Raw genomic sequence first — 51,574 nt, 5'->3', positions numbered from 1 at the left:
CCCCCCCGGCGGCCCCCCTCGGCCACCCCCCCCCCCGCTCCCCCCCCCCCCCAAAAACCACCCCCCCAACCCCCGGCGGGCGCCCCGCCCCCCCCCCCCTTCGTTTTCGCAGGCTTCGAAATCAGTCCTTTTCGAAGATGCGTGCCTTGGCGACGACGCCAGCGATTGCGCCGCCGATCAGCGGCGCAACGATGAACAGCCAGAGCTGGCTGAGGGCTGCGCCGCCGGTAAACAGCGCCGGGCCGATCGAACGCGCCGGATTGAGCGAGGTGCCGGTCACCGGGATCATTGCGAAGTGCAGTCCGGCCAGCGTCAGGCCGATGACCAGGCCGGCGAACGCCGTCGAGTGCTTCTCGGCGGTGACGCCGAGGATGACGGTGACGAAGGTGAAGGTGCCGATCAGCTCCCATAGGAAGGCCGAACTCGTCCCCCATTTCGCCACGTCCCAGCCATTGGCGCCGAAACCGGTGGTGTGCCCGCCGGTCTGGCCGGAGACGATGATCCACAGCGCCAGCGAGGCCAGAATGGCGCCGATGATCTGCGCGATCCAGTAAGGAATGACATCCTTGGCCGGCAGCCGGCCGGCAAGGAAGACGCCGAGCGTGACGGCCGGGTTGAGATGTGCGCCTGAGATGGGACCCACCGCGTAAGCCGCCGCAATCAGGCCGATGCCGAACGCCAGGCCGATGGCTTCCTGGCCCAGCGGCAAGTCGGCGAGAAAGCCACCCGTCGCCACCGACGCCGTGCCGATAAACACCAATAGAAATGTCCCTAGAACTTCCGCAAGATACGTTTTCATTGCCCTCTCCTCGCATCGATCCGTCGGTCCGCTTTTCCGCGCCGCGAATCATGGCGCAAAGAGTATTCCCAACGCAAAAGCTTGGAAAGCAGAGCAATTGCGCCACAGATCGTGCTTACGGCGGCCAGTTACCAACATTAGAGACCTTGCATATATTTGAGATTTGTTATCGCCGGCGTGCAGACATTTGCCGGCGGGGAAAATCGTCGGCCGCGAGCGGAAGGCCTCGTCGCCGCGAAATTCAAGCGGGGTTCAATCTCGACGAGAAACGCTCTAAGAGCAGGCCGAAAGATACTGTGCTCGATAGATGGAATGACGAATGCGACTGGGCGGACGGCTGGCGGCAGCCATTGAAGTGCTGGACGACATTGGCCGGCGCCACCGGCCGGTGGCCGATGCGCTGAAAGATTGGGGCCTGTCGCATCGCTTTGCGGGCGGCGGCGACCGCGCGGCGATCGGCAACATCGTCTACGACGCGCTGCGCCACAAACGTTCCGCCGGCTGGCTTTTGGGTGAAGACACGCCCCGCGCCATCGGCTTCGGCGCGCTGCTCATCGAATGGGGCCAGACGCCGCAGTCGCTCAACGATGCGCTCGAGGGCGACAAGTTCGCGCCACCGTTGCTCAGCGCCGCCGAGTTGCAGGCGCTGGCCGAGCGCCGGCCTGAAGACGCGCCGGAGGCGGTGCGGGCGGACGTACCCGACTGGTGCGCGCCGTTGTTCGAACGAGCCTTTGGCGCAGACTGGGTTGCGGAAGGGGCGGCTTTGGCGACCCGCCCGCCGCTCGACATCAGGGTCAACACGCTGCAGTCCGACCGCGCCAAAGTGCTGGCGGAACTCGCCGACACCGGCGCCAAGACAGCTGCTATTGCGCCGCAAGGCATTCGCATCCCGCCCATCGACGGCGACGGCCGGCACCCCAACGTACAGGCCGAGCCGGCTTTCCAAAAGGGCTGGTTCGAGGTTCAGGACGAGGGTTCGCAGATCGTTGCAACCCTTGCCGGCGCGCAAGCCGGGATGCAGGTGCTCGATTTCTGCGCCGGCGCCGGCGGCAAGACGCTGGCGCTATCTGCGGCGATGGCCAACAAAGGCCAGGTCTTCGCCCATGATGCCGAAAAGGCGCGGCTGGCGCCGATCTTCGACCGCATCCGCCGTTCGGAAAACCGCAACGTCCAGGTTGTCACCAAGCCGGCTGAGCTCAGCCCCCTCGCAGGCCACATGGACATCGTGCTGGTCGATGCGCCCTGCACCGGCAGCGGCACCTGGCGGCGCCGTCCAGACGCCAAATGGCGGCTGACGCAAAGACAGCTCGATGCCCGCAAGGGCGAGCAGTCGGCGATCCTCGATGCGGCGAATGCCTATGTCAAACCGGGCGGCCTGCTGGTCTACATCACCTGTTCGGTGTTCGACGAGGAGAATGGCGAGCAGGTCGCCGCCTTTCGCGAACGGCACAAGGGCTTCGTCCCGGTCGATCATCGCGCGCTCTGGGATGCCAGCTTCCCCGGTCACGCAGCGGCCGCCCGGATCGGCAAGACAAGCGATATCTCGCTGTCGCCGGCGCTCAGCGGCACCGACGGGTTCTATTTCTGTGCGCTGCGTCGGGCGAATTGACGCTGCGATTGACAGGCTGACATAGCGCCAGTTGCAGATGCGCGGCGTCGGCCGCCAGACGGGGTAGAATTCTTGCAAAGATATGTGTCGCTTCTGCTTTTCCTCCTTCTGGTGTTCGGCGGCGGCCTGTTGATCGGCTATGCGACGCTGCCGGGTGAATGGTATGCCTCGCTCGCCAAGCCGCCCTTCAACCCGCCCAACTGGGTCTTCGCGCCGGCCTGGACGCTCCTCTATGTGCTGATCGCCGTGGCCGGCTGGCGGACATGGGAGCGGGAACGAGCAGCCGCCGCGATGAAGATCTGGGCCCTCCAGCTTGTTCTGAACTTCGCGTGGTCGCCGACTTTCTTCGGCGCCAAACAGATGGGGCCGGCACTGGTCGTGATCCTGGCTCTTCTCGCCAGCATTGCGCTGTTCATAGCCACGGTGTGGAACCGCGACCGGGTTTCCGGCTGGCTGTTTGCGCCCTATGCCGCGTGGGTAGCCTTCGCCACCTTGCTCAACGCGTCGCTGCTCCTGTTGAACTGAGTGCTTTGCTGCAGTGCAGCAAAAGCATTTGCGTGGCGTTCAGGCGTCTGCGATAAGCTTTGCAGATAAATCAGGGCGATGGCCATGGCAGCAAAGATCGTACCCGCACCCGATTATGAGGACCGCGTCAGGGCGTCGTTCGCCCGCCAGCAGGCGATGGCGACCATTGGCGCCGAGCTGACCCTTGTGACGCCGGGCATCATCGAGATCGAAATGCCCTATTCGGCCGCACTCACGCAGCAGCATGGTTTCCTGCATGCCGGCGTGATTTCGACCGCACTGGACTCGGCTTGCGGCTACGCCGCGTTCTCGCTGATGCCGGAAAATTCCGGCGTGCTGACCATCGAGTTCAAGGTCAATCTCCTGGCGCCCGGCCGGGGCGAACGCTTCCTGTTCCGCGGCTCGGTGACCAAGCCCGGCCGCACCATCATCGTCGCCGACGGCCAGGCCTACGCCTTTGCCGCCGATGGCGAGGCCAAGCTGATCGCGACCATGACCGGCACGATGATGACGGTGGTTGGCCGTGACGGGATAGCAGGCTGATGGCCAAAATTACGCGAATTGGTGGCAAGGACGTCCTCTTCGTCATGGCGGCGCAGGCCGAGTACGGTCCGCATCTGCAAAAACTGTTCACGCCGCTGATGACGGGCGTCGGCCCGGTAGAGGCAGGTGTGCGGCTCGGCGCCGAACTGTCATGGCTGAAATCCGAGAAGGCGTTGCCCGATCTCGTCGTCTTGCTCGGCTCCGCCGGCAGCCGCACACTGGAGCAGACGGAAATCTACCAGGCGGTCTCGGTCAGCTATCGCGACATCGACGCTTCGCCGCTAGGCTTCGAAAAAGGCGCGACGCCGTTCCTCGACCTGCCGGTGACCGTCCCGCTATCATTCAGGATACCGGGCATTAAAGAAGCCAGCCTGTCGACCGGCGGCGCCATCATCACCGGCGCCGCCTACGACGCCATCGCCGCCGATATGGTCGACATGGAAACCTTCGCCTGCCTGCGCGCCTGCCAGTTGTTCGATGTCCCGCTTATCGGCCTGCGCGGCATTTCAGACGGTGCAGCCGATCTGCGCCACGTTGGCGACTGGACCGAATATCTGCATGTCATCGACGAGAAGCTGGCGGATGCGGTCGCTCGGCTCGAACAGGCCATCGGCTCCGGCACGCTACACAAGGAGCAGCCTGGGCAAGAGTCGGCGCCGCTCTGAAAGTCGGGTTGCGCACCCCATTGCGCCGACTCGTTTCTTTCTCTAAAGGCTCGCCATGACGACAGCCAATCATCCCGATACAGTCCTGATTGTCGATTTCGGCAGCCAGTTTACGCAACTCATCGCCCGCCGCATCCGCGAGGCTGGCGTGTTTTCCGAGATCGTGCCGTTCCAATCGGCCGAAGCTGCCTTCAAGCGCATCAATCCGAAAGCCGTGATCCTGTCGGGCGGTCCCGCCTCGACATCGGACATCGGCAGCCCGCGCGCGCCGCAGATCGTCTTCGATGCCGGCGTACCTGTGCTCGGTATCTGCTACGGCCAGATGGCCATTTGCGTGCAGATGGGCGGCGTCGCCGAAAGCTCGAACCATCGCGAATTCGGCCGCGCCTTCGTCGAGATCGAAAAGGACAGCCCGCTGTTCGAGGGCCTGTGGGCGCCAGGCCAGCGCCACCAGGTGTGGATGAGCCATGGCGACCGCGTCATCTCGCTGCCCAAGGGGTTCGAAGTCTTCGGCAAGTCGGAAGGCTCGCCTTTCGCCATCTTCGGCAACGTCGCGCGCAAGATGTACGGCATCATGTTCCACCCGGAAGTTGTGCATACGCCGGATGGCGCCAGGCTGCTGAGAAACTTCGTGCACAACATCGCCGGCATCGAAGGCGACTGGACGATGCGCGCCTATCGCGAGCATGCGGTCGAGACAATTCGCAAACAGGTCGGCAAGGGCAAGGTGATCTGCGCGCTGTCGGGCGGCGTGGATTCATCGGTCGCCGCACTTTTGATCCACGAAGCGGTCGGCGACCAGCTGACCTGCATTCTTGTCGACCATGGCCTGATGCGCAAGGACGAGGCCGCCGGCGTGGTGGCGATGTTCCGCCAGCACTACAATCTGCCGCTGATCCTGGTCGACGCGTCGGAAAAATTCATCTCGGCGCTGGAAGGCGAGTCCGACCCCGAGAAGAAGCGCAAGACCATCGGCCGGCTGTTCATCGAAGTGTTCGAGGAAGAGGCCAAGAAACTCGGCGGCGCCGATTTCCTGGCGCAAGGCACGCTCTATCCCGACGTCATCGAGAGCGTCTCCTTCACCGGCGGCCCGTCGGTGACCATCAAGTCGCACCACAATGTCGGCGGCCTGCCGGCGCGCATGAACATGCAGCTGGTCGAGCCGCTGCGCGAACTGTTCAAGGACGAGGTGAGGGCACTGGGCAAGGAACTCGGCCTGCCCGAAAGTTTTATTGGCCGCCATCCGTTCCCTGGACCAGGCCTTGCCATCCGCTGCCCCGGCGGTATCACCCGCGAAAAGCTCGAAATCCTGCGCGAGGCCGACGCCATCTATCTCGACGAGATCCGCAAGGCCGGCCTCTACGACGCCATCTGGCAGGCTTTCGCCGTGCTGCTTCCGGTGCAGACCGTCGGTGTGATGGGCGACGGCCGCACCTACGAATTCGTCTGCGCCCTGCGCGCCGTGACGTCCGTCGACGGCATGACCGCCGACTTCTACCACTACGACATGGCTTTCCTCGGCGCGGCGGCCACCCGCATCATCAACGAAGTCCGCGGCATCAACCGCGTCGTCTACGACGTGACGTCAAAGCCGCCAGGCACCATCGAGTGGGAGTGATTCAGGCCCACTCAAACGCCGCCGAAAACACGCCATTGTACGCCATAACTATTTGACAACACATATAAACCCATTCGGCGACAATCGGTGCGCAGAGATTGGATTGACGGACCGGCTGAGGGACCTTCCGCATATTGGTAGCTCAGATTTTTCGAAGTACCGTCAGATCCAATGAGGCTCTGACGGTATTTTTTTATGCCTTAAGGAATTGAAGATAAAACAAAATTTCTGCCGAAGAGCCTCGAAATTGTACTGACGGTACTTTTCAGGAGGTAGCGGGGAATGCTGACGGACGTCGCCCTTAAAGCCCTGAACCAAAAGAGAACATCTACAAGATTGCGACGGCATGTATGTTCGCGTCATGCCCAGTGGCGCGATCTCCTTTCGGCTGGATTACAGGCTCAACGGAGGCCGCGAGACGGTCTATCTTGGCAGGTATGGACGGGACGGAATCTCGCTTGCCTCAGCCGGGAGAAGTGTCTCGACGCGAAGCGCGCTATTGGCGAGTGACGGTCGCCGGCGATAGAAAAGCAGCGCGACAAGCGCCGAGTTGTCACCCCGGTCTCCGGCCGACTTCAGCGCCGAAATGGCTACCAAACCAAAGCGATGCCCGGGCCTCCAAGGCCTCTTCTTATTCCGGCCAAGCCGGCCCGGAGCGCCGCATTCACTCACATCCCTTGAACCTGAGTGCAGAGTTGCCGCATCGAAGCCATTTGAGCAGCCGAGTTCGCGCCCGAACCCGTGCTGGTGCTGGCGGTCGTATCGCCAGCTGTATTCGAGGATCCCGACGTGCCGGTGGTTGTACCCGAACCAGTGCTGTTGCTGGCCGTGGTGTTACTGCCGGTCGAACCAGAGCTGCCTGAAGTGCCGGTGGCTGTGCCAGAGCCGGTGCCGATACTCGCCGTTGTATCACTGCCGGTCGAAGCCGAGCTACCTGACGTGCCGGTCATTGTGCCAGAGCCAGTGCCGTTACTGGCCGTCATCCTCGAGCAGTCGGAGCGAACCTGTGCCTGCTGTTCAGAGCTCAGGGACGACCAGTTCTTGCGGATCTCATCCTGCGACAGAAGTCTTCCCGAATTGGCGTCGCTGAAGAATGAGCCGGAGAGCTTGCTGTCCCAGCCGCTCGGGATACCGCTTTGGCCGGAGCCGGACGTAGAGCTCATACTGGACCCGGCCGATGAGCCGGACGTTCCGTTCGTGCCGCTGGATGTTCCCGACGACTGCGCCAAGGCCGCGGTGGCGAGACAGAGAGAGATCGCTGTAGCTGTCAAAATCTTACGTTTCATGTGAGTCTCCTTTGGGGTTCGACGCCGTTGCGGCGTCGAATCCTAATCCCGAGGAAAGGCACTTGTTCCTGTAAAGAGTGGAATTCGATGTCATGATCCTTGTGCACCAGCCTTGGCCTCGAATGCGATGCCGGAGCGCTTCAACGACGACTGACGCCTCAGGCGAGAGCTGTCCGCTACTGGGTGTTAGAGGCGATATGCGGAACGCTTCCCGAATAGTTGGGTGCCACCATCGGGTAATTGCGAGGCAGGTTCCATTTGGTTCGGTAATCGTCCGGATTCATGCCCAGTCGGCCAAGGTGCGAACTGCGTCGGGTCTCGGTTAGAGACAGGAGGGTGGCCTTTGCCGCGGCGTATAGCTCGACATGCGGAGCTCGTCTCGACCGCGCACACTCAATATGTTTTACGATGACGCCCCCCAGATGTCATATGAGCGAATGCCTTTCCGGCGAAATAAATTGCTCCCAGCAGGTCGACGCTCAGCACCTTCAGCCAGCCCGCTCTAGTGAATGCCTCAATGGTTAAAGATTATCAGGCCGGCGCGTTGTTGACGATTATTACCAACCTGCCGAACGCGTGAGCGCAAGTCGACAGCACCGTGATAGCGGCCTCCCCGGCGCGCCCCTTGTCGAACCGATGCGCGCCTTCTCGACCTTGCCTCCACCCACGTCGGCTCACCCGTGCACCTTCGGTGCCCAACCGCATGGCGATGGCCAGTCCAATGCCGCTTGCAGCACCGGTTACAATGCAGTCTTGTTATCCAGGCGCATCGGGTTCGACCTCTTTCTGGGGAGCAGCAAGTGGTTCAGTCCAGCCTTCAGCGACCCGATCCACGCTCAGCAGGCTGCGCGCATAATCCTGTTGCGCGCGAACAATGGCATCGTCTTGCTGTGAGGGAAGAAAGACCGGCAAAGCAAGGCAGACACTTTGTGTGGCCAACAGCTTGTTCCAGTTCGCGATCAGCGCCTTGAAAGCGCGCCCCACCGCCCTCGGATTTCGGTCGAGGTCATAGAGGCCGAGCGGATTGATCCGTCCGTTGTTCTCCCGAAGCGCACTGTCCCAGTCCACCTGATCCGTCAGCGAGTACCAGGTGAAGCCTACGATGGGGATGCCATCGTTGCGGATCCGCAGCACGTTGGCCCACTCTTTCCACAGCCAATAGACGGCCTCGTCTCCATTGGGGCCTTCGCTGATGTTGGTCTCCGTATGCATTACGGGAAGCCGGTAGCGGTTGAAGTACTGCCGCGTGATCTCGTCATAGCCAAACACCTCGCCGGACCCGGACGTCGTTCCGTCTGCCCAAACCCGATGTTCGTTGGTCTGGTAATAGTCGGTGCCCATCACGCAATGCCTGCGCAGATGGCTTTCCAGGAAGAAACTGTATTCTTCGGCCGTCATCCCGTTTTCGAGAAGATAGCGATAGGTGTGCGCGTCGACGTCATGACCGTAGTTGAGGTCAAGCGACAGGAAACGCTCGCTGTTGAACCGTTCCGCTCTGCCGACCGCCTCGGGAGAATCGGCGTGGAAGTATTCCGAGGATTCGCTCTGAATGAAGATGGCGTCCGGCCGCACCTCGAGAATCGCCCGCATGGCAAGCACGTTCGCCTTCACGATGTGCTTGAGGGCGGTGACGAAAGCAGTGTCGCTGCTCAGTTGTTCGTTCCACCATCCCCAGCGGGCCGAAAAGGTGGCGCAGATGAACATCTCATTTATTGGGGTGAAGAGCTGGATCCACGGATAGCGCATCGCGAAATCCCTGGCGTAGTGCTCGAATAGTGTCGGAAAATCCGGGTTCTGGAAGTTGCCAATCCAGTCCGGCACGCCAAAATGGCAAAGGTCGACGATCGGAAGAATGTCTTTCGCCTTCAGGTCCGCGAAGGTCTCATCGGCGAATGCCCAATCATAACGTCCGTCACCCAGCCATGTTTTGTGGATGGGAGGTCCGTAGCGGAGGAAATGCACCCCGAGATCCTGGACCAGTTCGAAGTCGGTGCGCCATCGTTCGTAGAAGCGGCATTTTTCCATTTCGTCGACGCGCTCCCGGCCTTGTCGAATGGTGGGGGTGCTGTTCTCGATGCCGGTGGCAAACATGAACGTGAACATTGATGGTCCTTAGCCAAGGCGGAGATGCCCGCGCTTGGTCAAACGTTCAGTGCTCGACGCAGTTCCTGCAAGACTGCTTGTCAAGTTCGGTAGGCGCCTGACAACCACGTGCCTGAAATTGGCGGAATTCTATCCCACGGTTCAAGCGAGCAGCTTGCGCCGAACATGGTCGGACTATGCTGGACGGAGATGTCGGCTTCGGGCCAGACCAGTTGGCGTCAAACGGGTCTTTGCGAGTGAAAGCGGTACGGCAATTTCTACGAGCTCTACGCGATCGCCGCCGCCGTCCTTGGAGGGTTCTCGTTGCGGGGCGGGGAAGGCTCAATCATTGGTGTGGTGCTTGGAACGATCTTGCTGCAGGTGCTTCAGAACCTTGTCAATCTTCTAGGCATTCCCTCCTCACTCAACTTTGCCGTGAGTGGATCGGTGATCCAGATCGGGGTACTGGCCGACCAGGAATACACAGAGTTTCGAAAGCGCCGCGAATTGATGCGGGGCCGGCTCGCAACCGCCGAAGGTAGGCTGTGATGCCCGAGCCGGTGAAATAGGTTGTTCGCGGCAGTTTCGATCGCCGACCGGTTGGCTGCTTGCGCCCGGGGGGCAGCCGAAGGCCGGGATCTAAAACGCCGCAATATTGCCTCTCGAGCGGCTCCTGCTTCGAAGGCAGTCGCCGCAATGTCGATGCAGTCGGCTCATGATGTGCCGAGTTTCGATCTCGCATGGCGATGTAACTTATGCGATCAGCCCGTACTGCCGTGCCTTGTTGCGCAAGAACGGCAGACCGTTGCCCATTACAACCGCTTCACTCTCGGCCACCGGACGCCACACGCTGAGGCCAAACGCCAGACGCGGATCCATGTTGATGAAGCTCTCCATCGCGAGCCCGCCCTTGAAGCCGATCGCGGCCAGCGTCGCGAACGTCTCATCCCAATTGCAATTGCCCTCGCCTGGGGTGCCGCGATCAGACTCGGAGAGGTGGATATATTTGAGGTAATCGCGGGCGACGATAATACCGTTGCCCATACCTTTCTCCTCGATATTCATGTGGTAGGTATCAAGGTGCACGAACATATTGTCGGCGCCGACTCTCTCGATTAGTGCCACCGCCTGAGCCGCGGTGTTGATGATGTGGTTCTCGTAGCGGTTCACGGCTTCAACACCGAGTTCGATGCCGCGAGACTTGGCTTGCGCGGCGGCGGACGTCATCACTTTCGCAATGTTATCAAGTTCGTCCTGCGTAGGTGGCACGCCAGTACGCTCGCCGATGCCGCCATAGATTACGCCGCATAGCGCCTGGGCTCCGATGTCGGACGTCTTGTCGATAGCCACCTTGAGAAAGTCAATCGCCTCCTGTGGGTGGCGCGATGCCCACGCATATTCGGGCAACCCTAGCGAGCACACCGCCTGCATGCCATTTGCCGCCAGCAGCTTGCGGGTGTGATCGGCATCGCAAGAAAATGGATCGGCCAGCGAAATTTCAATGAAATCGAGATCGTATTTTTTCACCGCCGCTACAGTGTGCTCGGCGCCCTCTACGGACCAACCACTCGTCCACATGCTCGTATGAACGCCAAAACCCTTCATCGTGTTATCCTCATGAAATTGAGCTGCCCGGCAGCCCACCGCAAGATCATGACGCCGATCAGCATGATGCCCCAAATGGCTGTGGCCAGGTGCTGGCTGGCGCCCAAGAGATTCAGTCCCGAAGAAAGCAACTGCAAAACGATGAGGGCTAGGAAGACCGAAACGACCTTGCCGAAGCCGCCAAACGGATTCACCCCGCCCAAGAAGCAGGCAAGCACCGTAATCAGCACATAGGACTCGCCATGGCCGACACGGACGGAATTGAATCGTGCCATCATGATAATGCCGGCCAACGCACACATGGCGCCAGACAGCGCGTAGATCAGAATGATCACGCGTCGCGTCGAGATGCCGGAATAGCGCGTCGCCTCGATGTTGGAGCCGACCATATAGTTTGAAAAGCCAAGCCTGGTTCGGGTCATCAAGACATGCCAGACGATGACTGCGCCGAGCAGTATCAGCAGCGGGACAGGAATGCCGACGATGCTGCCGTGGCCGAGCGGCTGGATGAATTCGGGAAAGCCCGAAATATCGGCGCCGCGGGTCAGAAACTCGCCAAGGCCGCGCAGGAAAATCATCACCGAGAGCGAGACGAGGATGGGGTGCGCGCCGGTATAGGCTATCACCGGGCCCATGACCAAGCCGCTTGCCGTGCCAACGCCGACCGCAAGAACGGAACCGAGTAGAAAGGCATAGATGCTTGCGTCCGGTCCTCCGTTGGCCTGAAGAACCCAGGCGAGCGTGAGGCCGCAGAGATTGGCCGTGAACGTCACGGCGAGATTGATGCCGCCCGAGATGATCGGCATCAACATCGCGAGTGTAAGCAGTCCAAGTTCAGGCAACTGGAAGGCCACCGATTCAAAGGTAGCTTTGGACAGGAATCGCGGCGAGAGAGATCCGAAGAATGCAATCACCAAAATCAATGCCAGCAAAAGTCCGATATTCTCGGCGCCCAACGTGCCGGCAAGACGGCGCAAGAATCCGTGCCGTAGCGCTCCAGTTTCGAGCACGCGCTGCGTCATGTACCCATCCTCTGCCGCAAGCCCGCGAGGATATGCCCGAGCGGCGCGTTGGACAGCGTGATGGCAATCAAGATGATCGCCCCGACGATCATCTTGAAAGCATAGGGAGAGATGCCGAGGAGGTTCAGCCCGTTTTGCGTCACCGACACAAGAAACACGCCAAGGATGCAACCGAGCACGGTGCCGCGCCCGCCACCCAGCCTGGCACCGCCAAGGACAACAGCTGCCAGCACGTCCAGCTCGCGCCCCACCAATGCGTTGGGCACGACTTCCTGGGAATAGTGCACCTGCACAAGTCCCGCGATCCCGGCCATCAAACCAAGCCAGCCGAAGGCAATGAAGTGCATCGCCGCGATGTTGATACCGAGGCGACGGGCGCCCTCCGGGTTATCGCCAAAAGCGTATAGCTGCCGTCCCGTGGTGGTATACCGGATAAGCCCCCAGGTGGCGGCGACACAGACCGCCATGATCGCAACCGGCAGTGTTAGCTCGGCCCAATTGCCATTCGCCTGTTGGAACTCGAAAAGCACAGTGCGATGCGTCCACCAGGCAGGCAGATTGTAGATCGATACACCGTGCGTGAAGAACATCAGCAGGCCGAAAAAAATATTGAAGGTGGCGATGGTGACAACGATTGAAATGATCTGGAAATAGTAGATGAGGCCGGCGTTCACCGCACCCAGGGCGATCCCGACGATTGCCGCCAAGGTGAGGCCGATGAACCAATCACCACCTCCCATTTGGGCTAGAGCCAGCGCCACAACGTATTGAACCACTGACGCGGCCACGGCGAAGGAGATGTCGATGCCCCCAGCGATCAACACCACCAGCAGCCCAACCGCGAAGATCAGATTTGTCGAGCTTGTGTTGAGCAGATTGAAGAGATTGGCAATGGTGAAGAATTTGTCGCTCGCAACGGAGAGACCTGCGCTCATGATGAGAAGAACCACAACGAGCCATGTCTCGGTGGGATGAGCCCGGAAGAGCTTGCCGCGGTTACGCATAGACGGCAGCTTCCAGGTCGCCGAGCGAGATGGCGTGCGGGTCGTATTCGGCGACCATCTTGCCCGCGGCCATATGGAGGATGCGGTCGGCGTTGAAATAGACCTCCGGCACTTCATCGGATATCAGCAGAATCGCCAGGCCTTCGGCAGCAAGCTTGGCGACAATCTCGAAGATGCCGGCCCGCGCGCCAACGTCCACCCCCACGGTTGGCGAATCAAGAATGATCAGTTTCAGTCCGACCGCCAGCCATTTGGCGATGGCCACCCTTTGCTGGTTGCCGCCTGAGAGCGTGGAAATCGCATCGGTCTGCCGCCCGACTTTTATCGCCAATTCCTCGATCCAATGATTGACGAGCGCATCCTTCTTCTCCGAGGAGATCAGCCCTCGATCAAGGATCTTGTCGAGCACCGGGATAACGGCGTTGTCGGCGATGGATTGAGCTTGTATGAGACCAAGGGACAAGCGGTCTTCGGAGAGATATCCAATACCCGCGCGGATTGCGTCGCGGTTGGAGTTCAGATGAAGAACCGTCCCGTTGAGTGCGATGCTGCCGCGGTCTGGGCGCAGCATGCCGAAAATCGAAAGCGCGAGTTCTGTGCGACCGGCGCCGAGTAGCCCGGTCAGGCCAAGCGTTTCACCGCGCCGTATTGTCAGCGAAACGTCGTCATAGTCGCCTGCGCGGGTCAATCGGTCGATCTTCAACACGACGGGTGATCCACTAAGGTTTCTCGTGCTCACGGTTTGGTCGAAAGTCTTGCCGGTCATTAGTTCGGTGAGGCGTGATTGGGTCATTCCGGCGGTCGGGAACACCCCAACGACCTTACCGTCGCGCAGAACGGTGACGCGACTTGAGATCTCCAGAACTTCTGCAAGGCGATGGCTGACGAAGACGATGGCCATGCCTTCATTCGAGAGTGTTCGAACGATCGCGAGCAACCGGTCTGTTTCCGATTGAGTAAGCGACGATGTGGGCTCGTCCATGAAAATAACCTTCGCATCGCCGGCGAGCGCCCGGGCGATGGCGACGATCTGACGTTGGGCGATTGCAAAGCTACGCAGAGGCGCGTCGACATCGAGGTCGGCGCCAAGCCGCGCCAACAGCCCTCGCGCCACCTCGCGAATGCGCGAATGATCGACGAGCCGAGGCATGTTGCCGAGGACAGTTCTGATCCCGATATTTTCCGCGACTGTCATTTCAGGAAACAGTGCGAGGTCCTGCCAGATGACTTCCACCCCGGCGCTGCGCGCCGCAGCCGGCGACATGATGTCGACAGACTTTCCGGCGATCGACATGTTTGCGCCGGCTAGTGGCTGACAAACGCCGGTGATTACCTTGATCAGGGTGCTCTTGCCGCTGCCGTTCTCACCGGCGATGCATTGCACTTCACCCGGGAGAACCTCGAAGGCGACATCCTGGAGGGCTCTAACGCCACCAAATGTGACGCTTATGTTGCTAAACGACAGAACCGATGGGAGGTCCTGCGTCGTAGACGCGACGAGGTTCACGGCGGGCCCTTCTGAAATGACAAGGATGGGGCGTGCCGGGATTGATCTGCCACCCCGGCACGCCAGCCATGGTCCGCCATCTAAAGCCCTAGGGCTGCAAGACCATCGACCGTTTCGACCGTGATAGGCTGCACAGCGTCCACGATGATGGTGCCGGTTTTGAAGTCAGGGTGAACGACACCCAGACCTTCGATCGTCATGCCGTCGGTGATTTCACCGCCGCCCGCCAGAAAATCAGCCATCGTTACGAATACTTTGCCCGCTTCCAGAGGATTCCACATATAGCCGCCGTCAATAATGCCGGATTTGAGCATTGCGCTGCCTTGGCTAGGCGAGAATGAACCGACAAGAACCACCTTGTCACCAAGCTTCTGCTCCTCGATCGCGCGTCCGGCGCCGATCGGTCCCTGACTGCCGAACGTCAGGAAGCCGCCGAGGTCAGGATTGGCGGCAAGCACATCCAGAGCCGTCTTTCGGCTGTCATCGGCGCTCTCGGCGACGCCATATCTGTCGCCAACCATCTGCATGTCGGGAAAGTTCTTCTTCAGGTAGGCGATTGCAGCATCGGCCCAGGCATTGTGTGCGGGCACAGTAAGAGAACCTACGTACACCACGTACTTGCCTTTGCCGCCCATTTTCTCGGCAAATAGCTTGGCATGGGCCTCACCGAAACCAACGGCCGAGACCATTTCGAAGTCCCAATCAGCGTTCACCTGGTCTGGCGATTCATGGGTTATGACCTTGATGCCCGTGTCGCGCGCCTTTTTTAGAACCGGCTCGAGAACGTTTGCATCATTCGGCACGACGCCAATTACGCTGACGCCCTGAGCTATCAGGTCTTCGATCGCGCGGACCTGAAGTGCCGGGTCGGCGCTGGTCGGCCCGACCATGAAGCCGTCGTCGCCAAGCTCTTTCGACTTTTCCTTTATTCCCGTTTCCATGGCATTGAACCAGGGAATGCCGCCGATCTTCACGACGACTCCAACCTTGACGTCCTTTGCCAGCGCAGCATTCATTGTGGCGACCGAAAGGGCTGCGCCGAACGCTGCCGCGAGTATAGTTCTTGCTAACATTTAATTCCTCCCTGATTGACGAGTTTTTGAGTTGCCTATTGCCCATGTCGGCTTTGTTTGGCCCACCCCTTTGTGCCCGACGGCATTGACGCACTCGGCGCCGCATTCCTCCCAGAACGCGCCATAAAAGACTTTGAATGCCGGCCGGTCAAGGTGCTAAATAGATTTAGCAAGGCGGTCACGCCACCAGCGTCTAAAAACATTTCTCGATTGATGTAAACGATCCGCCCTTTCGCACTCAGGCTGCACCCGTAGAAAGGACATGCGATCCCCCGCGAGCCTTGGGTGGAGGCGGTGCTACCCAGATCCGAGGTGCTGATGAACGGAGTTGAACTTCTGCAACGATGTCTCGTGACAAAGAATTGCTAGTGGTCGATGCTCGATTTGGATGCCGAATCCCAATCTTCCTGGGCGCCGTCATGCTCTCCGGTTCGCCCAAAGCTGGTCGGTACGGTCACCAGCGGAAAGTGGTCTATCGAATAATTCTCCAGAAGCGAAAATCCTTCAGCAATCATCACCTCGACATTCTGTCGGACCATGGTCACATCGAAGGGCAAATGCGCCGCGAATGGATCCCAGTCGAAGCTTCCGACAACAACCCGTCCAAGCTCACTTGAGGCTAGCGTCGAAGTGAACCGCAATGTTCCTTCAAGTGCGGTCACGCCGTTGACGAACATACCTGAGGGCAGATGCCCAAGCTGAGCGTATCGTGCAGCGAGAGACCGAGCAGCGTTGGTCGGTGCGTATCCGCAGCAGTCAATCGTGCCCGGGCCCGTAACAATCCCATGCGCTGCCAGCGCATCGTGAAAACCCAGCAAACGGCTACGTGTTGCGTCATCATCGCTGACCCCGCCAAAGAAGAAGAGATCTTCGGTGGAGCCCCCTCGTTCTTTCAATTTCTGAACAATGATCTCTGTGAGCGCCTTGGCGCCCCCGTAGTTGTCAGAAACAACTGAGGGAGCCCGGCGGCCTGGCAGATCGATGTTGATGCACCGGACGCCCGCTGCCCGGCACAGATCATTCAGCGGATCGGGGTCACGAACGCCCGCAAGGAAGAGAAATTCCACCTGCTGGGCCAGCAGGGTTTCCGTCACACTCAACTCGTTATCAGGATTGCGATGGGTGCTGACGACGATCGGGCACAAGCGGTGGACGCGGGATTCCGCTTCAAAGGCTTCGGCCAATCCGGCGAAGAAGCGATTGCGGTAATGTGGCAAGATCATTCCAGCGAGCCCGGATCGGGAAAGCCGCAATCCTCGTGCCTTGAGGTTGACAGCATAGCCAAGCCGCTCAGCCCAATCGAGGATGGTCGCTGCGGTTTCCGCCTTGATCCGGTGCTGTTGCCACGAGCCATTGAGGACGAGACTAACCGCTGTCGGGGACAACTTTGCCGCCACCGCGATGTCATAAATCGTTGACTTGCGCCGGACAGACTTTCTCGCCATTCGTGACGCTCCTACTAGCAGATGCAGTAGACGCTAGTGCGGGGTCAAGGCAACATCTCTAAATTGCGTCAAACGGTTTGGAGGAGCGACCCCACGGAAGGACGCGGCCTCTCGTGCCTCCGGTCCGGTCTCCCTGATTGTCTCGATCGTTGCAATGACAGCGCCAGGGAAATCGGCAGATTTGGGATTTTCCCTGAAGCTTTCGTTCAGCGTCCCTGGAGACACCAACCCCAGTGTTTCGGCTTTGGTCTCCCCGATGATCAATCACCTTGCAAAGGTCGACGAGAAGTTTCGATCAGTTTGGAGCCCACCGTTGGCGATGGTCGGGCGCACGCGTCACGATCGAGTCCTCCGTTTCAATAGCGGGAAGATGAAGCTTTGGGTTTCTGAGTCTCTATCTGGCCCCAAAAGGGTGCTGCCGGATGCGCCTTCGTCTCCGGGCGTTGTTTGCGTACTTGGCCGAGGTGCCCTTGCTTGGCAAGTTCCTTCCGCGACAAGGGTCTGCTCGACAGCATTTTCGTCGCTATTGCCAATGCGGAGCCCCGGAGGATCAAAACCGGTTAGCAGCATGATGCCGACGGTTCAGAGCAAGCGACTCAGATTCCCGATTTGCTCAGAGTCTCCCAGCCTGTGGCTCTCCGTGCAGCAGGCCTTGAGCGTCTGGCTCGACCTTTTTGAAAGCTCGCCTCCAATCGGTGGACGAGTTTGGCGGCAAGGCTAGTCGTCTCCATCGGTGTTATGATCGATGCCAGGGAGGCCGCCTGGACCATGGCGTGAACTCATTGCCGTATGCTGGCAGTGCAAGGCAATGAACTGACTGCACAACATGTAGGTGCATTCGTGGATCAAATTTCCAGATAGCCAAGCAGCGCGCGTATCTCGATTAGGTGGCAAGGAGTTGCGAAAGCTATGTTCGCAGTTTGAGAATCGTCCGATATGCCGCACAACGATGCCGGCAAGACGAGCCGAGAATGATCTGACGCAATGTTCAGATCCAAGAAGGACGGTTACCTGTGGCCCAGAAAGGAATCACACTAAAGGACGTTGCCGCAGCGGCTAAGGTGTCGCGCGCCACGGCCGCCCGGGCGCTCAACAGCTATGGTTACGTTGGCGACGAGACGGCGCTCCGCGTGGTTGAGGCAGCCGAAAGGCTGGGCTATCGGGCCAACCTCGTCGCGCAGGCGCTGCGCAGCGGACAATTGCCGATCATAGGCTTCGTGCCCGGCGATATCCAGAATCCGTTCTTCGCCCGAATCGCGCACGACATAGAGGTGGAACTGCGCAAGCACCGCCACAATCTTCTGATTGCCAGCAGCGAGGAGAATGTAGAACAGGAGAAAGAACTGCTTGAGAGCCTTCGCTCGCTCAGCATTCGCGGCTTCATCCTTGCCCCAACGTCTGCAACCGACAGCCAGCATATTGTGCAACTGGCCCGCGAAGGCGCACCGATCGTGCTCATCGACCGCGTGGTAAAGGACCTGCAATGCGACAGCGTCGTCGTCGACAACGAGGGCGGGGCACGCGAGGCAGTGGACTATCTGGTTGGCAACGGTCACCACCGGATCGGTCTTTTGCGCGACGAGTCACGCATCTTTACGGCACAGGAACGCTTGGCTGGCTACCAAAACTCGCTCCACTCGCATGGGATCGCAATCGATGAAGCGCTCATCGGCGTATCGCGCTCGACCGTGGAGCACGCCATCGAAGCCACGATCCGCCTGTTCAGCCGGCGCAATCGCCCGACCGCACTGTTCACGGTGGACAGCCTCATGACGCAAGGCGCGCTTCTTGGCCTGCGTTCAATGGGGCTCTCGATTCCGCATGATGTGTCGGTGGTTGGCTTCGATGACTTCAACCTCGCCACGTTCACCGATCCGCAGATAACGGTCGTGGCGCAACCCATCTCCGAGATCGGACCGCTCGCCGCCAGATATCTGCTGGAGCGGCTTGCCGGCAAAAAGGTTGCACCGCGCCGTACCCGATTTCAGACCCGCTTGATCGTACGCGGATCGGTTGCCCGGCGCGCTGTGCGCTAAAGAGCAAACCCCTCGATTTCGGAGAATTTCGTCTAAAGGACTTGCCATTGGCGAAATTGCGTGCCCATTATTGCTTGTGAGATCGATCTCACATCGGAAAAACGAGCTAGACGGCCCACCGACGCCTAAGGCGGGCTAGAGGCCTGTCACATGCGAAATACAAGGAAAACGTCATGCTGAACTTCGATAGGGACCGCTTCGTGAAGATCCAAAGCGGGGCCGTCGCCGTCGCAGGTGAGGTTCGCTCACTCATGCGCACACTGCTGGCAGATGGCGTCGAGCGGCTGTTTTTCATGGGCACCGGCGGCGTGCAGCTTCTAACCTTGCCCGCGATCGAGTTGGCGCAGCGCTGTTCTACCTTCCCGGTGAGCGGTGCCTATCCGGCGCAGGTCGTGATCGATCCGCCCGCCGGTCTCGACAGCAAGGCCGTGGTGGTCATCCCGTCCTTGTCGGGCACGACCAAGGAAGGCGTCGAGCTCATGGCCTTTCTGAAAAAACGTGGTGTGCGCACGATTTCGCTCACCGGCCATTCGGATACGCCAATCGCACGGGAGGCTGACCACAATTTCACGAACTTCGCCGAAGACGACACCTCGTCGGAATCCTTCTACCTGCAGACGCTGCTGATCGTCCTGGCCCTGCTGGAAGAGCGAGGCGAATATGATGATTTTGATGGCACTGTCGCCGAACTCAAACTGCTGCCGGATCTGCTTGCCGACGCCAAGGCTGCCTTTGAGGACAGGGCGGCCGAACTGGCCCAGACAATCAAGGACGATACCTATCACATCTTCACCGGCGCCGGCTCGGTGTGGCCGGAGGCACACTATTACGGCATGTGCATCCTCGAAGAGATGCAGTGGATTCGCACCCGCCCGGTGCACGCCGCCGACTTCTTCCACGGTACGCTCGAGTTGGTCGAGCCGGGCGTCAGCGTTTTCGTGTTCAAGGGCGAAGATGCCCTTCGGCCCCTGGCCGACCGGGTCGAGAACTTCGCCAGGCGCTACACGGACCGCGTTCGCACGCTGGACGCGGCCTCGGTCAAGTTGCCGGGCATCTCCGCAAAGGTCCGCGGCATGATCTCGCCGGTTCTGCTCGCCACCTTGCTCGAGCGGCTGAGCGCCCATCTCGAGGTGCTGCGCAACCACCCGCTGACCACCCGTCGCTACTACAAACGCGTGGAATATTGATCCCCTCTTACCTCTGAAGGAGCTATCCATGAAACGTTCGCTGCAAGTCGTGGCGGTCACGGTGGCCGCGGTATCATCATTGGGGTTGTCGATAAGCGGCAGTTCCGCCGCTTCGCCGGCTGTCACGGCCGACCCAAACGCCAAGGTGGAATACACCGGCACGCTTTCGGTCCTGACCAAGTTCGGGCTGCAACAGCTGTCGCCCTATTTCGTCAACCTGGCACAGGCCTATGAGAAGCTCCATCCGGATGTGAAGGTCGAACTTATCCAGGAGAGCGACGACAGCGTGAAGGGCAAGACCAAGACGCTGGTCGCTTCCAACTCGCTGCCCGATATCTATTTCTCCTGGACAGGCAGTTGGGGTGGCAATTTCGTGCGCGGCAATCGCGCCGTTGATCTCACGCCCGTCATTGCTGCCGATACCGAGTGGGGCAAGTCGCTGTCTCCAGCCGCCGTCAAGGCGTTCCAGTACAACGGCAAGTTCTATGGCATTCCGCTTTACCAGGATGCCAAGTTCATGGGCTACAACAAGCAGATCTTCGCCAAGCTCAGCCTCAAGGCACCCGCCACTTTCGAGGACTTGCTGACCAGCTGCGACGCCATCCGCAAATCCGGCGTGACACCGATCTCCTTCGGCAACAAGGAGGCTTGGCCGGCGATCCACTTTGCAGGCCAGCTGCTCGCCTACAACGTGCCGCAGGCAACGCTGGAACGCGACTTCGATCCGGCCACCGCCCAATACAGCGATCCAGGCTATGTCGCAGCACTCAAGCAGTTCAGCCAGCTTGTCGAGCGCTGCACCGATGGCGCCGGCGTCAACGGCACATCCTATGCCTCGGCTCTCCAGGCCTTCACCAACGCGCAGTCGGCCATGTACTACCAGGAGATCATCGAGTTCGATCAGGCCGCCACGCCGGAGTCGGCGTTAAAGCCCGCCGATTTCGGATTCTTCCGGCTGCCGGTGCCCGCCGGCGCCAAGGGTGACGCCAGGTCGATCGAGGGCGCGCCGGAGGGCTACATGATCAATGCGGCATCGAAGAACATCCCGCTGGCGATCGATTTCATGAAGTTCGTGACTTCGAAGGAAAATGCGCAGGTGCTGTCTGCGCCACCCTATGGCCAGCCGAGCGCCACCATCGGCGGCGCCTCGGAATCGAACATGAGCGCGGCTGTGGTCGATGGCCTCAGGGATATCAACGCCGCCTCATACCTCATGCCCTGGCTGGATACGGCCAACCCACCGCGCGTCGCCGCCGTCTGGCTGTCCAGCCTGCAGGCGCTGGCGGGCGGCTCGATGACGCCCGAGCAAGTGATGGACGAGGTGCGCAAAGCCGCATCCGCGGCCAAATAAAGCAGGCGAGCATGGCAAGGGCCTCGGACACAGTGGACAGCGGCGCCGACATCGGAGTCGCCAGGCCGCAACGGCCAAAGAGCCGGCGGGCCTGCTTCGCCAACCTGTTATCGTTGCGATGGGCGGCGATCGCGCTCATCCTCATCGGCTGGTTCGTCTATTATCCGATCGTCGACAATTTCATCGTCAGCACCACCGACCAGGACATCTACACCGGCGAGGTCACCAATGTCGGCCTCGCCAACTACGACCGGCTGCTGCATGACCCGGTCGTGCTGCTGGCGCTGTGGAACAACTGCCTCTACGCTCTCATCTCCGTCATCTTCCAGGTCTTCGGCGCGTTCCTGCTGGCGGCCATTATCGAGGACCTGAAAAGCGAAAGCTGGCGCCGGCTGTGGCGCGCCGTCTATTTCGTGCCGTCGGCAATCTCGATCACAGTGACCGGCCTGCTGTTTTATTTCATCTACCAGCCGCAGATCGGCTTGCTGGATGCCGCGCTCAGCCGTGTTGGACTGAGCCAGCTCGTCATGCCTTGGCTCGGCAATGAGCACACCGCCATCTATGCCATCATCGCCATGAGCCAATGGCAGGGTTTTGGCTATTCGACGCTGCTGTTCGCCATTGCCATCCAGAAGATCCCGCGCGACCTCTACGATGCCGCAACGATCGACGGCGCGGGTCCGCTTCGCCGCCTGTGGAGCATCACTTTTCCGCTCACCCGGGAAATGACGGGATTGATGATCATCGTCACCATCACGGGCGCGTTCCAGGTGTTCAACGAGGTTATGGTGATGACCGCAGGCGGGCCCAACAACAGCAGCCAGGTGCTGGGCACGTGGCTCTACCAGAAGGCCTTCATCGAGGACAATTTCGGCTATGGCGCGGCGATCGCCGCCGTCATCTTCATGTTGACCATGCTCACAGGTGCGGCACAGCTCTGGTACACCAAGCGCCGCCGGGTGCAGCTATGAGTGCGATGGTCGCAGCCGGTCGCAGCCGGCACGTCAATGTGTGGTCGGTCATCGCCAGGACGTTGCTCTATTCATTCCTGGTCTGCCTTGGTGTCGTCGTCATCTATCCGCTGATCTGGATGGCGCTGAGCGGCTTCAAGGACAATGCGCAGATCTTCGACGATCCCTTCGCCCTGCCCACCCATTGGTCGTGGAACAATTACGTGCAGGCATGGAACCAGGGCGTGCGTGGCTACGTGACAGTCTCGGTGCTGGTGACCATCGCTTCGGCCATATGCACCGTGCTGATCAGCGCCTGGACGGCCTTCGGCCTGACCCGCACGAAGATGCCGGCAAAGCCGCTGGTTATCGCCATCGTTCTGGGCGGCTTGATGCTGAGCCCCACGGTGGCGATCATTCCACTGGTGAAGATGTTGCAGGCGCTCGGTCTCTACAACACCTACTGGGCGCTGATCATTCTCTACACGGCGTTCCGGGTGCCGTTCACCACCTTCCTCATCCGCGCCTACATGCTGGATCTGCCTGAAGACATCGACGAGGCGGCGACGATGGATGGCGCCAGCGAGGGTCAGATCTTCTGGCGCATCACCTTGCCGCTGTGCCGGCCGATCATCATTTCCTGCGTCATCCTGCACGTCCTGTTCGCCTGGAACGAATATCTCTTCGCGATGATCTTCACGAGCGGCTCGGATGTGCAGACGCTGCCGGTCGGACTGACGTCGATCATGGCAACCCACGGGACCAACTATGCCGTGGTGTTCGCGGCCATGACGATCTCGGCGCTGCCTATCGTGATCGTGTTCTTTGGCGCGCAACGCTACTTCATCCGTGGCTTGGCCGAAGGCATCGGCAAATAACAATTCCCGAAAGGAGCCTTCATGCCGCAGCTCGCTGCTCATCAGCTGATCGGAGCCAATTTCAGCTTCCAGCACTTCCCCTTCGATGAGGTCGCCAGGACGATCCGAGGCTTTGGCCTGCGCGAGATCGAGCTGTGGGGGATTGCCCAGCATCTGGACCTGTTCCACGCCACGGACGCACGTGTCGAATCCGTTCGCCGGGTACTCGCCGACAACGAGCTGTCGGCCTGGTGCTTTACGCCTGAGCAGGTGTTGTATCCAATCAACATTGCCTCCGGCGACGCCGCACTGCGCCAGGACAGCATCGAGCGGTTTTGCCGTGCAGCCGACATCTGCGCGGCGCTTGGCGCCCGCTATCTCTTCCTGACGCCCGGCCGGGGCTACGAGAGCGAACCCCGGCAACCGGCATGGGACCGCGCGGTCGGTTCGATCGGCGAGATCGCCCGGCGCGCCGCCGCAAACGGGGTGCGCTGCCTGCTCGAGCCGTTGCAGCGGTTCGAGAGCAACCTCGTCAATGATGCGGCAGGCCTGCGCCAAATGCTGGACGAGGTGGGCGCTGAAAACATCGACGTCGTGCTGGACACTGTCGCCATGGCCACGGCCGGCGACACCGTGGCCGGCTATGTCGACCTGTTCGGCTCGCGGCTGGCGCATGTCCATCTGGTCGACGGCACACCAGGCGGGCATCTGGTGTGGGGGGATGGTACGCTGCCGCTCGGCCACTATGTCAGCGAGCTCGCGCGCCTGGGCTATGCCGGAAAGTTCACCTTCGAGCCGTTCGGCAACGGCTCCTACGCGCTCGATCCGGTAAAAGCCTGGACACGCTGCCTTGGCGCCATCGCGCCATACCTCAATCGCGCAACGGTGCCGGCATGAGGTCGAAGAAGCTTATCGCGGTCGGGGACAATTGCCTTGATGCCTATTTGACCAACAACTTGATGACGGTGGGCGGCAATGCCTTGAATGTCGCGGCGCAATGGCGGCGCAACGGCTGGTCCGCGCGCTATTTCGGCGCCGTCGGGAACGATCCCGAAGGCGACGTGGTGCTTGCCGAGCTGGCAGGTGCCGGCCTATCCCCGGACGACGTCGAACGGCGTCCCGGCGATACGGCCGTCACCTTGCTGCGCGATGAATCCGGCGACCGGAAGTTCCTGCACGAATCCTTCGGTGTGGGCGAAAACTTCATGCCGGCGCCCGCGCATTATGCGGTCATCGCCGCGGCCGACTGGGTGCATCTCGGCACCAACGCCAACAAGCACCTCGTCCAACGATTGGTAGCGGACCATGTGCCGTTCAGCGTCGATCTATCAACCGCCCATATGGCGCTGCCGCTCGACGGTGTCCCGCTTTTGTTTGCGTCCGGACCGGACGATGTCGATGTTCCCATCGAGCCGTCGCTGGGCGCGCTCAGGAAGGCCGGCGCAAGGCAGGTGGTTTTGACCTGTGGTCGACGCGGCTCGTACTTCGACGATGGCACGAATGTCGTGCATGCGCCGGCGACGCTTGTCGATGTCGTGGATACGTGTGGCGCCGGCGACAGTTTTATTGCCACCTTCCTCGCCGGCTTCCATTTCGGCGGCCTTGGCGCCCTGGAGGCATTGCACAGGGCGTCGATCGCGGCGGCACAGACCTGCACCCATCTCGGCGGGTTTCCTCAGAGACCGCGTCCGATACCCGATTGGCTGCGAGCCAAATATGCCAGCTTCATTGTCGATGCGCAGGGAGCCCAAGCGTGAGTACACTTCGTTTGCGGCAGCCTGCGGTCGCGCTTGCATCTGACCGGTCGTTTTGGCTGCAGGACATTACCGCCGCCCCTGCGACCGAGCCATTGCGAGGCGACGAGCGCGCCGACGTGGTGATCGTCGGTGGCGGCTATACCGGTCTGTGGACCGCGCTGCGGATCCTTGAACTGGCGCCGCAAACGCGGGTGGTCATCCTTGAAGCCGATCTGTGCGGATCGGGGGCCTCGGGGCGCAACGGCGGTCAGGTCCATTCATGGTTCGCCGAAATCGACCAGATCAGTGCGGTCGTCGGTCTCGAGGAAGCGCGCCTGCTGTGCGCCGACACGGTGGCATCGATCGCGGAGCTGAAGGCGCTGCAGCAAAACGGCACCATAGACATGGACCTGAGGCTGGACGGATGGTTGTGGACCGCAAGCTCCATTGCGCAGGAAGGCGCCTGGGAGACCGCCGTGGCCTTGACGGCGGCTGTTGGAGAAAACCGTTTCAGCCCGCTGACGGCCGAGGACATTCAACGCCGCACCGGTTCATCGGCCTCCTATGTCGGCGTCGTCGAGACCACCGCCGGCACGGTCCATCCCGCCAAACTTGCCATCGGATTGCGCAAGCTGGCACTGGCACGCGGCGTCATCATCCACGAGCGCAGCCCGGTCCTCGCCATCGAACCCGGCATGACATGCACGGTGCGCACGGGGCATGGCGCGGTACGGGCTGACAAAATCGTGCTTGCCGCCAACGCCTGGCTTTCGGCGCTGCCGGAACTGCGGCGGCATCTTTATGTGGTCGGCAGCGAGGTGATTGCCACTGCTGCCATTCCCGAACTGCTCGACAGCATCGGCTGGCGCGACGGTGCCTCGATCTGCGATTCCCAGGCCCAGGTGCTCTACTACCAGCGCACCATGGGGGGCAGGGTGGTCTTCGGTCGTGGCAGCGGCAACGTCGCCTTCAGTGGAAATTTCGGCGCCAGCTTCAACCGCAGCCCGGAGCACGGCCGCGACAATATGCGAGAGCTGCATCGGGTCTACCCGTCGCTGCGCGGTGTGGCGATCGAATATGACTGGTCGGGGCCGATCGACTGCGTGCCTGAACACGTTCCTGTCTTCGACCACCTGCGCGATCATCCCAATATCTTCTACGGCATGGGATTTAACGGCACCGGCATCGCGCAGACGCCGATAGCCGGACGCATTCTGGCGAGCCTGGTGCTCGAGCGAAAGGATCGCTGGAGCGAAAGTGGTCTGGTCGGCATCGAGCGGCGCATGTCGCTGCCGCCCGAGCCTTTGCGTTATCTCGGCGCCAGGCTTGTCCGCGCCGCGGTGCGCCGCAAGAACGAGGCCGAGATCCGCAACCGCAAGGCCGGCAAGATCAGCAGTCTTTTGGCGGCCCTGAAGCCAGGCAGGCGCAAGAAGTAGCCGGGCATCTGGCTCATCGTCACGCTCTTCAAACCATGAGCCGGCACGTGCCGTCCCGATGGCGGTGGACGTGGCATTGCGATCAGGGTGTTTGCTGGGCTTCATTGACCCGTATCAGTCTTAAAGCGGGGGTGCGTCGACCTTGGCTCCCTAGCGTATTCAATGTGGGCCGTATCGCCGTCACACCTATGCTTGGCGCACTTGCGGCTTTCCATTCAAGGGCGGGCCAACGGATCCGCGTGCAATGATGGCGGTCGGCAAAACGAGCTTTTCCGCCGGGCGGGAATCTCCCTTCAATCGCCGGATGAGCAATTCCGCGACGCTCTTGCCAAGCGCGTAGACGGGCTGGTCGATAACGGTGATGGGCGGCGTGGTGACGCTCGTCCAGTCCGCATCATGGAAAGTGATGAGCGAAATGTCGTCGGGAACCCGCAGGCCGCGCTCGCGGGTCACCTTGAAGATCTCCAGCGCAATGACGCTGTCGGAGGCGAGGATCGCCGTCGGCCGATCCGGCGCCGACAGCATCTCGCCGGCAACCCTGCGCGTTTCGGTGGGGCTTGTGGCGCCAAGGCGGACATAGCGTTCTGGCCGATCAAGTCCGGCCTCTCGGCACACGGTGAGGAAACCGTCGATGCGCTCACGGACCGACGAGGTGTAGATCTGCCCGAGATCCCGGTACTCGTGCCCTTCGGCGTCGACCGCGGTTACATAGGCGATGTTACGGTGGCCGGCATCGGCTAGAAAGCGGGTCGCCAGCATGGCGATGCCGCGATCGTCGGTCGTGACCGTATCGACATCCAGATCTGCCAGCGCCCTATCCAGCAGGGCAAGCGGTCGGCCCGAGCGGTGGATATCGCGCAGGTGCGCGATGTCGCGCGATTCCGACGGCGTGACGATCAGCCCGTCGACGCGCTTGCCGATGAGCAGTTTCACGGCCGCCTTTTCCGCCTCGATCTTCTCGCCGGAATTGGCCAGGATGACGTTGAACCCGGCTGCCTTTGCCGCGTCGCTGATGCCGCGTACCGCGAGGCTGAAGAACGGGTTCTCGATGTCGCCGACGACCACGCCGATGATGCCGGAGCGGCCGGTCGTCATGCTGCGGGCCAACTCGTTCGCACGATAGTCCAAGGCCTTGGCCGCGGCCATGACTTCCGCGCGGATCATGTCGCTGACGACGCCGTATCCGCCGAGCACGCGCGCGGCTGTCGCTTTCGAAACATTGGCCGCACGGGCGACGTCGCTGACCGTTATCGACGGGGTCTTGGGGGCGGTTCTTTTCATTGGATGACGACTACAAGAGTTGTTGACGGGAGGTCAATGTGGCGATAACGATTATCAAAGAGACCGGTCTCATGCAATATGAGACCGGTCTCTTTAGAAGGAGTGGAGCCGAGAGGCGTGACGGACCGTAATCTCGTCAAGGGCATGTCGGGGCGCCAGATGGCGGCTCGACGCAAATACCAAGAAGAACAGACCTTCAGAGTGGAGAAAGACATGAGCAGGAAAGAAATTCTCAAGTCGTTGATGTGCCCGGTCAGAACCGGCGCAATGGCTCTTATGGCGATGTGCGTCGGCGCTGGGCTGGTTTCAGGAGTGGCCGCCGCGGATGACAATCCCTATGGCCTCATTGATGCGAAGGTCATCAGCGTCGGGACCATGGGCGATGCCAAACCCTACGCTTTCACCCAGGCCGATGGGTCGTTCACCGGCTTCGACATCGAATTGTTCCGCAACGTCGCGAGCCGCCTTGGATTCAAGCCCGACCAGGTGATCTTCACCGGCCAGGAATTCTCGGCGCTGATGCCTTCCGTTGCAAACGAGCGCTTCGATGTCGCGGTCGCGGCAATCGGCACGACGGAAGCACGCAAAAAGACCGTCGACTTTTCCGACGGGTATATCGCAGGCTATCTGTCCGTGCTTACCGCCGACAAGGCGATCACGTCGGCGGACGGGCTCAAGGGCAAACGTCTCGGCGTCGTGCAAGGCACGCTCCAGGAAATCTACGCGGCGAAGAATTTTGTCGGAACCGATCTCGTCAAATTCCCCGACAACAACTCCGCCGTTTCGGCGCTTAACAACGGAACCGTAGATGCCCACTTCCTCGATTACGAGGCTGCCAAGGACTATGGCGTTCGCTATCCGAACCTGAAGATCGCGGTCAATATTCCTTCCTTTGACGCGCCGGCCGGCTTCGTCCTGCGCAAGGGCAACGACAAGCTCCGCAATGCGCTGAACACCGCCCTTCACGCGGCCATGCAGGACGGCACCTGGAAGACGCTTTATGAAAAGTGGTTCCCCGGCTCGCCGATGCCCGACCAGTATCTTCCCAAGAAGTAGACCGTACCCGGCCGCTGGCTTTCATGCCGGCGGCCGGATTACGCCGCCGTCCTTGATGCGGACGATGTAAATAGCGCAACCAAAAGGGGGGCGAATGAACTGGCTCGAAAACCTGCGGCGCAGTTTCCTCGACTGGCAGGCAATGGCGGACGTGCTGCCCAGCATGATCACCATCGGATTGAAGAACACCTTGATCCTCGCCGCCGCGTCGACGGTACTGGGTGTCATCCTCGGCATGATCCTGGCGGTCATGGGCATCTCGCAATCGCGCTGGCTGCGCATTCCGGCGCGGGTCTACACGGATATTTTCCGTGGCCTGCCGGCGATCGTCACCATCCTGCTGATCGGCCAGGGCTTTGCCCGCATCGGCCGTGAAATCTTCGGGCCTTCGCCCTTTCCGCTCGGCATTCTTGCGCTGAGCCTGATCGCCGGCGCCTATATCGGCGAAATCTTTCGCTCGGGCATCCAGAGCGTCGAGCGCGGGCAGATGGAGGCCTGCAGGGCGCTCAGCATGAGCTACGGCCAAGGCATGCGCCTGATCGTGATCCCGCAAGGCATCCGCCGCGTCTTGCCGGCCCTCGTCAACCAGTTCATCGGCAACGTCAAGGATTCAAGCCTTGTCTACTTCCTCGGTCTGCTCGCCTCGGAGCGCGAGATCTTCCGTGTCGGTCAGGACCAGGCAGTGGTCACTGGAAACCTCTCGCCATTGCTTCTGGCCGGCGTGTTCTATCTCGTCATCACCGTGCCGTTGACCCATGTGGTCAACTACATCGACAACTCGCTGCGGGTCGGAAAGCAAAAGGCCGGCCTCGTCATCAGCGGCCTGGCCGAAGTGAGCGAACTGGAGGGCGCCACCGGCAGTGCACTTTCGGAGGCCGGCTCTGATGCCCGCTCAGCGCTGCCCCGCTTCAAGGGCGGCAGTCTCGCCATTACCGATCTCGACATGGCCTATGGCGACCTCGATGTTCTCAAAGGCGTCAGCCTGGCAGTCAAGCCTGGCACGGTCACATGCGTGATCGGCCCATCAGGTTCGGGCAAGTCGACCCTGCTGCGCTGCCTCAACCGCCTGGTCGAGCCCAAGGGCGGTGAGGTGTTGCTCGATGGTGCGAGCATCCTGGCGATGAAGCCTGAAAAACTGCGCCGGCGTGTCGGCATGGTTTTCCAGCAGTTCAATCTGTTCCCCGACCACACCGCGCTCGAAAACGTCATGCTGTCGCTGACCAAGGTAAAGGGGCTCCCTGTACAGGAAGCTGAGCGCATCGCCGAGGCGCGCCTTGCCGACGTCGGGCTTGCGACCCGCAAACACCATCGTCCAGGGAGCCTTTCCGGTGGCCAGCAGCAGCGTGTGGCAATCGCTCGTGCATTGGCGATGGACCCGGAGGTCATCTTGTTCGATGAGGTAACGAGCGCACTCGATCCAGAACTGGTGAAGGGTGTGCTCAACCTCATGGCGGATCTCGGCCGGCGCGGCATGACAATGGTCGTGGTGACGCATGAAATGGGCTTCGCCCGCAAGGTCGCCGATCAGGTCGTCTTCATGGATGAAGGCCGCATCATCGAGGCCGGCACGCCTGCCGCGATTTTCGACACGCCGAAAAGCCCGCGTCTGAAGCACTTCCTTGCCGAAGTGCTTTGATCACGCATGAGCCCTTCAAGACGGCCGCCCAAACCAACCTCCACCAGTGAAAGATATCTCATGGCTGCATCACATCAGGTTTCCAAGGTCGTTGTTGTCGGCGGCGGCATTTTTGGCGTCTCCTCGGCCGTTCATCTTGCAAGGCTCGGCATCGAGACCGTGCTGGTCAATGATGGACCGCTCGCCAAGGGAGCTTCCGGCCGCTCGCTCGCCTGGATCAATTCGGCGCGCAGGCGCTCGGCTGAATATCATCGCCTGCGCATGATCGGTATCGACCGCTACCGCAGTTTGTCGGCGCGATGCCCGGATGCCGCCTGGCTGCGTTTCGACGGTGGCCTGACGTGGGATGCGGACGATGCCTCAAACGAGATCGCCGATGTCTTCGCTCACGAAAAACGTCTCGGCTATGATGCGCAGCATCTGTCCGCGGACGCCATAAGGTTGGTCACGCCGGGTGTCTGCGCAAGCGCTGTCACGCCTCAAGGCGCGATCTTCAACGCGGGTGAGGGCTGGGTCGACCTGCCGTCGCTGATCGAAATATTGATCGCGGAATTCGTGGAGCGGGGCGGCCAGGTGGTCACCGAGGCCGGAAGCGCTACCGTCACCGTCGCCAACGGCCGCGCCACCGGCGTCACCACCACCAGCGGGATCAGCTTCGCCGCCAACGCGGTGCTTCTGGCGACCGGTGCGGATGTGCCGCGAATGGTCGCCGTGGCCGGTCAGCGTATTGCCGATGGGACACCAATCGCGCTGCTGGTCAGGACCAAGCCAGTCGACTTGCCGCTACGCGCCGTGCTCAACACGCCGCGCGTCGCCATCCGGCCGACGCCTGATGGCGCCCTCGCGCTCGATTCTGCCTGGTCGGAAGAAGAGGTGGTAGTCAATCCGGACGGGACTTATCGCGTAAAAGCATCGACCATCCAGGGGCTTCTCGACGAAGCGTCGAATGTTCTCGACGGTCATCCGAAATTGGAATTGGAGAGCTACGGTGTCGGGCCCAAGCCGATCCCCGGAGACGGCGAGCCGGTCTTCGGCCAGTTGCGGGACATCGAGGGGTATTACGTCGCCTTCAGCCACAGCGGCGCAACACTTGGCTTGATTGCCGGCGAACTGCTTGCAACCGAGATCGCCACCGGAACAGAGCACCCACTCCTTGCAAGCTTTCGACCGTCTCGATTTTCACTTTAGCCTGCCAATTCGCCTCGGAATGGGATGTAATGTGGCATGCCTGAAGTTTCGCTAGCCGAGACGGCGGCCGCCTGGCCGCTTACGCGCACCTGACAAGCGAATATGTTCCGGAACATTTTCTCCACGTTGAAGTTGGACAGCGCCAGGACCGTCGTTCGTTCAAGCTCAACCAGCGCTGAGAAATTCCATGACCAACCAACACCCCAAGACTAAACAGCCCACGGACAAGGATCTGCGAGACAACCCGGGAATCGGCACCTCGAAGGGCGCGGTCAAGGGCGGCGATATGCTCGACGAGAACGATGCTCTCGATGGGGACAATACGTTCGAAGGCGATGTCGAGAACGATGTCACGCCTCAGGGCGGCATCAATCCTGACCAGACCGGACGCACGAACAAGTAGGAGGCGCCTTGCCATGGCCGGCCGGAAGACCCACGAGCAGCAGCTGCGCATCATCGAAAAGCGCGAGAACACCAGCAATGCCGGCGACGATTTCAATGCCGAGGATGAGCTGAAGAGAACCAAGCAGGAGCGCGAGGCGCGGCAAGGCGGCGCCAATCTACGCGACGAGGGCGTGGAATTGACCGACAAGGATGATCGCCAGATGATCCGCGGCGAAAACCAGGAGAGCGAGCACCACAAGCGCAGGCAGGACGACTAAGCCTGTCGTCTTTAAGGCTATCGAGGAGCCATGCCAGACTACCGGCACGCCAGGCACCGCATGGTCGAAGCGCACATCGCCCGCCGCGGTGTGCGCGACGAACGAGTCCTTTCGCCACTGAGGCGGAATCCCGCGCGGGAAATTCGTCAACGAGGGGTGCGAGGAGTTCGCCTATGGGGACGGTCCGGGCGGCGTTGCGCTCTGGCTATAGGGACCTGCGAAGACGCGACCTGAACATCGGCCAGCTCTGCCGCGAGCGCTTTTGGCGATCAGGCAGCCTCAGCCACTACATGCAAGCTCGGCCTCGCAGCAGTTCGATGCCTTGGTCTGTTCGATCGCACCTCGCCTGTTCAGCCGCTGACTGCCGAACAGCGCCTCATCGGGTGGTACTGACAAGTTTGCCTTCGGCACCTGACTAGGCGGCCTTGCCTTCGGGCACGGAACATCTCACCGACTTTCTGGTTAGGCAGGCCGGATGAAGGGAGCTTTGCGCATGGCCACTAATTTGGAAGACGGCAAGACCGCTCAATCTTCCGACGAGTTGCATGGCGGCAATCGCGGCGGCGACAAGGACCAGCGTAAGACTGACAAGACCGCGAACAAGAGCAGCCAGGCGGCGGGATCCGCATCGCGGTAGGACTGAGACATGGCGACCGCCGCGGACATCCTCATCGAGACGCTGATCGACTGGAACGTCGATATCATCTTTGGCCTGCCGGGCGACGGCATCAATGGCATCATGGAGGCGCTGCGCAGGCGGCAGGACCGCATCCGCTTCATTCAGGTGCGGCACGAGGAATCCGCGGCGTTCATGGCGTGCGCCTACTCAAAATGGACAGGCAAGCTCGGTGTCTGCCTCGCAACTTCCGGCCCTGGCGGCACACACCTCCTGACGGGACTCTACGATGCCAAGCTCGACCAAGCGCCGGTGCTCGCCATTACCGGCATGCAGTTCCACGACCTCATCGAGACCTTCACCCAGCAGGATGTCGACTTGACGCGCGTCTTCAGCGATGTCGCCGTCTTCAACGCGCAGGTCTCCGACGCGGCGCATATGGAAAGCCTGGCCGGTCTCGCCTGCAGGTCGGCGCTGGCACGTCGCGGCGTTGCGCATCTGTCGATCGCCAGCGATGTGCAGGAGCACACGCTCGACCAGGCCAAGCGCTCGAAGCGCAACAAACCGTCGCATACGCCGGATCGTTGGTTCGAAGGAAGCAGGCTTCCCGACGAAGAACAACTTGCGAAAGCCGCCGAGATCCTGAACGGGGCGACGAAGGTCGCGATCCTCGCCGGTCGGGGCGCGCTTGGTGCCAGGCACGAGTTGGAAGAGACGGCGGAGCTGGTTGGTGCCCCCGTCGCAAAGGCCTTGCTCGGTAAGGCTGCCTTGCCCGACGATCACCCGCTGACGACTGGCGGCATCGGAATTCTCGGCACGCTGCCGTCGCAGGAAATCATGGAGGAATGTGACGCGCTGCTCGTCGTCGGCTCGACCTTTCCCTACATCGAATACTACCCGAAGCCGGGACAGGCGCGCGGGGTGCAGATCGAGCGCGACCCGCAGCGCATCGGCCTGCGCTATCCCGTTGAGGCCGGCCTTGCCGGCGATGCCGCCGTGACGCTGCGATTGCTGAACAAGCGCCTGAAGCGCAAGGATGATCGCAGCTTCCTCGAGAAGGCGCAGGCGGGCATGCGACGCTGGCGCGAGATGATGGCGCAGTCGGAGCAAAAGGCCGCCACTTCGCTCAAGCCCCAGGTGGTTACACGCGCATTTGGGAAACGATTGCCCGATGATGCGATCCTGGTTGCCGATTCCGGCCAGAACACCGAGATGGCGGCCCGCCATATCGAGCTGCGTGACGGGCAGGCCTTCGGCGTCTCGGGCGCGCTGGCCTCGATGGCATGCGGACTGCCCTATACGATCGCCGCGGGCCTGGCCTTTCCCGGCCGGCCGGTCTTCGCGGTCGTCGGCGACGGCGGTCTCGCGATGCAACTCGGCGAGTTCTCGACGGCAGTTCGGTACCGGGTCCCACTCAAGGTGCTCGTGCTCAAGAACGGCATGCTCAATCAGATCGCCTGGGAGCAGATGATGTTCCTCGGTAACCCGCAATTCGCCTGCGAACTCCAGCCCATCGACTTCGCCATGGCCGCCGAAGCCATGGGCGGCATCGGCTACAGCGTCTCTCGCGCCGAGGAGGTGGAAGGCGTTCTCGACGCTGCCCTGGCTGCTGAGGGTCCGGTGGTCATCGAGGCCGTGGTCGATCCGTACGAACCGATGATGCCACCGAAGATGCCACCGGATTATGCGAGAAATTTCCGCAAGGCGCTACCGGATACCCCCGGACGCGCGGAAATCGAGGCGAATGTGGCGCAAGAGCCGCTGAGGTCGATGATTACCGCCGGCGACAAAGACTGACCACACGCAAGAAGGAGCACGAGTTGAACAAGACCGACAGCGGCACCGCAAATCGCAGTTCGCCGGACCTCATGGGCGGCGACCAAGCGTGCAAGGCCGAGGAATGGGGCGGTGGCTCGAAAGCCGCCAAGGGACCGATCACGGAACCGGATCGACACAACCGCAACTCCAGCCAAAAAAGGACCTGACATGCAGGATGCCCAGCAGAAATATCCTCAGCCGCCGCTTCCCGAACAGCAGCAGGACATGCCCGGCTACACCGACGAGATGGATCCACGGCCCGACCACGGAGAGGAGAGCTATCGCGGCAGCGGTAAGCTGACGGACCGCGTCGCGCTGATCACCGGCGCGGACTCGGGCATCGGCCGGGCGGTGGCTATCGCGTTTGCACGCGAAGGCGCCGACGTCATCATCTCCTACCTTGAAGAGGACGAAGATGCGCAGGAGACGGCGCGCTTGGTCGAGGAAGCGGGGCGCAAGGCGGTGCTCGCACGCGGCGACATCTCGGACGAAATCTTCGCGCGGTCGCTTGTGCAGCGAGCTATCGATGAATGCGGGCGCCTGGACATCCTCGTCAACAATGCAGCCCACCAGGCGTCGTTCGAGAAGCTGGAGGACATCAGCGCGGAGGAATGGGATCTCACCTTTCGCACCAATGTCTATGCGATGTTCTATCTGTCCCAGGAAGCAGTGAAGCACATGGAACCCGGCTCGACCATCATCAACACATCCTCGATCAACGCGACCAGTCCATCGCCGGCACTGCTTGCCTACGCCACTACCAAAGGAGCGATCGCCAACTTCACCGCCGGACTAGCAGGACTGGTAGCTGAACGCGGCATTCGGGTAAACGCGGTCGCTCCCGGGCCGATTTGGACGCCGCTGATCCCGTCGACAATGCCCTCTGAGAAGGTCAAGGAGTTCGGCAAGAACACGCCGCTCAAGCGTCCCGGGCAACCGGCAGAGCTTGCAGCGACCTATGTGCTGCTTGCCTCGGAAGGATCGAGCTACACCACCGGCGCACTCTACGAGGTCACCGGCGGACGGCCGATGCTTTGAGCGAGCGTACCTGCCAGCTCCACGGCGCCCACTCCCCGTAGCACACCGACATGTGGCGAGGCTCATGCCGATCAGGATCGCGGACAACCGCCACGTCCGCAAACTGGTCGAGGCGGATGCCGAAGCCTCCCACCAGACCCTGAACCGGAGGTTGGTAGACGGGAAGCTGACTTCATTCCGGGTTCAACCGGAGCGTCAGCTTTCGGGGAGGGGCAAACGCTGGGTGAATGTCCCCGATAGGCGCATTGCAGCCATGCCGCCGTCGCGTTGTGAGACTGATTTGGCGACCAGCAAAACAGCAGCCTCTACGACTCGTCCCTCTCATCGCGCAAATTAGACACAACGCGGCGGTTCTGCGACCTGCAGGCGGAGTCGGGGCAGTCGCGGACCAGCCTGTCCTTGCCGTAGCCCTTGGCCCACATGCGGTTCCGGTCTATGCCGCCGGCGGCGAGGTAGTCCATCACCGCATCGGCGCGCTGCTGTGACAGCGCCGTTTCGCTTGCGCCGGGATCGTCGGCGAAACCCTGCAGCTTGAGCAGCCAGCGCGGATGCTTTGTCAACCAGGCGATCTGGGTGTCGAGGGTGGCCTTGGCGACAGAATCGAGCGCGGCCGAACCTTTCGTGAAGTAGGTGCGGCGGCCGACATTGAGGATAAAATCCTCCTCGCTGCCCGGCTGCACGTTCTGGAAGCCGGCAATCTCGGCGTTGGTGACGTCGGGCGTCGACGGGGCCAGCGTGTTGCTGGTCGAGCAGGATGTGGCCACAACCAGCAGGCCGGCGGCGAGCAGCCGGCGCGTGTTTTCAATCATGCGGTTCATGATGCGCCAATCATTCGACAGTGGTGGAAGCGGGCGCCTGGTCGGCGATGTGCGGCAGGACCTCCACCGCGGTGCCGATCGGGCACCGCTGGTAGAGGTCGATGATGTCTTCGGGGAACATGCGGATGCAGCCGCTGGAAGCGTCGGTGCCGATGCTCCATGGCTCCAGCGTGCCATGCAAGCGGTAGCCGATGTCGGCGCCGTCGCGGTACAGATAGAGCGCTCGCGGCCCGAGCGGATTGTTGGACGCGCCGCCCGCGATCATGGGCGGCAGGTCCGGCTTGCGCTCGCGCATTTCGGGGGGCGGGACCCATTGCGGCCACAGCGCGCGGCGATCGATCGTCGCGCGGCCGTACCATTTGAAGCCTTCCTTGCCGACGCCGACGCCGTAGCGGATGGCAGTCTTATTTTCCATGATGAGGTAGAGGAAGTGGTGGCGGGTATCGACCACGACGGTGCCGACCGGCTCGCTGCTGAAATACTTGACGATCTGGCGATGCCATCTCTTGTCGATCTTGGCGAAGTTGGTCTTGCGATAGACGAAATCGTTATCGCTGGCGGTACCGGCGAAAAAGGATTTTGCCCCCGCGGCTTGAACAATATTGCTGGTTCCGCCGACCGCGACCAGCGCCAGACCGCCGAGCACGACACCCCTGCGTGATAAAACCATCGGCAATCCCCCATGCCTTAAGCCTGGCGAACCATAGTTGAGAATGATTTCGGCTCAAAGTGGAAAAATGCTGCAGTGGGTGGGCCGCAAGCGGTCTGTCCGCTTGACGGCAAAATAGCGACTGCCCGCCGGCTCACGCCGGCGAGCTTTTTTGTGCGGACGGGAACATCCTCGCTCCAAGGGTGTTCTGTCACACCCGGCTCGTTCTTCATCGGTCGTGCCGGTGACCAAGATGTCCCCTCATTCATCATGGTCGGCCAGCCTTGACCGCACGCGCGGGCCATCCCATCACAAGGCCCGCTGGCTCACGCTGGCGGGTTTTTCCGCGTCCATGCGCCGACACTCATCTTCGCATGCCTGTCACAACGAGCCAGGCGGATTCCAGTATCCGCACGCGGCGAGGAGGACTTGCGACATGCCTCGCTGCGGGATTTTCGCGATGAGTCTACCTGGCTCCCGCTGAACGCCATGGCCTGACCACCGGGCGCGTTGGACGACCTTCAAGTCGAAAAAGCCCGCGGCAATCGCACCTTAGGCGAAGAGGCTTTGCTTTGTTGATGCAGTTGTCATCGCATCAATCGTGGGTAGCAACGCGGTTGTTGCGTGTTGTTGGAGAGATGGGGTTTCCCGAAAAGAATGAACATGCGCAGACAAAAGAAGCGAGCAGGATGGCCGTGAGTACATCTGCCAAATATCTATTACCTCATATGCGCTCGCTCCTCGGAAGGCGATCCCGCCACCCTCTCGACAGTGAAGATGGCGGGATCTCAACCGGCGACAAGGGACTTCGATCGACGGTGGGTTTCCAATTCGGCGTCCGGCTGCGTGTTCCGCCGTTCGGGCTTCTTCCAACCGCCATCAGACGCAAGTCCTATCCCATAAGACTGATGGCCAAATTCGGAACATCCGCTGAAGCATTGCGTTCGGCAGCGTGAAACCCCAAGGCAAAGGATGACTAATCATGTCGAATTGCGAGACTGCAAAATCACATTCGTTAGGAAATCGCGTGGCTGATCTCACAGCCAAGATGCGTGAAGCGCAGATTGACGCGGGTGAAATGATGGCCTTCCACAAGGTTGCAACTATGTTGGAGGACAGCCAAGGACGTATCAATGGCGACGACTTGATCGCCGCATCCTTCGTTCTGCTGGAGGACCGGGCGCCCGAGTGACCCTGCGTTGGTCGGCTTCGATCGTTCCTTGATCAGCACTGCGCAGCCTTTTTTTGTCACGGCTGGCGTCTCGCGGGACTGCGGGAATAACGCAAGGCTGGAGGGTGCTGTTAGGGCCGCCGCGCCTATAGCCAAGAGACACCGCTTCGAATTCGACCGCCAGGCGCTCGCCCGCTTTGTCCGAGGGAGGGCATTCACTTTGAAGGCAGCTACGGCGTGTCCTCGCTATCAGTGCCATGCATGCTGGAGCCATGCATGAAGGACTGGATCTCGTCCGCATCGATCTTGCCGTCACCATTCTCGTCAATGCTACTGAACATCCTGCCCACCGCGCGTTGAACCTCGTCCTCGGAAACCGATCCGTCGCCATCGGTGTCCAACAGCCCGAACATCAGTCGCATGCCGGCACCGCGCATCAGCTGATGATGCCAGCGTCCAGCCATTCTGTGTCCACGATCGCGGCCACCGTGGTTCTGCCAACGGCCGCCATCTTCATCGTGGCGGTCAGCACCCTCGTTGCGATCGCCTTGATAGTTGCGACTATCTTCCTCGCGGAAACCTTCTTCGGAACCGCGATCCTGCTGCATTCTCTCCCGGACAGCTTGCTCAACCATCTGGCGGATCATTTCGCGTGTTGGTGCATCCGCTTGTCCGGTCGCATCCGGCAACTGTCCGGCGGCCGGCGGTTCGGTTGCCGGAGCGGGTGCAGGTGTCGAGGGTGATGGTGTTCCGCTTTTCTGGGCGAGCGCGGGGGAGGTCAGGGCAATGAAAACGGCGGCCGCGGCCGTCGTGCTGTGTGGAAATCTCATGGCATGCTCCATCAGTGCCTTCGCTTGGAAGGCCAAACTGGAGCTCGATCTGATTGTTCCCCGAAGGGGATCAGGTCACGGCGAAGTTACAGGGCATGCCCCCCGTCTGAGGTAGATCAGGGTCTTCGCCAGGGAATAATTTCGGCTCTTCTTCCCTAGGCACAAGAGGAAGCCGGCGCCCATTTTGCGGGCAATGAACGTTGGACATTCGGCCTCGCCAATTTTCTGCCAGTCGATCATACCGACGCACCAATTCCCTCTGCGTCCTCTCCTTTCGTGGGACGGAAGCCGTTTCGACCGCACGCCGTCAATCGCGAATCCCGCGTCCATATGCTGCGCGGCCATGATGCATATCTTTTATGTCACGGACCTCTGTCGTCTGGACACCATGTTAGCCAGCGCTAAATCAGAGCAATGCGACGCCTCCTGCTGGGACTTACAGTTTTTCTCTTTTGGACCACGTTGCTTCAGGCCGAGGCGTGGCAGCCCTTCGGCGTCCGACAGCTTGGCTTTAGTTTCGATATTCCTCCGAATTTCGTCCTGACCCAGAATTCGGAGCAGGGCGCGGCTTTTCAGGGCCCAAGAGACGCGTTTCTGGTCGTTTGGGGCGCGCGACTGGGCAAAGCAAGTTTTCGCGCCGAGATTGAACATCGCATGATCGAGGACGAAAAGGCCGGTTGGCGACTGACCTATCGGCGCCTAGCCCCGAAATGGGCCAGCTACTCCGGGGTCAAGAATGGCGAGATTCGCTACGTCCGTGCAATTATGGTCTGCAACCGGCGTGCCGCGCTTTTCACAATGAATTATCGGAAATCCGAAAAGAAACCGTATGACCCTGTTGTTGTGCGCATGGTCCGGTCCCTGAGAGCGGAAGGATGTTAGCCAGCAAAGAGCGGGGTTGCCGTACTGTGCTTCCCTCGGCTAAGGGCCCGACCCAGCGGTAAACCGGGCTCCCCGATAGCCCCGCCCAGTCACATGAAAGCAGGCACCGGCAGGTATGCGGCCGGACGCTCTCACGCTGGCCCAACCGCTCAAAGCCGTTCACCGAAAAGCTGCTTGGTGCGGTCGCGCGCTAGACCTAGCACTGAGCCATTCCCGCTCTGGCTGGGTAGCGCCTCAGCTCCGTACGCGTTCATACCATGAAACGGGTGGGGCGAACGTCCTGATAGAGCTACGGCTGTAGAAGCGCGCCGCCAAACTGCGCCCACAAGCGCTCGCACTCTCTCGCCCTTAGGCTCGGGGTGCCGGGCGAGCCATAGAAGACCATGGCGCCGCGAATGTCATAGCCAAGCACCGAGGCGTTGGCCACGAACTGGATGGCTCTTCCCAAGCTGGTGATGCCGATGTCGACCTCAGCCTTGTTGGTGAGGTCGACCACACCGAATACTTCCGCATTGGCGCTCCTGCCCGCCAAAACGGCCGTAGACATCGCATCATGCACGGCAAGAAGCATTTCGGTGAGTTGCCCGGTGAAAGGGCTCTACAAACGCTCAAATGTCAGGTTTGTTCCCAACCGGCCTTGGCGGCTTTCCGACTACCAAACTGGGTCCCGCGGCCTCTCATGTGCGTGTAGTTGACATCGTCTGCTGGACCGAACGGTCAGGCCGAAGAGCCCAGTTCCTCTCAGCATCGAGCAGTTCATTCTGCTCAATCAAGCCATTCATAAACAGCCTGAGTATATGCGCAGCTATGCGCTCTCCGTTCTGCGAAGCAAGAGGTAGGGCGCGCTCTTTGCAGACCGTGTGACAAACCTGGGCGAGCATCTCAATCTCGCTTGGCCCCAAAAACCGACCCGGATACAACATACCGTTTTCCTGTTGGAGAGTTGGAATGGCTATCCATTACGCAGGGTCACCGGCAGCCACAATCAACTATGATAGTGAGATGTCGAGTCCCGGTGGAAAAAACAGTGAGGTCCCAAAAGCGGTCGCGCTTGTCTCCGATTGACAGATGCCTCGACGCTACACCGACCAGCGCTACCGCACCCGCTTCATCGACGCGGCTTTGCAAAGGCCTACGACCAGTTCGCTACCAGCTGCCGGACCGCCCAGGCGAGCATGCCGCCGGCCATTACCGAAAGCGCGATGTCGTGGATGAGGCAGCCTTTTCCGTATACATCCAGTTGTTACGCTGCGCATCTGCTTCGGTTCGAAAACTCGCCGCGAGCCTGGCGTGCTCGCGTGTCCGGGCCGAAAACGCCTTCACAGCCCACATGTTGATAACGACATCGATGAGGCTGCCGCCGACCTCGTTGGCATAGGATGCTTCCCGGCAAGGGCATCGACCAATGCCCCGGGGCCGACCAGCACGAACCTGCGGGGGCTTTCCCGGAACAAAGCGTCGACGATCCGGTTCGGCAGGGAAGCGGCCGAAATTCATGCCATCGGACATGCCGAGGCAGATGACAGATGAAAGGGAAGCTGAAGATGACGAAGTCTCGCGACCGCACCGTTCCCGGCGACGGCAAGATCGAAACCGGCCCGAACACATCTCCGCAACAGGATCCGGCAGAGGGGTCGCGCGAGACAATCGATCGCGAACTCGAGCGGACAGACGACGATAATAATTCCGACGAAGCGGAACGCTTGCGCCGAGACCTGCGGAAAGGGGTGGCGGAAGAGACCGAGCTTCCCGAACGCGGCTCGGCCTGAGGATCGCCGGAACCTTGCCAAGGCAAGAGACATGGAAGGCTCGACGCCGGTCGGATCGCTGCTAGCTTCGTGCCTTTAACGCACCGGCCACACAACCCATGCGCGGCGGTGACCCAGGAGACGGCGAGAACGGCCGCGCGACGGTCCACTCTGTTCCAGCAAACTCGGCTCGCCGAGAGCTACCACCTCTGGCGTTAGGGCCTGACGAGATGCCACCTGTCCAGGTCGCATGGCGCCAGGGTTCGGAAATCTCTATCAGGCTGTGCCGGCCTCCTGGCTGCGCTGCGGGCGGGCACGGTCGCGGGCTGCGGCAGTGCCTCCGGGAAAGCCGCTTCGATCGCTGTAATCGCGTGGCTTGGTCCCGCTCCGAGAGTGGCGCGCGGTCACGCTTTTCGCACCGATGATGTCGAGCAATGTGATGCCGGCGACCATGGCAAGCGCTAGGCCTACATTATCGCGCTTTGGGTTGCCATGCCGATACGCTGTCAGCAATGTCGCGATATCCAGGCCGTCGCCGGCCACCCGGCTCCAAAGCCCGGCCTGCTTGTCCACTGAAAGCGAGAGTATGCCGCTGCTGATTTCCCGCGCCCCATAAGCGCGGATCAGGTCTTCCTTGCCGCGCATGCCGAGCGCGCCGGCAATCCGCTCGGCGCTAACCAGCTCGGCGACGCCAAGCGCGATGCTGAACCAGCCGAGCTTGCGGGCAAGGCCATCGGAGGCCGCGACCGCACTCTGCCCAGTCTTCAGCACTTTGGGATCGCCAGGCGATCGGGTGATGTTGGTAAGTTTGGCAATCACGTTCATGACGATTTCCCTACGGTTTCAGTACAACCTTGATGCAGCTGTCCTGCTTGTCGCGAAACACCTTGTACATCTCGGGTCCCTGCTCGAGCCCCACGGTATGGGTGATGACGAAGGATGGGTCGATCTGGCCATCTTCGATGCGGCGCAACAGATCCTCGGTCCAACGGTTGACATGGGTCTGCCCCATTCGGAAGGTGAGCCCCTTGTTCATTGCCTGTCCCATCGGAATCTTGTCGACCAGCCCGCTGTAGACGCCGGGGATCGAGATCACGCCGGCCGGCCGGCAGACATAGATCATCTCACGCAAAACGTGCGGTCGATCATTTTCCATCAGCATCAACTGCTTTGCGCGATCGTAGACGGTATCGGGCTGGGCCAGCGAGACGTGGCTTTCCATGCCGACGCAATCGATGCACTTCTCCGGGCCCTTTCCGCCGGTGAGTTCCCGCAGTCCTTCGACGACACTTTCCTCGGCGAAATTGATGGCGATGGCGCCGCCGGCCGCGGCCATGGAAAGCCGCTCCGGCAGGCAATCGATCGCCACCACCTGTTTCGCGCCGAGCAGCAGGGCGCTGCGTATGGCCATCTGCCCGACTGGGCCACAGCCCCACACCGCAACCGTATCGGTGGGCTCAATGTCGCACTGTGCCGCCGCCTGCCATCCGGTAGGAAAAATATCGCCGAGGAAGAGAACCTGCTCGTCGGTAAGGCTGTCAGGCACCTTTACGTGCGTGGCATCGGCGAACGGCACACGCATGTATTCCGCCTGTCCCCCGGGATAGCCGCCGGTCAAATGAGTGTAGCCGAACAGACCCGCGGTGGTGTGCCCGAACACCTTGTCACCGAGATTCTTCTTGCGGTTTGTGCGTTCGCAAACCGAAAAGTTCTGTCGCTTGCACTGGTCGCACTCACCGCAGATTATGGTGAACGGCACGACGATGCGGTCTCCCTCCTTCAGAGCGCCGTTGACGCCCTTGCCGACCTCGACGACCTCTCCCATCATCTCGTGGCCCATGATGTCGCCGGGCAGCATGGCTGGCACATAGTTGTGGTAGAGGTGAAGGTCGGAGCCGCATATCGCACAACTCGTCACCTTGATGATCGCGTCACGTTCATCCTCAATTCCCGGGTCCGAAACCTGATCGCAGCGTATGTCTTCCTTGCCGTGCCAGACCAACGCTCGCATAGCTTGCTCCTATTTTCGCAAGATCTGTGGGTAGGGACCTCGCGCCTGTCCTAAGCGGGCCGATGCCTGGTTGGATCGACTGTGCCGCTGCTTGTCGAACCACAGGGGCGGACCGATGTTCCGGGAGCTCGAGAGAATTTTTGGGCCATTCCAGACCTGCACCTTGGAAGGATCCGTCGCGGGCACCAGCGGCCTTCCCAGGCGCGTCGGGGCACGAACCGCTGGAGCCCGAGCCACGAATGGACGTAATCAAGTGTGCCAAAGAAGGTCCGTCCGCAGGTGTCCCTTCGCGGCGATCGACACCTCATCTGCTCGATTCTCGCGGCCATAACCGGCATTCTCTTCCTCGCCCTCACAGGTCGGCGGAGGCGCTCAAGGGTCAGCGCTGTGTGACCGGAGCAGGTAGGAGATGCCGCTCACCGGCGGGCGCGCAGCCCGACCCGACGCGATCGACATGGGGTGGATGGGCGCCCATCGCGACGGCGACACTAGCGGAGTATTTCGCAGAAATACAATGATTAGCGGGCAGGGCGGACTCCTAGCCGTGCGCAGCGATGAACATGGCGACGGCCGACCGGCAATAGGATTCGATTTCGTTGTCGTCCGCCGCTCTCGCCTCATCGAAGCGTGCGATAATCAAAAGATCGGATCCTTTGAAAAGCGCGGCAAACAAGCGGGCGGACCGGAGAGGATCGGGCACGTTCAGAACCGCCTTCGCGTGCAACTGACGCAACAGGACCTCGATTTGGGCGATGACATGGGCGGGGCCGGCTTCGAAATGGAGCTTGCTTAACGACCTTGGATTCGTCTGGTCGGCCATGACCATGGCTTCGACACTGCGGACGTCTGATCTCAACAGCGTCCGAAGCAGGGATGATCCCACCGCCATGAGCTGATCTTCGACCGGACCGCCGACGCCTTCAAGAAGGGCCAGTGGCGCAAACAACTGATGGCAGCCGGCCGCGATGGCCGCGCTGAACAGCGCCTCCTTGTTCTCGAAATGCCGATAGATGCTGAGCTTGGATATCTTCGCCCGCTGGGCGACCTTGTCCAATGTGGTCGCTTGAAAACCCAATTCCACAAAGAGTTCGGACGCAGCGTCGAGTATCGTTTGGCCAAGCGCCTCGTTGGCGGGCCGGCCGCGCCGGCCGTGGCTATTTTCGGTCACGACAATTCCAGTCCTTGACAGTATCCTAATTCTTGGATTACGATACCATGTAGTTTCTGAAATGCGCAAGCCGATGGGTAGGTTTGGTCCAACCAGCCCCTCATCCACAACACGGAGCCCATCATGGATGACGTCATCATCATCGGCGGCAGCTTTGCCGGTCTCGCCGGTGCCCTGCAACTCGGCCGTGCCCGCCGTAAGGTCACCGTTCTCGATACCGGCCTGCCGCGCAACCGCTTCGCCGGCCACTCGCATGGCCTGCTCGGCCACGATCACAAGCCACCGCTGGACATCCTGGCCGAGGCGCGGCGGCAGCTGGCGCGCTATCCCACGATCAAGCTGGTCAATGCCCGGGCCGACAGCCTCTCCGGGGCCATCGACGATTTCTCCGTCCTCACTGGCGATGGCGGAAGCCTCGGCGCGCGCCGCCTGATCCTGAGCTATGGCGTCGCCGACCAGATGCCTGATGTTCCGGGCTTTGCCGAAGGTTGGGGCACGTCCATCGTGCCCTGCCCCTATTGCGACGGCTTTGAAGTCGCCGGCCAGCATTGGGGCCTCGTCTGGTCCGGCCCACAGTCGATGAATCAGGTCAGGCTGTTCCACGATTGGACCGACAGGTTGACGGTCTTCGCCGATGGTCACGACATTCCGCCCGATATCCGGGCCGGTCTGGCGCGCCGCAACATACCTGTCGTCGACGGCCGGATCAGCGAGATCGCCCATCACGGGGGGCATAACGCCACCGTCAAGCTCGATACCGGCCCCAAAGTCGCGGTCGACATCCTGTTCGCGCATCCGCGCAACAAGCCGTCCGCAAGCCTGCACGAATCACTGGGCCTCGCCACGGTCGATACGCCCCTCGGCGTAATCCTCAAGGTCGACGAGCGCCGCGAAACCAGCATGCCCGGCATCTACGCCGCGGGCGACCTCGCCAACCCCCTCACGCCGCCATCGGTCACCCTGGCAATATCGCACGGCGCGACGGCTGGGATCTCCGCCCAGCAGTCGATGCTGGTTTGAGAGCGCAGATTCCCTTCTCCGGGTGCCGCGGGCTATCATATTCTGAAGGCGAGGTTACGGAACGCCGGCCCGCTCTCCCCTGAGGGGCATCTTTGGCCGGTCAGCCTTGAGAACTCAACTGCGCTGCCGGCATGACGGCGATCGCCGACATCGGTTATCAAGCTCAATCACGCTGGAAAGCATGAACCACGTCGACGTCGACATCGACGGCGGGCTTACGGTATGGGGACCGGTGGCGGGAGATTGGCCACCGCTGTCGGTACCCGATGCTGCGACGCTACTTTGCTGAACGGTCGCGTCCAGCAGCGCTTCTGGCGGAAGTCTCAGGCGGCCACGACGCGGGCCAGCAGTGACGAGGCCTCGGTACCAGCCAAGCCAAGGTCACGGACGCTGCTCATGTGATTGGCCCCGCCAAGGGTCGTGCGCGAAACAGTCAGTCCCTGCTTGTCAAGGTGGTCCGTGAAGAGTGCGGCCTGGCTGTGGAACGGCGGCGTTTCATCGGCGCCGACCAAGATATCTACGCCCACGGATGGATCGAAACTGTGGTCGATCGGCGAGAATCGGCCGGCCTCCTCGTCGGTGATCGCGATCTCGGCGGCAAGGAACGACATCTGCAATGGCTTCAGGTCGTAAAGGCCGCCAAGCAGCAGCGCAGCTTTGATGCCGGAAGGCCGCTCGTCACCGTCGAAAAGCATTGTTGCCAGATGCGCACCGGCGGAATGACCGCTAACGGTCAGCAGGCCGGGATTGCCGCCATGGTGTGCGACATTGTCAAATACCCATCGCTTGGCGCGGCGCACCTGGTCGACGATCCTGGCCATCCTGACGGTCGGCATCAGCGCGTAGTCGACAATGACCGCGATCGCACCTGCGTTCGTAACGGTCTCGGCGACGTAGGAATAGTCGCGCTTGGAGAACATGCGCCAATAGCCCCCGTGGATGAACATGTGCACCGGCAGGCGTTCCCGTTTGCCCTCGGGAAAGAACAGATCCATGGTTTCGGTGGCGTCAGCCCCGTAGGCGACATCGGCGACCATGGGAACATTCGCCCTGGTGTCCTCGCTTCTGCGAACGATCTCGGCGACCATGTCGTCGAACTCGACCACATGATCGCGAATGCGAAACGGATCTTTGGCGTGATGTCCGCTCACAGGGTCACAGCGATGTACTTGGCCTCCATGAACTCGGCAACGCCATGCTTCTGGCCGCCTTCTCGCCCCAACCCGCTTTGCTTGACTCCGCCGAAGGGCGCCGCCGGATCCGACATCAGGCCGCGGTTGAGCGCGATCATGCCCGACTCGATCTTCGATGCCACGCGCATTCCTCTGGCCAGGTCGCGCGTGTAGATGTAGGCCGCGAGACCGTATTCTGTGTCGTTGGCCTTGGCGATGACCTCCGCCTCGCTGTCGAAGCGACTGATCGGCGCCACGGGACCGAAGATCTCCTCGTGAGCCATGGCAACGTCGGCCGGCACGTCCTTGAGCACCGTTGGCGGATAGAAAAAGCCTCTGCCTTCAGATACGCCGCCACCACACAGGATTTTGGCGCCGCGGGCAACGGCGTCCTGCACAAGCCGGTCGATCTTGTGCACAGCCTTCCTGGTGATCATCGGCCCGCATTCTGTGTCTGAGTCTGTGCCCGGGCCCACGTTGAGTGCCGCCATGCGTTTGCTCAAGCCTTCCGCGAAAGCATCATGGATGCCGGCCTGGACGTAAAGCCGGTTGGCGGCCGTGCAGGCTTCGCCGGCGTTGCGCATCTTGGCAACCATCGCACCGTCGAGGGCTGCTTCCAGGTCGGCGTCGTCGAAGACGATGAAGGGTGCGTTGCCGCCAAGCTCCATGGAACAGGAAATGACGTGTTTCGCGGCTTCGGCCAGCAGCACGCGGCCGACGCCGGTCGAGCCGGTGAAGGACAGCTTTCGCACGCGCGGATCGGCCAGCATGGCCGCCGTCACCGGCCCGGGGGTCGAGGTCGTCAGCACGTTGACGACGCCGGGCGGCACGCCGGCCTCCTCGTAGAGCGCCGCAAGCGCATAGGCCGTCAGCGGCGTCTCGCTGGCGGGCTTCAGGATCACCGTGCAGCCGGCCGCGAGCGCCGGAGCGATTTTGCGTGTCGCCATGGCAGCCGGGAAATTCCATGGGGTGATGAGCACGCAAATGCCGATGGGCTGGTAGTCGACAATGATCCGGTTCGCGCCCGAGGGCGCAAGGCCGAACTCGCCGTTGATGCGGACCGCTTCCTCGGCGTTCCAGCGAAAGAATTCCGCCGCATAGGCGACTTCGCCGCGCGCATCGCGCAGCGCCTTGCCGTTCTCCAGCGAGATCAGCGCGGCCAACGTCTCCGCCCGTTCGGTCATCAGTTCGAAGCAGCGCCGCAGGATTTCCGATCGCCTGCGTGGCGGGGTCTCGCGCCAGCCGGCCGCCGCCTTTGCGGCCGCGTCGACGGCGGCGGCGGCGTCTGCGAGCGTGGCGTCGGGAACCGCAGCGATCACGGCTTCGGTCGAGGGATCGACCACTTCGATCACGCGGCCCTCCGATGAGGGCCGCCAGCGTCCGCCAATGTAGAGACCGTGCGAGACCGTGGCGTAGTCGAACATATCTTGATCCTCGTCGGATATGCCTGCGGCAATGTTCATTGGATGAACTCCTGGTCGATCACATCGTGGTGGCGGACATGTCGCCGTCATAGGCAGCCCTGACCAGCTGTCGCATCGCGGCGCGGTCGAACGGACGCGGATTGTTCTTGATCAACCGGTCGATGCCGAGCGCCTGCTCGGCCGTCCAGTCGATCTTGTCTTCGGGAAGACCCAGTTCGGCCAATGTCGGTGTGATGCCGATGGCGCCAAACAGCCGGCTCACCTCACGGATGGTGGCGTGCGCCAAGGCATCGGCGTCGCCGCCGCCCTGACGGGAAAGGCCAAGAGCAGTGCCGACTTCCGCAATCTCCGCGGCTGCTGCGGCCAGATTGTAGGTCATCACGTAGGGCAGCATCGTGGCCACTCCCAGGCCATGAGGGGTGTGGGTAAGCGCGCCAACGGGATACTGCACCGCATGGGCGGCGGCCGTTCCCGCCGTACCGAAGGCGCAACCGGCGGCCAGCGCTCCCATCATCACGTCGGCGCGCGCATCCTCGTCCGATCCGTCGCGATATGCCTTTTCGAGACTGCGGCCGAGCAGCCTGATGGCCAGAAGCGCGAAATGATCGGTCAGAGCGCTCTTGCCGATGAACACGTGCTGTTGCGGCAAATGAGGGTCGGCGCCGCGTTTGGCCGCTGTGAAGGCCTCGATTGCGTGCGTCAGCGCGTCGGCGCCGGCGATCGCCGTCAAGGATGGTGGACAGGTCACCGTCAGATCCGGATCGCAAAGCGCCACTGCCGCGATGAGATGCGGACTGGCGATACCCACTTTCAGCGTCCGATCCGGGTCGGAGATCACGGCGACGGGGGTCACCTCGGAGCCTGTTCCAGCCGTCGTCGGCACTGCGACCACCGGAAGGGTAGGGCCGGGTACCTTGAACTCGCCATAGTAGTCCTCGAGCTTGCCGCCGTGGCTGAGCAGAAGTGCAGCGCATTTGGCCATGTCGAGGCAACTGCCGCCCCCGATGCCGATCACCATGTCCGGCTTGAAATCCTTCGCCTGCGCAATGCAGGTGGCGACGCTGTCGCGCGGCACATCCGGCAGCGTTCGGTCGAAGACCAGCGCCTCGATCGCCGCGTTGTGCAAGCCAGCCAGAATCTCGGCGAACTGCGACGTCGCCGCGAAGCGCTCATCGGTACAGACGAACGCACGCCGTCCATATTTGGCGGCAATGGCAGGCAGGACATGGCGCTGGCCTTTGCCGAATAGAATCTCGCTCGGCAGGCGCGCCGCTGCAAACAAGCTCATGCACAAGATCCTGCGAAGACGGATTGGAAGCCGACAGGCTTGGCTTCGTGCCAGAGGCCGACCTCGGCGCTGCAGGTCATGATCATGCGATACCCCTCTAATAAAATCGTATAGGATATAGGATTGAGTTTCGCGGAGCATCATGTTAGTGGGTGGTTCTGTCAAGAGGCAAACGATGCAGAACACGGACCTGACGGTTGACAATGAAGCCCGTGCGACCGGTCGTATTCAGCGCGCCAACAGTCTGGCTGGCGACGTTTACGAAGCAATCTTCGCGCAGCTCATGTCTTTGAGGATTGCTCCGGGATCGCGCATCACCGTCGACAATCTCGTCAAGGAATTCAACGTCTCGCATACCCCCATTCGTGAAGCGCTTGGCAGGCTGGAGGGGGAAGGGCTGGTTCTGAAAACCCACCTGATCGGCTATCGCGCCGCCCCACAAATCACCCGCCGGCGCTTCGACGAGCTTTACGAGCTGCGTCTATTGCTTGAACCTGCCGCCGCGGCCAAAGCCACCGCAACAATGGACGGCGAGCGCCTTGCCGCGCTGCAGGAGGCGGCCGGCGTCATGGCTCGGCGGGTCGGCAAGGACGAACGCCTGCGCTATTCGAACTTCGCCCGTCAGGACGCGATCTTCCACGACAAGATCGTCGAGTTCGCCCAGAACGAACTCATTCGCGAGACGCTGAATCACCAGCATACCCACTTCCATATCTTCCGGCTGATGTATCACTCCAGGGTGACCGAAGAGGCGCTCGACGAGCACGAGGCTATTCTCGCTGCCTTTGCCGCGGGCGATCCGGACGCCGCCGAAAAAGCCATGCGCGCGCACATCGAAAATTCGCGGGACAGGCTCCTGCCTGCGTTCGAGTAGCCTGGCGATGTTGCTTGTCAGAGGCACCCTCAAGCGCGGCGCGCCGCTGTCCGCCCAGCCTGCCGCCTACGAATTCTATTCCCCGTTCTGAGCCGATTTCGATCCCGGGAAGCGAGGCGCGCAGTGCACCTCGCCCCTGAAACAAGCCGAGAGGAAAAGACATGCCAGCCAAAAAAATCCTGATGCTGACCGGTGATTTCACCGAGGAGTATGAAATCTTCGTCTATCAGCAGGCGATGGAAGCGGTGGGACACACCGTTCATGTCGTGTGCCCCGACAAAAGCGCCGGAGACATGATCAAGACATCGCTGCACGATTTTGAGGGCGATCAGACCTACACCGAAAAGCCCGGCCACAATGCGCTGATCAACAAGACCTTTGCCGACGCCGAGAAGCAGCTGAGCCAGTACGACGCTGTCTATTGCGCCGGCGGTCGTGGCCCCGAATACATCCGCACCGACAAGCGGATACAGGCAATGGTGCGCCATTTCCACGAGGCGAAAAAGCCGATCTTCACGATCTGCCATGGCGTCCAGATTCTGATCGCGGTCGACGGCGTCGTGCGCGGCAAGAAGGTGGCGGCGCTCGCCGCTTGCGAGCCGGAGGTGACGCTTGCCGGCGGCACTTATATCGATCTGTCTCCCACCGACGCCTATGTCGATGGGACCATGGTTTCAGCCAAAGGCTGGACTGCGCTTGCGGCGTTCATCCGTGAATGCCTGAAGGTGTTGGGAACGGAAATCCACCATTCTTGAACCGTTGAGCCCGGGCCAAACCCCAGGGGGGGGCCCGGGGCCCCACCCACCCCGCGCCCAAGCGGAGAAAAAAAAAATTACAAAAGGAACCAGGGGCCCGGTTTGGGACGAACCAAGTTGGCACACAGTTGTT

Annotated in this window: 49 protein-coding genes and 2 pseudogenes; 31 read left to right on the top strand and 20 right to left on the bottom strand. The window is 61.3% G+C overall.

The window, feature by feature from the left end; genetic code table 11:
- Positions 1-121 precede the first annotated feature (121 nt).
- Positions 122-799 (bottom strand): MIP family channel protein, encoded by a 678-nt coding sequence (locus NKK50_RS29970; protein ID WP_023681822.1) that lies wholly within the window; start codon positions 797-799, stop codon positions 122-124.
- Positions 800-1,118: 319 nt separating this feature from the next.
- On the opposite strand from NKK50_RS29970, the gene NKK50_RS29965 reads away from it, so the two are divergent.
- From NKK50_RS29965 to NKK50_RS29935, 7 genes and pseudogenes are all read left to right on the top strand, one after another.
- Positions 1,119-2,408 (top strand): RsmB/NOP family class I SAM-dependent RNA methyltransferase, encoded by a 1,290-nt coding sequence (locus tag NKK50_RS29965; protein WP_352544295.1) that lies wholly within the window; start codon positions 1,119-1,121, stop codon positions 2,406-2,408.
- A gap of 72 nt (positions 2,409-2,480) precedes the next feature.
- The gene (locus NKK50_RS29960) at positions 2,481-2,933 is read left to right on the top strand and encodes a TspO/MBR family protein (protein ID WP_352544294.1); all 453 of its coding nucleotides are present in this window, start codon (positions 2,481-2,483) and stop codon (positions 2,931-2,933) included.
- Between the two features lie 84 nt (positions 2,934-3,017).
- On the top strand, positions 3,018-3,476 hold the full coding sequence (locus NKK50_RS29955) for a PaaI family thioesterase (RefSeq protein WP_023686843.1): 459 nt from the start codon (positions 3,018-3,020) through the stop codon (positions 3,474-3,476).
- Positions 3,476-4,141 (top strand): 5'-methylthioadenosine/S-adenosylhomocysteine nucleosidase, encoded by a 666-nt coding sequence (locus NKK50_RS29950; protein WP_352544293.1) that lies wholly within the window; start codon positions 3,476-3,478, stop codon positions 4,139-4,141. Before NKK50_RS29955 ends, NKK50_RS29950 begins: the two co-directional genes overlap by 1 nt.
- 55 nt (positions 4,142-4,196) lie before the next feature.
- Positions 4,197-5,759, top strand: a complete 1,563-nt coding sequence (gene guaA / locus NKK50_RS29945) for a glutamine-hydrolyzing GMP synthase (protein WP_023707954.1) — start codon at positions 4,197-4,199, stop codon at positions 5,757-5,759.
- Positions 5,760-6,041: 282 nt separating this feature from the next.
- Positions 6,042-6,266 (top strand): annotated as a pseudogene (locus NKK50_RS29940) (Arm DNA-binding domain-containing protein); the annotation flags it as partial.
- A gap of 234 nt (positions 6,267-6,500) precedes the next feature.
- Complete coding sequence (locus tag NKK50_RS29935) at positions 6,501-7,049, top strand: hypothetical protein (protein ID WP_023667727.1); 549 nt, start codon at positions 6,501-6,503, stop codon at positions 7,047-7,049.
- Between the two features lie 172 nt (positions 7,050-7,221).
- Here the strand turns inward: NKK50_RS29935 and NKK50_RS29930 are convergent, their stop codons facing one another.
- Positions 7,222-7,377, bottom strand: coding sequence for a MucR family transcriptional regulator (locus NKK50_RS29930; RefSeq protein WP_488362152.1), 156 nt, complete (start codon positions 7,375-7,377; stop codon positions 7,222-7,224).
- 424 nt (positions 7,378-7,801) lie between these two features.
- The gene (locus NKK50_RS29925; protein ID WP_023667728.1) at positions 7,802-9,148 is read right to left on the bottom strand and encodes a family 1 glycosylhydrolase; all 1,347 of its coding nucleotides are present in this window, start codon (positions 9,146-9,148) and stop codon (positions 7,802-7,804) included.
- A gap of 246 nt (positions 9,149-9,394) precedes the next feature.
- Here NKK50_RS29925 and NKK50_RS29920 point away from each other — a divergent pair.
- A pseudogene (locus NKK50_RS29920) lies at positions 9,395-9,676 on the top strand (ABC transporter permease subunit); the annotation flags it as partial.
- 204 nt (positions 9,677-9,880) lie between these two features.
- Here the strand turns inward: NKK50_RS29920 and NKK50_RS29915 are convergent.
- From NKK50_RS29915 to NKK50_RS29890, 6 genes are all read right to left on the bottom strand, one after another.
- The gene (locus NKK50_RS29915; protein WP_031204621.1) at positions 9,881-10,732 is read right to left on the bottom strand and encodes a sugar phosphate isomerase/epimerase family protein; all 852 of its coding nucleotides are present in this window, start codon (positions 10,730-10,732) and stop codon (positions 9,881-9,883) included.
- Positions 10,729-11,754, bottom strand: a complete 1,026-nt coding sequence (locus tag NKK50_RS29910) for an ABC transporter permease (RefSeq protein WP_023667740.1) — start codon at positions 11,752-11,754, stop codon at positions 10,729-10,731. The genes NKK50_RS29915 and NKK50_RS29910 overlap by 4 nt, the downstream gene beginning before the upstream one ends.
- The gene (locus tag NKK50_RS29905; protein ID WP_023667741.1) at positions 11,751-12,758 is read right to left on the bottom strand and encodes an ABC transporter permease; all 1,008 of its coding nucleotides are present in this window, start codon (positions 12,756-12,758) and stop codon (positions 11,751-11,753) included. The genes NKK50_RS29910 and NKK50_RS29905 overlap by 4 nt, the downstream gene beginning before the upstream one ends.
- Positions 12,751-14,265, bottom strand: coding sequence for a sugar ABC transporter ATP-binding protein (locus NKK50_RS29900; protein ID WP_050591314.1), 1,515 nt, complete (start codon positions 14,263-14,265; stop codon positions 12,751-12,753). The genes NKK50_RS29905 and NKK50_RS29900 overlap by 8 nt, the downstream gene beginning before the upstream one ends.
- Positions 14,266-14,345: 80 nt before the next feature.
- Entirely contained in the window at positions 14,346-15,338 is a 993-nt protein-coding gene (locus NKK50_RS29895; protein WP_031204618.1) for a substrate-binding domain-containing protein, read from the bottom strand.
- Positions 15,339-15,703: 365 nt separating this feature from the next.
- Entirely contained in the window at positions 15,704-16,783 is a 1,080-nt protein-coding gene (locus NKK50_RS29890; RefSeq protein ID WP_023667744.1) for a LacI family DNA-binding transcriptional regulator, read from the bottom strand.
- Between the two features lie 1,013 nt (positions 16,784-17,796).
- On the opposite strand from NKK50_RS29890, the gene NKK50_RS29885 reads away from it, so the two are divergent.
- The 8 genes from NKK50_RS29885 (at position 17,797) to NKK50_RS29850 (ending at position 26,336) form a co-directional block, all read left to right on the top strand.
- A complete protein-coding gene (locus NKK50_RS29885) occupies positions 17,797-18,819 on the top strand; it encodes a LacI family DNA-binding transcriptional regulator (RefSeq protein ID WP_023686868.1) in 1,023 nt (340 codons plus the stop codon).
- A gap of 173 nt (positions 18,820-18,992) precedes the next feature.
- Positions 18,993-20,006, top strand: a complete 1,014-nt coding sequence (locus tag NKK50_RS29880) for an SIS domain-containing protein (protein WP_023686869.1) — start codon at positions 18,993-18,995, stop codon at positions 20,004-20,006.
- 28 nt (positions 20,007-20,034) lie between these two features.
- The gene (locus tag NKK50_RS29875) at positions 20,035-21,357 is read left to right on the top strand and encodes an ABC transporter substrate-binding protein (RefSeq protein WP_023834953.1); all 1,323 of its coding nucleotides are present in this window, start codon (positions 20,035-20,037) and stop codon (positions 21,355-21,357) included.
- Between the two features lie 11 nt (positions 21,358-21,368).
- Positions 21,369-22,328 carry a carbohydrate ABC transporter permease gene (locus NKK50_RS29870; protein ID WP_023682778.1) on the top strand — a complete coding sequence of 320 codons (960 nt, stop codon included), beginning with the start codon at positions 21,369-21,371 and terminating at the stop codon, positions 22,326-22,328.
- The gene (locus NKK50_RS29865) at positions 22,325-23,185 is read left to right on the top strand and encodes a carbohydrate ABC transporter permease (RefSeq protein WP_023834952.1); all 861 of its coding nucleotides are present in this window, start codon (positions 22,325-22,327) and stop codon (positions 23,183-23,185) included. Before NKK50_RS29870 ends, NKK50_RS29865 begins: the two co-directional genes overlap by 4 nt.
- Before the next feature lie 21 nt (positions 23,186-23,206).
- The gene (locus NKK50_RS29860; protein ID WP_023699901.1) at positions 23,207-24,061 is read left to right on the top strand and encodes a sugar phosphate isomerase/epimerase family protein; all 855 of its coding nucleotides are present in this window, start codon (positions 23,207-23,209) and stop codon (positions 24,059-24,061) included.
- Entirely contained in the window at positions 24,058-24,921 is an 864-nt protein-coding gene (locus tag NKK50_RS29855) for a PfkB family carbohydrate kinase (RefSeq protein WP_023834951.1), read from the top strand. The genes NKK50_RS29860 and NKK50_RS29855 overlap by 4 nt, the downstream gene beginning before the upstream one ends.
- Positions 24,918-26,336, top strand: a complete 1,419-nt coding sequence (locus NKK50_RS29850; protein WP_031204616.1) for an NAD(P)/FAD-dependent oxidoreductase — start codon at positions 24,918-24,920, stop codon at positions 26,334-26,336. The genes NKK50_RS29855 and NKK50_RS29850 overlap by 4 nt, the downstream gene beginning before the upstream one ends.
- 186 nt (positions 26,337-26,522) lie before the next feature.
- Here the strand turns inward: NKK50_RS29850 and NKK50_RS29845 are convergent, their stop codons facing one another.
- Positions 26,523-27,617 carry a LacI family DNA-binding transcriptional regulator gene (locus tag NKK50_RS29845; RefSeq protein ID WP_023834949.1) on the bottom strand — a complete coding sequence of 365 codons (1,095 nt, stop codon included), beginning with the start codon at positions 27,615-27,617 and terminating at the stop codon, positions 26,523-26,525.
- 213 nt (positions 27,618-27,830) lie between these two features.
- Here NKK50_RS29845 and NKK50_RS29840 point away from each other — a divergent pair, with 213 nt between their 5' ends.
- The 9 genes from NKK50_RS29840 (at position 27,831) to NKK50_RS29800 (ending at position 35,631) form a co-directional block, all read left to right on the top strand.
- Complete coding sequence (locus tag NKK50_RS29840) at positions 27,831-28,673, top strand: ABC transporter substrate-binding protein (protein WP_023834948.1); 843 nt, start codon at positions 27,831-27,833, stop codon at positions 28,671-28,673.
- 94 nt (positions 28,674-28,767) lie between these two features.
- Entirely contained in the window at positions 28,768-30,309 is a 1,542-nt protein-coding gene (locus NKK50_RS29835) for an amino acid ABC transporter permease/ATP-binding protein (protein ID WP_023695154.1), read from the top strand.
- A gap of 60 nt (positions 30,310-30,369) precedes the next feature.
- Positions 30,370-31,497 carry an NAD(P)/FAD-dependent oxidoreductase gene (locus tag NKK50_RS29830; protein ID WP_023834947.1) on the top strand — a complete coding sequence of 376 codons (1,128 nt, stop codon included), beginning with the start codon at positions 30,370-30,372 and terminating at the stop codon, positions 31,495-31,497.
- 187 nt (positions 31,498-31,684) lie between these two features.
- A complete protein-coding gene (locus NKK50_RS29825) occupies positions 31,685-31,900 on the top strand; it encodes a hypothetical protein (protein ID WP_023667757.1) in 216 nt (71 codons plus the stop codon).
- Between the two features lie 13 nt (positions 31,901-31,913).
- Positions 31,914-32,159, top strand: a complete 246-nt coding sequence (locus NKK50_RS29820) for a hypothetical protein (protein WP_023699894.1) — start codon at positions 31,914-31,916, stop codon at positions 32,157-32,159.
- Positions 32,160-32,652: 493 nt separating this feature from the next.
- Positions 32,653-32,796: a hypothetical protein gene (locus NKK50_RS29815; protein WP_023751762.1), complete on the top strand. Its 144-nt coding sequence runs from the start codon at positions 32,653-32,655 to the stop codon at positions 32,794-32,796.
- A gap of 9 nt (positions 32,797-32,805) precedes the next feature.
- Entirely contained in the window at positions 32,806-34,572 is a 1,767-nt protein-coding gene (locus NKK50_RS29810; RefSeq protein WP_023834945.1) for a thiamine pyrophosphate-dependent enzyme, read from the top strand.
- Positions 34,573-34,595: 23 nt separating this feature from the next.
- Positions 34,596-34,760, top strand: coding sequence for a hypothetical protein (locus NKK50_RS29805; protein WP_023834944.1), 165 nt, complete (start codon positions 34,596-34,598; stop codon positions 34,758-34,760).
- Between the two features lies 1 nt (position 34,761).
- Positions 34,762-35,631, top strand: a complete 870-nt coding sequence (locus NKK50_RS29800; protein WP_023707232.1) for an SDR family oxidoreductase — start codon at positions 34,762-34,764, stop codon at positions 35,629-35,631.
- 305 nt (positions 35,632-35,936) lie between these two features.
- Here the strand turns inward: NKK50_RS29800 and NKK50_RS29795 are convergent, their stop codons facing one another.
- Together NKK50_RS29795 and NKK50_RS29790 are read right to left on the bottom strand one after the other, a co-directional pair.
- Complete coding sequence (locus NKK50_RS29795; protein ID WP_023667764.1) at positions 35,937-36,449, bottom strand: OmpA family protein; 513 nt, start codon at positions 36,447-36,449, stop codon at positions 35,937-35,939.
- Between the two features lie 10 nt (positions 36,450-36,459).
- A complete protein-coding gene (locus NKK50_RS29790) occupies positions 36,460-37,119 on the bottom strand; it encodes a L,D-transpeptidase (protein WP_023682764.1) in 660 nt (219 codons plus the stop codon).
- Between the two features lie 1,006 nt (positions 37,120-38,125).
- On the opposite strand from NKK50_RS29790, the gene NKK50_RS29785 reads away from it, so the two are divergent.
- The gene (locus NKK50_RS29785) at positions 38,126-38,290 is read left to right on the top strand and encodes a hypothetical protein (RefSeq protein ID WP_023667766.1); all 165 of its coding nucleotides are present in this window, start codon (positions 38,126-38,128) and stop codon (positions 38,288-38,290) included.
- Between the two features lie 209 nt (positions 38,291-38,499).
- Here the strand turns inward: NKK50_RS29785 and NKK50_RS29780 are convergent, their stop codons facing one another.
- Positions 38,500-39,099, bottom strand: coding sequence for an EF-hand domain-containing protein (locus NKK50_RS29780; RefSeq protein ID WP_031204614.1), 600 nt, complete (start codon positions 39,097-39,099; stop codon positions 38,500-38,502).
- A 414-nt stretch (positions 39,100-39,513) separates the two neighbouring features.
- Between NKK50_RS29780 and NKK50_RS29775 the strand changes: the two genes are divergently transcribed.
- Positions 39,514-39,981: a hypothetical protein gene (locus tag NKK50_RS29775; protein ID WP_023753939.1), complete on the top strand. Its 468-nt coding sequence runs from the start codon at positions 39,514-39,516 to the stop codon at positions 39,979-39,981.
- A gap of 289 nt (positions 39,982-40,270) precedes the next feature.
- Here NKK50_RS29775 and NKK50_RS29770 read toward each other — a convergent pair whose 3' ends face one another.
- Complete coding sequence (locus NKK50_RS29770; RefSeq protein WP_245274198.1) at positions 40,271-40,528, bottom strand: hypothetical protein; 258 nt, start codon at positions 40,526-40,528, stop codon at positions 40,271-40,273.
- Positions 40,529-41,525: 997 nt separating this feature from the next.
- Between NKK50_RS29770 and NKK50_RS29765 the strand changes: the two genes are divergently transcribed.
- Positions 41,526-41,750 (top strand): hypothetical protein, encoded by a 225-nt coding sequence (locus tag NKK50_RS29765; protein WP_155922421.1) that lies wholly within the window; start codon positions 41,526-41,528, stop codon positions 41,748-41,750.
- A 255-nt stretch (positions 41,751-42,005) separates the two neighbouring features.
- Here the strand turns inward: NKK50_RS29765 and NKK50_RS29760 are convergent, their stop codons facing one another.
- The 3 genes from NKK50_RS29760 to NKK50_RS29750 all read right to left on the bottom strand — a co-directional run bounded on the left by NKK50_RS29760 (position 42,006) and on the right by NKK50_RS29750 (position 44,908).
- Positions 42,006-42,554 carry a hypothetical protein gene (locus NKK50_RS29760; RefSeq protein WP_352544292.1) on the bottom strand — a complete coding sequence of 183 codons (549 nt, stop codon included), beginning with the start codon at positions 42,552-42,554 and terminating at the stop codon, positions 42,006-42,008.
- Positions 42,555-42,564: 10 nt separating this feature from the next.
- Positions 42,565-43,740 (bottom strand): zinc-dependent alcohol dehydrogenase, encoded by a 1,176-nt coding sequence (locus tag NKK50_RS29755; protein WP_352544291.1) that lies wholly within the window; start codon positions 43,738-43,740, stop codon positions 42,565-42,567.
- Between the two features lie 538 nt (positions 43,741-44,278).
- On the bottom strand, positions 44,279-44,908 hold the full coding sequence (locus tag NKK50_RS29750) for a TetR/AcrR family transcriptional regulator (RefSeq protein WP_352544290.1): 630 nt from the start codon (positions 44,906-44,908) through the stop codon (positions 44,279-44,281).
- A gap of 123 nt (positions 44,909-45,031) precedes the next feature.
- Here NKK50_RS29750 and NKK50_RS29745 point away from each other — a divergent pair, with 123 nt between their 5' ends.
- Positions 45,032-45,928, top strand: a complete 897-nt coding sequence (locus tag NKK50_RS29745; RefSeq protein WP_352544289.1) for an NAD(P)/FAD-dependent oxidoreductase — start codon at positions 45,032-45,034, stop codon at positions 45,926-45,928.
- A gap of 323 nt (positions 45,929-46,251) precedes the next feature.
- Here the strand turns inward: NKK50_RS29745 and NKK50_RS29740 are convergent, their stop codons facing one another.
- The 3 genes from NKK50_RS29740 to NKK50_RS29730 form a co-directional block, all read right to left on the bottom strand.
- Positions 46,252-46,965, bottom strand: a complete 714-nt coding sequence (locus tag NKK50_RS29740; protein ID WP_352544288.1) for an alpha/beta hydrolase — start codon at positions 46,963-46,965, stop codon at positions 46,252-46,254.
- Positions 46,966-47,075: 110 nt separating this feature from the next.
- Positions 47,076-48,524 carry an NAD-dependent succinate-semialdehyde dehydrogenase gene (locus tag NKK50_RS29735; protein WP_352544296.1) on the bottom strand — a complete coding sequence of 483 codons (1,449 nt, stop codon included), beginning with the start codon at positions 48,522-48,524 and terminating at the stop codon, positions 47,076-47,078.
- Between the two features lie 58 nt (positions 48,525-48,582).
- On the bottom strand, positions 48,583-49,812 hold the full coding sequence (locus tag NKK50_RS29730) for an iron-containing alcohol dehydrogenase (protein ID WP_352544287.1): 1,230 nt from the start codon (positions 49,810-49,812) through the stop codon (positions 48,583-48,585).
- Between the two features lie 175 nt (positions 49,813-49,987).
- Between NKK50_RS29730 and NKK50_RS29725 the strand changes: the two genes are divergently transcribed.
- On the top strand, positions 49,988-50,686 hold the full coding sequence (locus NKK50_RS29725) for a GntR family transcriptional regulator (protein ID WP_023667782.1): 699 nt from the start codon (positions 49,988-49,990) through the stop codon (positions 50,684-50,686).
- 161 nt (positions 50,687-50,847) lie between these two features.
- Complete coding sequence (locus tag NKK50_RS29720) at positions 50,848-51,441, top strand: DJ-1/PfpI family protein (protein WP_023667783.1); 594 nt, start codon at positions 50,848-50,850, stop codon at positions 51,439-51,441.
- Positions 51,442-51,574 lie beyond the last annotated feature (133 nt).

The sequence above is a fragment of the Mesorhizobium sp. M0001 genome, assembly GCF_040324255.1.
Classification (GTDB): Bacteria; Pseudomonadota; Alphaproteobacteria; order Rhizobiales; family Rhizobiaceae; genus Mesorhizobium.
The sequence above is the reverse complement of the archived record's forward strand: the minus strand, read 5'-3'. Positions and strand labels throughout refer to the sequence as shown.

What these genes read in the sequence shown, in the direction of transcription:
- NKK50_RS29970 (WP_023681822.1), bottom strand. Translation starts at nt 799, where the DNA reads ATGAAAACGTATCTTGCGGAAGTTCTAGGGACATTTCTATTGGTGTTT.
- NKK50_RS29965 (WP_352544295.1), top strand. Translation starts at nt 1,119, where the DNA reads ATGCGACTGGGCGGACGGCTGGCGGCAGCCATTGAAGTGCTGGACGAC.
- NKK50_RS29955 (WP_023686843.1), top strand. Translation starts at nt 3,018, where the DNA reads ATGGCAGCAAAGATCGTACCCGCACCCGATTATGAGGACCGCGTCAGG.
- NKK50_RS29950 (WP_352544293.1), top strand. Translation starts at nt 3,476, where the DNA reads ATGGCCAAAATTACGCGAATTGGTGGCAAGGACGTCCTCTTCGTCATG.
- guaA (WP_023707954.1), top strand. Translation starts at nt 4,197, where the DNA reads ATGACGACAGCCAATCATCCCGATACAGTCCTGATTGTCGATTTCGGC.
- NKK50_RS29925 (WP_023667728.1), bottom strand. Translation starts at nt 9,148, where the DNA reads ATGTTCACGTTCATGTTTGCCACCGGCATCGAGAACAGCACCCCCACC.
- NKK50_RS29915 (WP_031204621.1), bottom strand. Translation starts at nt 10,732, where the DNA reads ATGAAGGGTTTTGGCGTTCATACGAGCATGTGGACGAGTGGTTGGTCC.
- NKK50_RS29910 (WP_023667740.1), bottom strand. Translation starts at nt 11,754, where the DNA reads ATGACGCAGCGCGTGCTCGAAACTGGAGCGCTACGGCACGGATTCTTG.
- NKK50_RS29905 (WP_023667741.1), bottom strand. Translation starts at nt 12,758, where the DNA reads ATGCGTAACCGCGGCAAGCTCTTCCGGGCTCATCCCACCGAGACATGG.
- NKK50_RS29895 (WP_031204618.1), bottom strand. Translation starts at nt 15,338, where the DNA reads ATGTTAGCAAGAACTATACTCGCGGCAGCGTTCGGCGCAGCCCTTTCG.
- NKK50_RS29890 (WP_023667744.1), bottom strand. Translation starts at nt 16,783, where the DNA reads ATGGCGAGAAAGTCTGTCCGGCGCAAGTCAACGATTTATGACATCGCG.
- NKK50_RS29880 (WP_023686869.1), top strand. Translation starts at nt 18,993, where the DNA reads ATGCTGAACTTCGATAGGGACCGCTTCGTGAAGATCCAAAGCGGGGCC.
- NKK50_RS29875 (WP_023834953.1), top strand. Translation starts at nt 20,035, where the DNA reads ATGAAACGTTCGCTGCAAGTCGTGGCGGTCACGGTGGCCGCGGTATCA.
- NKK50_RS29870 (WP_023682778.1), top strand. Translation starts at nt 21,369, where the DNA reads ATGGCAAGGGCCTCGGACACAGTGGACAGCGGCGCCGACATCGGAGTC.
- NKK50_RS29865 (WP_023834952.1), top strand. Translation starts at nt 22,325, where the DNA reads ATGAGTGCGATGGTCGCAGCCGGTCGCAGCCGGCACGTCAATGTGTGG.
- NKK50_RS29860 (WP_023699901.1), top strand. Translation starts at nt 23,207, where the DNA reads ATGCCGCAGCTCGCTGCTCATCAGCTGATCGGAGCCAATTTCAGCTTC.
- NKK50_RS29855 (WP_023834951.1), top strand. Translation starts at nt 24,058, where the DNA reads ATGAGGTCGAAGAAGCTTATCGCGGTCGGGGACAATTGCCTTGATGCC.
- NKK50_RS29845 (WP_023834949.1), bottom strand. Translation starts at nt 27,617, where the DNA reads ATGAAAAGAACCGCCCCCAAGACCCCGTCGATAACGGTCAGCGACGTC.
- NKK50_RS29840 (WP_023834948.1), top strand. Translation starts at nt 27,831, where the DNA reads ATGAGCAGGAAAGAAATTCTCAAGTCGTTGATGTGCCCGGTCAGAACC.
- NKK50_RS29835 (WP_023695154.1), top strand. Translation starts at nt 28,768, where the DNA reads ATGAACTGGCTCGAAAACCTGCGGCGCAGTTTCCTCGACTGGCAGGCA.
- NKK50_RS29830 (WP_023834947.1), top strand. Translation starts at nt 30,370, where the DNA reads ATGGCTGCATCACATCAGGTTTCCAAGGTCGTTGTTGTCGGCGGCGGC.
- NKK50_RS29825 (WP_023667757.1), top strand. Translation starts at nt 31,685, where the DNA reads ATGACCAACCAACACCCCAAGACTAAACAGCCCACGGACAAGGATCTG.
- NKK50_RS29820 (WP_023699894.1), top strand. Translation starts at nt 31,914, where the DNA reads ATGGCCGGCCGGAAGACCCACGAGCAGCAGCTGCGCATCATCGAAAAG.
- NKK50_RS29815 (WP_023751762.1), top strand. Translation starts at nt 32,653, where the DNA reads ATGGCCACTAATTTGGAAGACGGCAAGACCGCTCAATCTTCCGACGAG.
- NKK50_RS29810 (WP_023834945.1), top strand. Translation starts at nt 32,806, where the DNA reads ATGGCGACCGCCGCGGACATCCTCATCGAGACGCTGATCGACTGGAAC.
- NKK50_RS29800 (WP_023707232.1), top strand. Translation starts at nt 34,762, where the DNA reads ATGCAGGATGCCCAGCAGAAATATCCTCAGCCGCCGCTTCCCGAACAG.
- NKK50_RS29795 (WP_023667764.1), bottom strand. Translation starts at nt 36,449, where the DNA reads ATGAACCGCATGATTGAAAACACGCGCCGGCTGCTCGCCGCCGGCCTG.
- NKK50_RS29790 (WP_023682764.1), bottom strand. Translation starts at nt 37,119, where the DNA reads ATGGTTTTATCACGCAGGGGTGTCGTGCTCGGCGGTCTGGCGCTGGTC.
- NKK50_RS29780 (WP_031204614.1), bottom strand. Translation starts at nt 39,099, where the DNA reads ATGAGATTTCCACACAGCACGACGGCCGCGGCCGCCGTTTTCATTGCC.
- NKK50_RS29775 (WP_023753939.1), top strand. Translation starts at nt 39,514, where the DNA reads ATGCGACGCCTCCTGCTGGGACTTACAGTTTTTCTCTTTTGGACCACG.
- NKK50_RS29770 (WP_245274198.1), bottom strand. Translation starts at nt 40,528, where the DNA reads ATGTCTACGGCCGTTTTGGCGGGCAGGAGCGCCAATGCGGAAGTATTC.
- NKK50_RS29765 (WP_155922421.1), top strand. Translation starts at nt 41,526, where the DNA reads ATGACGAAGTCTCGCGACCGCACCGTTCCCGGCGACGGCAAGATCGAA.
- NKK50_RS29760 (WP_352544292.1), bottom strand. Translation starts at nt 42,554, where the DNA reads ATGAACGTGATTGCCAAACTTACCAACATCACCCGATCGCCTGGCGAT.
- NKK50_RS29755 (WP_352544291.1), bottom strand. Translation starts at nt 43,740, where the DNA reads ATGCGAGCGTTGGTCTGGCACGGCAAGGAAGACATACGCTGCGATCAG.
- NKK50_RS29745 (WP_352544289.1), top strand. Translation starts at nt 45,032, where the DNA reads ATGGATGACGTCATCATCATCGGCGGCAGCTTTGCCGGTCTCGCCGGT.
- NKK50_RS29740 (WP_352544288.1), bottom strand. Translation starts at nt 46,965, where the DNA reads ATGGTCGCCGATGTCGCCTACGGGGCTGACGCCACCGAAACCATGGAT.
- NKK50_RS29735 (WP_352544296.1), bottom strand. Translation starts at nt 48,524, where the DNA reads ATGTTCGACTACGCCACGGTCTCGCACGGTCTCTACATTGGCGGACGC.
- NKK50_RS29730 (WP_352544287.1), bottom strand. Translation starts at nt 49,812, where the DNA reads ATGAGCTTGTTTGCAGCGGCGCGCCTGCCGAGCGAGATTCTATTCGGC.
- NKK50_RS29725 (WP_023667782.1), top strand. Translation starts at nt 49,988, where the DNA reads ATGCAGAACACGGACCTGACGGTTGACAATGAAGCCCGTGCGACCGGT.
- NKK50_RS29720 (WP_023667783.1), top strand. Translation starts at nt 50,848, where the DNA reads ATGCCAGCCAAAAAAATCCTGATGCTGACCGGTGATTTCACCGAGGAG.